The sequence below is a fragment of the Streptomyces sp. SP18CS02 genome, assembly GCF_036322365.1.
In the GTDB taxonomy this organism is placed as follows: domain Bacteria; phylum Actinomycetota; class Actinomycetes; order Streptomycetales; family Streptomycetaceae; genus Streptomyces.
In genome coordinates, this window is the sequence record NZ_JAQYXC010000256.1 from 1 (window position 1) to 57,671 (window position 57,671).

Here is a 57,671-nt window from a genome sequence, read left to right on the forward strand (position 1 = left end):
CCGCGGTCCGCGCAAGAGATGGAGACATGACCAGCATGGCCACGAGGACGGACACGCGGTCGCCCGCGCCGCACGATGCCGACATCCACGACCTGATCCGCGTGCTCGGCGCGCGGGTGAACAACCTCAAGGACGTCAGTGTCGAGATTCCGAAGCGCCGGCTGACGGTCTTCACCGGCGTCTCCGGCTCCGGCAAGAGCTCGCTGGTGTTCGGCACCGTCGCCGCCGAGTCGCAGCGGCTGATCAACGAGACCTACAGCGCCTTCGTACAGGGCTTCATGCCGACCCTGGCGCGGCCCGAGGTCGACGTGCTCGAGGGGCTGACGACCGCGATCGTCGTCGACCAGCAGCGTCTGGGCTCCGACCCCCGCTCCACGGTCGGCACCGTCACGGACGCCAACGCGATGCTGCGCATTCTCTTCAGCCGGCTCGCCGAGCCGCACGTCGGCCCGCCCGGCGCGTACTCCTTCAACGTCGCCTCGGTGTCGGCGAGCGGCGGGTTCCGCGTCGACCGGGGGGCGGACAAGACCAGGACGGAGAAGGTGACCTTCAGCCGCACCGGCGGCATGTGCATCCGCTGCGAGGGGCGCGGCTCGGTCTCCGACATCGACCTCACCCAGCTCTACGACGACACCAAGTCGATCTCCGAGGGCGCGTTCACGATTCCCGGCTGGAAGTCGGACAACGTCTGGACCGTGGGGATATACGCCGAGTCGGGCTTCCTCGACCCGCACAAGCCCATCCGCAGGTACACGAAGAAGGAGATGCAGGACTTCCTCTACCGTGAGCCGACCAAGGTGAAGGTCAACGGAGTCAACCTCACCTACGAAGGTCTGATCCCCAAGATCCAGAAGTCGTTCCTGTCCAAGGACAAGGAGGCGATGCAGCCGCACATCCGGGCCTTCGTGGAGCGTGCGGTCACCTTCACCGACTGCCCGGAGTGCGAGGGCACCCGGCTCAGCGCCGCGGTCCGGGCGTCGAGGATCGGCACGCTGTCCATCGCCGACGCCTGCGCGATGGAGATCCGCGACCTCGCCGAGTGGGTCCACGGGCTCGACGAGCCGTCGGTGGCGCCGCTGCTCACGGCGCTCGGCCAGACCCTCGACTCGTTCGTGGAGATCGGCCTCGGCTACCTCTCGCTGGAGCGGCCCTCGGGCACGCTGTCGGGCGGCGAGGCGCAGCGCGTCAAGATGATCCGGCACCTCGGCTCCTCCCTCACCGACGTGACCTACGTCTTCGACGAGCCCACCGTCGGCCTGCACCCCCATGACATCCAGCGGATGAACGGGCTGCTGCTGCGGCTGCGCGACAAGGGCAACACGGTGCTCGTCGTGGAGCACAAGCCGGAGGTGATCGCGATCGCCGACCACGTCGTCGACCTCGGCCCCGGCGCCGGCACGGGCGGTGGGACGGTCTGCTTCGAGGGCACCGTCGAGGGGCTGCGGGCCGCCGACACCGTCACCGGCCGGCATCTCGACGACCGGGCCTCCCTGAAGAAGACGGTGCGTGAGCCCAACGGGACGCTGGAGATCCGTGGGGCGACGGCGCACAACCTGCGGGGCGTCGACGTGGACATCCCGCTCGGGGTGCTGACCGTCGTCACGGGTGTCGCCGGCTCCGGCAAGAGCTCGCTCGTGCACGGGTCGATCCCGGCCGGCGCGGGCGTGGTGTCGATCGACCAGGGCGCGATCCGCGGCTCGCGACGGAGCAACCCGGCGACGTACACCGGACTGCTCGACCCGATCCGCAAGGCGTTCGCCAAGGCCAACGGCGTCAAGCCGGCGCTGTTCAGCGCCAACTCGGAGGGAGCCTGCCCCCATTGCAACGGTGCCGGTGTCATTTACACCGACCTGGCGATGATGGCCGGCGTCGCCACCACCTGCGACGAGTGCGAGGGGAAGCGGTTCCACGCGTCGGTCCTCGAACACCACCTCGGCGGCCGCGACATCAGCGAGGTGCTGGCGATGTCGGTGACCGAGGCCGAGGAGTTCTTCGGCACCGGCGAGGCGCGCACACCGGCCGCGCACCGCATCCTCGGCAGGCTCGCCGACGTCGGTCTCGGCTACCTCAGCCTCGGCCAGCCGCTCACCACGCTGTCCGGCGGCGAGCGGCAGCGGCTCAAGCTGGCCACCCACATGGCCGACAAGGGCGGCGACCGCCCTGTCTACGTGCTCGACGAACCGACCGCCGGCCTCCACCTCGCCGACGTCGAGCAGCTGCTCGGTCTGCTCGACCGGCTCGTCGACTCCGGCAAGTCGGTCATCGTCGTCGAGCACCACCAGGCGGTCATGGCGCACGCCGACTGGATCATCGACCTCGGTCCGGGCGCCGGCCACGACGGCGGCCGGATCGTCTTCGAGGGGACGCCCGAGGACCTCGTCGCGGCCCGCTCCACCCTCACGGGCGAGCACCTCGCGGCCTACGTCGGCGGCTGACCGGGCCCGGGCCCGGCGGCCACCGGGCGGGGCGGGTCCGGCCGGAACGGAGAACCCGCCCCGCTGCTCCCCGGCAGGCACCGGAGGCCGGGTCAGGCCGGTGAACCCCAGGCCGTCGTGAGACCTTCCAGCCAGGCGGGCGGCAGTTCGGCCGCGTCCCACTCCTCGCGCAGTGCCGAAGGTGCGGCGGCGAGACGTTCCAGTACGGCGACGCTGGTGGGGGAGTGGATGAGCGAGTAGCGCCCATGGATGGCGATGGTGCTGCCGGGTCCGTACCGCGCGTAGAGCCGCTCCAGGCGTTCGCGGCCGGCCGAGGCGAACTCCGTCAGGCGCCCCGCGTAGGCGGCCCGTTGCCTGAGGGTCATCGTGCCGAGGACCGCCGTGAGCACCTGTTCGGAGACGTCGGGGTCGAGGTCGGAGACCTCGGTGAACGAGAGGTAGAGCGGCATGACCGCCACCTTCGCCCGCTCCACCTCCATCCTCCCGACGGGAGGACGGGCGTCCGGAGAGGCCGACGGATCGGAGACGACGGCGAGCCGCAGCGCTCGTTCGGCGAGGCCGTCGAGTTCGTCGGTGACGAGCCGGGCGCCGTCGAGCCACCCGGACTCGTACAGTTCGCCCTTCTCCTCCGGGGCGCTCCGGGCGATCCGGCCGATCTTCTGGTGGGCAAGGGCGAGCGCACCGGCCTCGACGAGCCCGATCAGCTCCTCGGCGTCACCGGAGAAGACCCCCGCCCGGCCGAGGAGCTGAAGGAGCGTGCTCTTCGCGTTCAGGACGCTGACCGCGTCCAACTGCTGCCGTCCTTCTCCGGCGGCGTTCATGGGGTCCTCCTCATCGCATGGGCAGAGTGGTGCGTGTACGCGGAACGCTCCGTTCGAGGATTCAACGCTCGGTGGCCGTGCTGAGCTCCCCTTCGGGCGTGGCGTGCGTGTCTTCCGGCGTCTCCGGTACTCGGCGGGCGAGACTCTATGCCCGCCGCGCTTCGCGCGGCGCGCGACCGTGCCGCGCGGAACGGCGAAGTGCCCCTGCCGCGCTGCGCGACAGACCTCCCCGCCCGGGCCGCGAGGCGCACGCACCGTGTGCCCGGCCCTGCCCGGACTTCGGATCTCACGACCACATCATCGGTCACCGCCGAGGAGGCCACGGCGCTCGTCGCCTCCTTCGGTCCGGACGACGACTGCCACGCCGTCGCATGGACGCCCCCGCACCTCGTCGGGGCCGGCCCCGACCCTGTGCCTGCCCCGATCCGCCCGTGCCTGCCCCACCCTGTGCCTGCCCCGATCCGCCCGTGCCTGCCCCACCCTGTGCCTGCCCCGACCCGGGGCCGGATGCCGACGAGCGGCACAGGCGGCTCCACGACCGGGCGGTGTACGCGGATCCGACCGCGGGGACGTGGCGGCGCGGCGAACCACCGGATGCCGGTGCGGTCTTCCGCCTCCGCACGTGGCCCGTCGCCGTTGCCCTCGCACGGCGCTTCCGGACGTGACGCACGTCACCTTAGGGCGTGTCACATCGGGCCGAGCGCCCTCCGTCCTGGATGTGTAGCCACCGACAACGGCAGAGGAGCACATCATGGACGCCCGTTTGAACGTCTTCGGCAGCCCGACCGCGGGCAAGTTCCTGAAGCACATCGTCTCGGCGGGCAAGGTCCTCTCGGACTCGCCCCTGCCGGTCGTGACGCAGGAACTGGTGAAGATCCGCGCCAGCCAGATCAACGGCTGCGGCTTCTGCACCGACATGCACACCAAGGAGGCCTCCGCCGCGGGTGAGACCCCGACGCGGCTGCACCTGGTCGCGACGTGGCGGGAGGCGACGGTGTTCACCGAGGCCGAGCGCGCGGCGCTGGAGCTGGCGGAGCAGGGCACCCGTATCGCCGACGCGGCGGGCGGGGTGACGGACGAGGCCTGGGCGAACGCCGCCAAGCACTACGACGAGGAGCAGCTCAACGCCCTGGTGTCCCTGATCGCGCTGATCAACGCGTTCAACCGGGTGAACGTCATGATCCGGCAGCCGGCCGGCGACTACCGGCCCGGTCAGTTCGCCTGAGGACCTTCGTCCGGATCCCGCCGGGCCCGGGTGCCCCGGCGGGATCCGGACGAGGGGCGACGGCCACCCGGGCTCGGCCCGCAGCCCCGGGCCATCCCGTGCCGGCCGTCCCCGGAGCTCCGGGCGGCGCTCCCGTGCCGACCCCGAGATGCCGGCACGACGGACCGGCACGACGGACCGGCTGGAACGCCGGCATCCCACCAGCAGCCTCACCTCGATGGCCACGGCTGACCCGGCCCGGCCGGGCCGGTGGCCCGTCCTCAGGGAGGCGGATCCTGCGCGCCGGGGGACGGCTCGCGGCCGCCGCCGTGATCGTCGGGCTGATCGTCGTGGCCGCCTCCGGGCACGACGGCGGGCGGACCGCTCGCCGTCGGAGGCCCCGGTGACGGCCCCGCACGATCACGAGCCGGAGTGATCCGTACCGCTCGTCACAGAGGGCCGGCGTCACCCGCAGCCGCGTCCTGGCCGGGCAGGAAGGTGACATGGGGAGCGCCCGTCCTCGGGTGCACGACGACTTCGCCCGCCACGCCGTACACGTCCCGCAGCATCTCCGGGGTGAGCACCTCGACGGGCGGGCCCGATGACACGATCGAACCCTCACTGAGGATGTAGATGCGGTCGCAGTAGTAGGCCGCCAGATTCAGATCGTGCAGGGCCACCAGCACCGTGGCGGGCAGGCGCCGCAGCAGGCCGAGCACCTGCAACTGGTGCCGGACGTCGAGGTGGTTGGTCGGTTCGTCGAGCACCAGCAGCGACGGCTGCTGAGCCAGCGCACGGGCGATCAGCACCCGCTGGCGCTCGCCTCCGGAGAGCCGGTCGAACGGGCGCCCGGACAGCTCCGCCGCGTCCACCGCCGCCAGGCAGGACACGATGAGCCGGGCGTCCTCGGCGGTGTCGCCGTCGAGCAGCCGCTTGTGCGGGGCACGCCCCATCGCCACGATGTCCCGCACCGTCAGGTCGAAGTCCGCGCCCGGTTCCTGCACGACGGCGGCCATCGTACGAGCCAGCTTCCGCGTCGGCAGGGACCAGGCGTCGGTTCCGTCGACACGTATCCGGCCCGAGTCGGGACGCAGGACGCGGTAGACGGCGCGCAGCAGGCTGGACTTGCCGCTGCCGTTGGGCCCGACCAGACCGATCACCTCGCCCGGCGCCGCCGTCAGTGAGACGTCCCGTACCAGTCGACGGGCACCGGCGCTGAGGGTCAGCCCGTCGACGGTCAGCTCTGCCGCTGTCACACCGCTCCCCGGTCGTCGTTCCGCCGGGCGTCCCGGCGCATCATCCAGAGGAAGAACGGACCGCCGCACAGCGCGGTCAGCACTCCGACTGGTATCTCCATGGGGGCCGCGAGCGTACGGGCCGCGATGTCGGCCCAGACGAGGAACACCGCGCCGGCCAGGGCCGCCGTCGGCAGGACCCGGCGATGGTCACCGCCGACGAACAGCCGCACGATGTGCGGCAGCATCAGCCCGACGAACCCGATCGGTCCGGCCGCCGCGACCAGGACGCCCGTGACCAGCGACAGCAGGACGAACATCCGGGCACGGAAGCGGGCCACATCCAGTCCCATGGTCGTGGCGGCCTCCTCGCCCGCCAGCAGCAGGTTCAGCGAACGGGCCTGCAGGAGCAGGACGCCGACGCCGACCACCAGGGCTGCGGCGGGAAGCCACAACGTCCCCCACTGGACGCCCCCGAGACCACCGAGCGTCCAGGCGAGCACCTCACGCGCCTGATTGCCCCGGTCGGCCGTCAGCAGCAGCAGGTCCATCACCGCCGTGAGCACCGCCGCGACCGCCACCCCCGACAAGACCAGCCGGATCGATGTGATCCGCCCGCCGGCCCGAGCCGTGGTGTACACCAGCAGCAGGGTGAGGAGGGCGCCGGTGAACGCGGACGCCGACAGGGAGACGGCACCGAACAGGGTGACCCCGGAGACGATGACGGCGACCGCTCCCAGCGACGCTCCCGAGGACACCCCGAGCAGATAGGGCTCGGCGAGCGGGTTGCGGACGAGTGCCTGCATGGCCGCGCCCACGACGGCCAGCCCGGCACCGGTCACCGCTCCCAGCAGCACCCGCGGCGCCCGCACATCGAGCACGATCGTCTCGCGCGCCCGGGTCCAGCCCGGTTCCGTCGAGTCGGCGCCCAGGGCGTGGCTCACGATGCCCCAGACCTCTCCGGGCGGCACATGGACCGAACCGATGCCCAGGCCCGCCGTGACGGAGACGATCAGCAGCGCACCGAGGAGCAGCAGGGCCAGGGGGAAGGCGGCTCCCCTGCCCGGCCGGTCCCGGGGAGGGACGGCCGGCGAGGCCGGCGAGGACGCCGAGGCCGGTGAGGCCGGTGGTGCGAGACGCCCTTCCTGCCCGGTCCGCGCGGAGGCGGTCACCTGAACCGGCCGGGGTGCAGCTGACGGGCGAGGTCCTCGACGGCGTACGGGGGCCGGACACCGACGAGGGTGGCGGTCAGCGGCAGCACCACGAACCGCTTGTTCTTCACAGCGGGGACGTCGGCGAGGGCGGGCTGGGAGAGCAGGAACCTCTTCTTCCGCTCCACGCTGCCGGCGCCGGCGTAGTCGTAGATCGCGATGACCTCGGGCCTGCGCTCGACGACCTGCTCCCACGAGGCGTCGCCGAAGACCTCGTCCAGGTCGGCGAAGACATTGCGCCCGCCGGCCAGTCGGATGATCTCGGTGCCCAGGCTCCTGCCGCCGGCCGTGAAGGGGGCCTTGTCGCCGCTGTCGTACACGAACACGGAGACGGGCGGCTCGCCCTTGACCGCCGCGCTGCTCTTCCCGATGCGTCCCCGCAACTCGGCGACCAGCTTCTCCGCACGCTCCCGCACGCCGAAGACCTGGCCGATCGTACGGATCTCCTCGTAGGTGTCCCGCATGGACACCTGCTTCTTCCCGCAGTACTCGCGGTTGAGGTAGGTGTCGATGCCCGCGTCCGCGAACGCCTTGCGCGAGCGGCCCTCGTTCTGGGCGAAGGCGCTGCCGTAACCGCCGTAGACGAGGTCCGGTTCGGCTTCCAGGACGGCCTCGAAGGAGGGTTCCTTCTCCGCCAGTTGCGGTACGGCCTTGAAGTCCTCCTCCCACTGGGGCAGGACCGCGGAGTCGGGGAAGGCGGTGCCGACCATCCTGTCCTTCAGACCCAGGGCCAGCAGGAGCTCGGCCGGGTGCTGGTGGATGGTGACCACCCGGGAAGGCGGTTCGTCGTACGTCGTGCGCGTTCCGCAGTTGTCGATGGTGACCGGGAATCCCGGAGCGGAGCGGGAGGCCCCGGCGCCGCGCCGGTCATCGCGCCCGTCCGGGCTGCCGCATCCGGCCAGCAGGGTCGCGGACAGCGCGATCGCGAGTCCCGTACGGCGCATGACGCCGCGCCGCCTCGTGGGCAGGGGAGAAGTAAGGCATGGGGTGCCGTGGTACACGTAAAGCCTCCTGCGGAGTCCGCGCTCCTTGGAACGGGCCCGCGACAGGCCAGTGTCCTGACTCCCGGATCGTCGTTCGTCCTCCTGCCTTCCCACGCCGCGCGCAGTGGCTTCTCGAAGGGACGCACTCCCCGGTCACAGTGGCGGGACCGTGCCGGAATCGCACCGGCTTCCTGTCTCCCGTCGCGGTGGTGACCAGGTGATATTACGATCCCTTGAGCGAGAGGCAAAAGGGCGTGCGGCGCAACCCCGCGCGCCCCGACATTCCGTCAGCCCTGGCGTCCGCCTCGACGTACCGCCGCGGAACGGCCGGGCCCAGCCCGGGCAGTCCGAAACGGGCCGTCAGTTCCGCGCCGACCGGCATCCGGGTGTCGGTGGAACCGATCAGCCCGTTCAGTGCCGGCGTACGGCCGAGCTCGGCGTGGACCGCCTCCGTGTCGAAGGTGTCGATCACCACCACGTCGAGGGGATCGGCCGGGAGCCGTTCGAGTTCATGGGCGTAGCAGGAAGGATCACAGGCCAGCAGCCGCAGGCGTTCCCCGAGTGACCGCGCACCTGGATGACGGAGGCGCCCGCCGAACGGCCCCCCGCGGCCGGGAACGCACACGTCCGGGCCACCGCCGCGCGGGTCAGCCGGCAGCAGGGTCCGGCACGAGGTGCTCCCCGCCACGGGACGTCCCGCGCGCGAAGGCCGCGTCGGCCGCCGCCGGGCCGAGCAGGGACCGGCAGGCCGACCACACCCGATCGACGTCGTGCCGTTCGGCGTCCGGCAGCGGCGCGCCGACCGAGACGCGGGCCGCGTGCGCGGCGCCCAGCAGTCCGGCGGCCCGCTCCCCGGCACCGCCGGCCGCCGCCGCGCCCGCCAGGCCCTCCCACGCCAGCGCGAGCGCCCGTACGTCACCCAGCTCGCGCGCCACCGCCAGCCCCTCGGTGTGCAGCTCGCGGGCACGGGACGGCTCGCCCCTCAGCTCGGCCGTGAAACCGAGCTCGGCGAGGGCAAGGGCCGTACCCGGCCCGTATCCCGTGGCACGGAACCAGGCCAGGACGCTGTCCATATGGGCCTCCGCCTCATCGAGATCCCCCGTGCGCCGCGCGATCATTCCCAAGCCGATCCGGGCATCGGCCTCTCCGGCGGCATGGCTCTGCTCCCGCGTCAGCTTCCAGGCACGGGCGTGCAGCTCCCGGGCCGCCGAGCGGTCGCCCGTGAGGAAGGCGAGCCGCCCCAGCGCACACAGTCGCTTGGCTGCCTCCGTCCACCACCCGAACTCCTCGGCGAGGGCGAGCCCTTCCTCGTGCAGCCGGACCGCCCTCGGATGGTCGCCGGCGATCTCGTGCAGCTTCGCCCGCGGGAACACCGTCTGCGACAGGCCCCAACGGTCTCCCAGCGTGCCGAACAGCCGGGCGCTGCGTTCGGCGTCGCGGCGCACTCCGTCGAGGTCGCCGTGCGCCAGGGCATGCCGGGCCCGCACGCTCAGGGAGGCCGCCGTTCCCCAGGTGTGGCCGAGCTCTTCACAGGCGGTCAGGGCCCGTTCGGTGAGCTCCTCGCCCGTGGCCACTTCTCCCGCGCCCATCTGGGAGGAGGCCAGGAACCACAGCGCGGTGGCCCTCGCCCACGGGTCGTGCGCCGACACCTGCGGCGCGTCGAGGGCGTCGACCGCACCCCGGATCTCCGCCTCACCGGTGGCCGGCGAGGCGCCTTCGCCCAGGGCGAGGCCCGTCCGCCACGCGGCCGCCGACGCGACGGCGGCGGCCCGCTCCGGCTCTTCTCCCGGCCGGCCCGGGATACCGCGTTCCGCGGTGAGGCACGCGTCGAGGAGCCTCCCCGCCACGGCCGGCCTGCCCCGAAGCAGCCAGTACCAGGTCAGCGCGCGGGCAGCCCGCAGCGCCTCCACCACCGCCCCTCGTGACAGCGCCTCCTCGACCGCCGGGCGAAGGTCGGCCTCGGCCGCGTCCAGCCGTGTCAGCCACTGCCGTTGTCGGGGGCCGCGCAGGAGCGGCTCCGCCCGCAGCGCCAACTCCCGGTGATACGCGCCGTGCCGGGCCCGTGCGTCCGCTTCCTCCCCGGCCTCCCGCAGCCGCTCCACGGCGTAGTACCTGACGGACTCCAGCAGCCGGTACCGCGTCCCGTCCGGACGGTCGACCAGGACGACGAGGGACCGGTCCGCCAGTCGGGCCAGCACCTCCGGAACATCGGTGGGCGTCATGTCCGGGCCCGAGCAGACGGCGCGGGCGGCCGCCGTCGAGGCGTCTCCCGCGTGCACGGACAGCCGGCGCAGCACCGCCTCCTCGGCGGGGTCGAGAAGCGCCCAGCTCCAGTCGATCACCGCACGCAGGGTCCGCTGGCGTTCGGGTACCCCGCGCAGTCCCCGTGAGAGCAGGGCGAACCGGTCGTCCAGCCCCGCCAGCAGACCGTGCACCCCCAGGGCCCGGGCCCGGGCGGCCGCCAGCTCCAGGGCGAGGGGCAGACCGTCCAGCCGGGCACACAGGGCGGCGACGGCCGCCGCGGCCTCGGGCGGGGCGAGTGCGGCGGCCGGCAGCCCGGAACGCAGGGTGAACAACGCGACGGCATCGGCCGGCGCCAGCGGCCCCAGCTGGTGCACCGCCTCCCCGGCCAGCCCGAGCGGCTCCTGACCGGTCGCGAGGACCGACAGCCCGGGCGCCCCGGGCAGGACCGCCGCGAGCAGTCCGGCGACCGCGTCGGTGAGGTGCTCGCAGTTGTCGAGCAGCAGCAGGATCCGCCGCTCGCGCAGGGCGCCCGCCAGCAGCTCCACCGCGGACGCCTGCTCCCGGTCCGCCCCGGTGGCGGGCTGGCGTACACCCAGGATCCCGAGCACGGTCCCGGCCACGGCCTCGCAGGACGAGCCCGCGGGAAGCGGGGCGAGCTCGGCCGCCCAGACCCCGTCCGGGTAACGGTCGGCCGCCAGGGCCGCGCACTCGCCGGCCAGACGGGTCTTGCCGACGCCGCCGGGCCCGGTCACGGTCACCACCCGGGAGTGCTCCAGCAGAGCCTCCACGCCGGCGAGGTCGGACGCCCGGCCCACGATCCGGGTGAGCGGCGCGCGCGGTCGGCCGCCCCCTGCCGCCGCTCCGGCATCCGATGCCGCCCGAGGAGCGGTCGTGGCACGATCCGCACCCCGGTGCGGGTCCCGTCGGGCGTCGTCCGGCCCCGGTACGGCCCCGCCCGCTTCCCCGGCCCGGTCCTCGGTCCCGCGTTCGGTGACTGTCGTTCCGGCGGCACATGGGGCCGCCGCGTCCACCCTCGGCCCGAAAACGCGCTCCACGTCCGCGTCCTGCCGAAGAATCGCCTGTCGCAGCGCCGTCAGCGTGCTGCCGGGTTCCAGCCCCAGGTCCCGTACCAGCCGCCCGCGCAGGTCGTCGTACCCTGCCAGGGCCTCGGCCTGCCTGTCCGCCCGGTACAGGGCCCGCAGCTGTACGGCTCGCAGCCGCTCGCGGAGCGGATGGGCGGCGACCAGCTCGTCCAGCTCGCCGAGGACCGCGTGCTGCTCGCCGAGATGGACCCGCAGGTCCAGCAGCTCCTCCAGCGCGGCCAGGCGCTCCTCCTCCCACCGCGCCGCGGCGGCGCGCACCGACGGGTCGCCGGTATGGCCCGCGTACGCCTCCCCGCGCCAGATCGCCAGGGCCTGGCGCAGCAGGTCCGCCCGGGGACGCGCCGCCGGCGTCCCGGACCGCGCCCGTGCGGTCAGCCCGGCGAACCGATCCGCGTCGAGTTCCCCCGACGCCAGTCGCAGGCGGTACCCGCCCTCGTCATGCGCGAGCCGCGCGCGCCCGCCGCCGGGCTCGGCCCGTTCGAGAGCGGCCCGCAGCCGGGAGACCTGCCCCTGGAGGCTGCTGTAGGGGTGGACCGGTGGCTCCGCGTCCGGGACGCCCCACAGGGCGTCCACCAAACGGTCGGCGGAGACCGGCCGTCCGGGCGCCACCAGCAGCCTGGCCAGCAGGCTGCGCGCCTTCGCCCCGGTCACGGTCACCGGCTTTCCGTCGGCCGCCCGGATCATCAGCGGCCCCAACACCCCCACACGCATGACGATCACCCTAGGGGGTGTCCCGGCCGTCCCGCTGGCCCTCGCGATCCTCCCGGGCCGGTCCGGACCGCTCACCGATGGGTGGTGGACCGGCCGGTGCCCAGGGGACCGGCAGCGGATGGGCAGCGGACCGGCAGCGCAGGGCCACAGGCTGAGCCCCGTACCGAAGACACCGACCAAGGAGACACCGCCATGACCTCGAACACCGCCGGCCGGACCTCGATCACCGTGCTCGGCCTGGGCAATCTGGGGCAGGCGCTGGCCGCCGCCTTCCTGTCGGAGGGACACCCCACCACCGTCTGGAACCGTTCGCCCCACAAGGCCGAGCAATTGGTCGCCCGGGGTGCCACCCTCGCGGCCACCCCGGCCGACGCCGTCGGGGCGTCCGACATCGTCGTCGTCACGGTCCTCGACTACGACACGGTCCGTGAAGTGCTCCGGCCGGCCGCCGGGGCCCTGGCCGGCCGGACCGTGGTCAACCTGACCACCGGCACCCCGGGCGCCGCCCGTGACCTCGGTGCCTGGACCGCGGACCAGGGTGCCGCCTACGTGGACGGCGCCGTCTACGCCGTTCCCCAGACCATCGGCACGCCCGCCGCCTTCGTCCTCTACAGCGGCGACGAAGCGGCCTACCGCGAGCACCGGCCGACGCTGGACCTGCTGGGCGAGGGGACCTTCGTCGGCCCCGCCCCGGCCCTGTCCTCCGTCTACGACACCGCTCTGCTGAGCGGCATGTACGGAATGTTCGCCGGCTTCTTCCAGGCAGTGGCCCTCGCCGGTACCGAGGGGATCGAGGCTGCCGCGGTGACTTCCCCGCTGGTGCGGTGGCTGACGGCCGCCGCCGACGCGCTGCCCGCCTTCGCGGAGGAGATCGACCGGGGCGAGTACACCACCGCGACCTCCAACCTGGAGATCAACGCGGTGGGCCTGCGCAACATCCTCGCCACCACGCAAGAGCAGGGGCTGTCCACCGATCTCCTCGCCCCCCTGCAGCGGCTCTTCGACGACCAGGTCGACTCCGGACACGCCTCCTCCAGCCTGTCCAGGACCATCGAGTCCCTGCGTGCCGGGCGCTGAGGACCGACGGCAACGGTCCCGCGCGTCCGCGACCGGCCCCGTCCACGGCCGCCCCAGAGGGAGAACCATCGGACCTCGTCGTGGCGGGGCACGGCGAAGGGGCGCGCCCCCCCCCGCCTCCCACGGACCGGCGACCCGCTTGGGGCAGCCCCGCCACGTCGGCCTGCAGGCCCGGGCGGTGGGCAGGCCCGGGCGGTCGGCAGGCCCGGGCGGTCGGCATGCGCGGGCGGTCGGCGGGCCATGCGGACGTGCCCGTCGCCACCCGGCCGAACCGCGTCGGCCCTGGTCGGAGGCCCGGAACTCACAGCTCCCGGCGGCTTCGCGTGCGGTGGGTGTAACGCCGCCATGGCGCTGCTCGTCACGAACAGGCAACCGGCCCTGCCTACGTTGGCAGGGCCGGGACCGACCCTTGCGGGTGGTCGAGGCCGGCCCCGGGCCGGGGCCGCCGGTCGGTGATCGAGAGGGGCGTTCCTGTGGCTGACGCGAAGGCGACCGGGCGGGTGCGGACGGTCTGCTCGTACTGCGGTGTCGGCTGTGGGATCGTGCTGGACATCACCGAGAGGACCGACGGCCGGCGCGCGGTGGTCAAGGCCTCCGGTGACAAGGACCATCCCGCCAACGGCGGACGGCTGTGCACCAAGGGCGCGACGCACGCCGACATGCTGGCCGCTCCGGGCAGGCTGACCACCGCACGGATCCGCGCCGGCCGGGGCGCCGAGCCGGACGCCGTGGACGTGGACACGGCTGTCACCCGGACCGCCGGGCGCCTTCGGGCGATCCTCGACGAACACGGCCCCGACGCGCTCTCGCTCTACGTCTCCGGTCAGATGTCCCTGGAGGCGCAGTACCTGGCCAACAAGCTGGCCAAGGGCTTCATACGCACCAACCATATCGAGTCCAACTCCCGGCTGTGCATGGCGAGTGCCGGAACCGGATACAAGCTGTCGCTGGGCGCCGACGGGCCGCCCGGCTCGTACCAGGACTTCGACCAGGCGGACGTCTTCTTCGTCATCGGCGCCAACATGGCCGACTGCCATCCGATCCTCTTCCTCAGGATGATGGACCGCGTCAAGTCCGGGGGCGCCAGACTGATCGTGGTCGACCCCCGCCGCAACGCCACCGCGGACAAGGCCGACCTGTTCCTGCAGATCCGCCCGGGCACCGATCTGGCCCTGCTCAACGGCCTGCTGCACCTGCTGGTCGAAGGCGGCTGGACCGACCGGGAGTTCATCGACCAGTACACCGACGGCTGGGAGGAGATGCCCGGCTTCCTCGCGGACTATCCGCCCGCGAAGGTGGCCGGGATCACCGGTGTCCCGGAGGCCGACATCCGCCGGGCCGCCCGGTGGATCGGCGAGGCGGGTGAGTGGATGAGCTGCTGGACGATGGGCCTCAACCAGTCCACCCACGGAACCTGGAACACCAACGCCCTGATCGACCTGCATCTGGCCACCGGAGCGATCTGCCGTCCCGGCAGCGGGCCGTTCTCCCTCACCGGCCAGCCGAACGCCATGGGCGGCCGCGAGATGGGCTACATGGGACCGGGCCTGCCCGGGCAGCGGTCCGTGCTGGTCGAGGAGGACCGCCGCTTCGTCGAGGACCTCTGGGGGGTGCCGGAGGGCACCCTGCGCACCGAGGTCGGCCGCGGAACCGTCGACATGTTCGAGAAGATGGCGGCCGGGGACATCAAGGCATGCTGGATCATCTGTACGAACCCGGTGGCTTCCGTGGCCAACCGGCGTACGGTGATCGAGGCGCTGGAGACGGCCGAACTGGTGATCACCCAGGACGTGTACGCCGAGACCGAGACCAACGCGTACGCCGACATCGCCCTGCCCGCGACCCTCTGGGCGGAGGCCGACGGGGTGATGATCAACTCCGAGCGGAACCTGACCCTCGTCCGGGGCGCCGTCGACCCGCCCGGCCAGGCACTGCCGGACTGGCAGCTCATCGCCCGTGTCGCCTGCGAGATGGGTTACGCCGACGCGTTCACCTACGCCTCCGCCGAGGAGGTGTTCGACGAGCTCAGGCAGGCATGGAACCCGGAGACCGGCTGGGACCTCCGCGGTGTCACGTACGAGCGGCTGCGCGGCGCTCCTGTGCAGTGGCCCGCTGCGGCCGAGGACGGTCCGGACCGCAACCCGATCCGCTATCTGAACGACGGCGTCAGCCGGCCCCTGGTCGAGCGTCCGGACGGCAGCCGCCCCCGCCTGGTGTTCCCGACCGCGTCCGGGCGGGCCTCGTTCTTCGCCCGCCCCCATCTGCCCGCAGCCGAACTGCCCGACGACGACTACCCGTTCGTGCTCAACACGGGGCGTCTGCAACACCAGTGGCACACCCTGACCAGGACGGGGAGGGTCGCCACACTCAACAAGCTCAACCCAGGCCCCTTCGTGGAACTCCATCCGCAGGACGCCACCGCCCTCGGCATCGCGGACGGCGATGGTGTGGAGGTGGCCTCGCGGCGCGGCCGGGCAGTGCTGCCCGCGGTCGTCACCGACCGGGTCCGGCCCGGCAACTGCTTCGCACCGTTCCACTGGAACGACCTGTTCGGCGAGTACCTCAGCGTCAACGCCGTGACCAACGACGCCGTCGATCCCCTCTCCTTCCAGCCCGAGCTCAAGGTCTGCGCCGTGTCCCTCACCCGAACCAGGGCACCCGGCCCGCCCGTCGCCCCGCCCGTCACCGGCAGCCGGCCGGCCGCCCCGACCGCTGGGCCGGGAGCCACCTCCGGGCAAGGCGGCGTCCCGACCCCGGCCCACACGCTGACGGACCCGGCCGCACCGCCGGTCGCCGCCCTCGCCGGACTGTTCGGCCTGACCGACCTCCCTGCTCCGGACCTCGCGGACCACGAACGCCGGTACCTGGCAGGATTCCTCGCCGGAGTCGCCTCCGCCCCGCCCGGTACGGACCTGCCCACGCTCCCCGCCGACGCCCCGTTCGAGGCGGCGAAGGCGCTGTGGATCGAGGGTGCCCTGGCCGGTGCGTACTCGCGGGCTCCGGGCCCCTCGACGGGCCGGCCGGGAGCTTCGGGGCGGTCCGTGGCGCAGCCGACGGCCCCACCGGCGGCCGCCGCCGGAAACGGGCGCACGCGGCAGGTCCTGGTCCTGTGGGCGTCCCAGACGGGCAATGCCGAGGAGTACGCCACCGCCGTCGGCGGACGCCTGGCCGAGGCCGGCCGGCCCGTGACCGTACTCGACATGGCGGACTGCGCTCCCACGGCCCTGTCGTCCGGCACCGACGTCCTGGTGATCACCAGCACGTTCGGGGACGGGGACGCCCCGGACAACGGGTCCGGCTTCTGGCAGGCCCTCGGCGCGGCCGGCGCGGCCCGCCTGGAGGACGTGCGCTACGCGGTGCTGGCGTTCGGTGACTCCGCCTACGACGACTTCTGCGGCCACGGCCGGCGTCTCGACCGGCGCCTCGCCGAGCTGGGAGCCGTTCGTCTGCTCCCGCGCGTCGACTGCGAGCCGGACTACGAGGAGCCCGCCGGACGGTGGCTGGACCAGGTGGTCGCCGCTCTCGAGACGGCCACCGGGTCCACGGCAGCCACCTCCACCGACCCGACGGTCCCCGCTCCGGCCGGACCGACGGCCGAAGGCCGGCCGGCGGCCTGGGGGAGGCGCGGACCGACGGCCGGCACAGCGGGTGCGGGTGCCGGCACAGCGGGTGCGGGTGCGGGTGCGCATACGGGCCCGGGCACAGCGGGTGGGGTTGTCACGAGCCCGGCGCGACCGACCAAGGCCGACCCCTACGTCGCCCGGCTCTCCGGCAACAGGCTGCTCAGCCTGCCCGGCGCGGGCAAGGAGATCCGCCGGTTCACCTTCGACCTGGGCGAGAGCGGCGTGGAGTACGAGGCAGGTGACTCCCTCGGGGTGTGGCCCGTCAACTGCGCCGATCTGGTGCGGGAGTGGCTCGCCGTCACCGGTCTGTCCCCGGACGCCGAGGTCGTCCTCCCGGGCCTGGAACCCATGGCGTTCGCGCAGGCTCTGCAGCGCCACCTGGACATCACACGCATCACGTCCGACCTGCTGCGGTTCACCATCGAGCGCACCGGTGCCCGCGAACTCAAGCAGCTGATGCGCCCGGACAACAAGGACGGCCTCGCGAAGTGGACCTGGGGCCGTCAGGCCGTCGACGTCGTCGCCGAGTACCCGCTCCGGGTCGGGGCCCAGGAGTGGGCGGAACGGCTCAAGCGGCTCCAACCGCGCCTCTACTCCATCTCCTCCAGCCCGCTTGCCGATCCCCGCGAGGTGAGCCTCACCGTCTCGGTGCTGCGCTACGAGGGGGCCTCGGGCCGCCGGCGCAAGGGGGTGGCGTCGACCTGTCTCGCGGACGCCGAACCCGGCAGCCGGGTACCGCTGTTCGTCCAGCGATCCGCTCACTTCCGTCCGCCGGCCGACCCCGGGACGCCCGCGATCATGGTCGGCCCGGGAACGGGCATAGCCCCGTTCATGGGTTTCCTGGAGCAGCGCCGGGCCCTCGGTCACCACGGCGGCAACTGGCTCTTCTTCGGTGAGCAGCACCGGGCCACCGACTTCTACTACCGGCAGGAGCTGGAGGAATTCCATCGGCACGGCACGCTGAGCCGCCTGGACCTGGCCTTCTCACGCGACCAGCGGGCCAAGGTCTACGTCCAGGACAGGATGCGTGAGAACGCCGCCCACCTGTGGTCCTGGCTGCGGGACGGCGCTCATTTCTACGTCTGCGGCGACGCGAGCCGGATGGCCAAGGACGTCGACCAGGCGCTGCGCGAGATCGCCGTGACCCAGGGCGGACTGAGCGAGGAGGAGGCCACCCTCTACGTGAAGCAACTGGTGTCCGACAAGCGGTACGGCCGTGACGTGTACTGATCCATCGGGCCCACCGCCTGCCGCGATGGACCCGCCCTCGCGAGCGGGCCGGCCGCATGGACGTACCGGGCCCCTCGGCCTCAGACCGCCGCCCGCGGGTGACGCGGGCAGTCCGGGCCGCGCGAGGGCGGCACCGTCGGCGCCACTCCGCCGGCCGGGCCGTCCGGGAGCTGCCACGCGGCGCGGATCGAACCGGTGAGAGCGCGAGCGCTGTACGGGGACACCTCCAGCTCCTGGCGCGCCTGGCCCAGGAGGTCCAGGTCGCCTGCCGGGCCCCGCCTCGCCGCTTCGTCCCGGCGGCGGGCCAGGTCGCCCTCGCCGAAGATGTCGAGCAGGGTCAGCGAGAACAGGACATAGGCCGACGCCTCGTCGACGAGATTGCGGGCCTCCTCGGGAACCTCCGCCGCGGCCTCCTCCCCGAGGTGCTGGCGGAGGTCGTGGAAGGCCACGTGCTCCAGCGCCCGCCGGAGTTCGACGGAGCCACAGGGGCAGCCCGGGCGAAGGTGGCCCATCAGGTTCCGGAACGCGACGAGGATCGTGGCGGTCCGGGGTGTCCACTGCTGCTTGCTCAGCAGAGTGCGAAAGCCCGCGAGCGTGTCGGCCAGTTCTTCGACGATCAACTGGTGTGATATGTCGGTCAGTTCGACGAACCGGGTCTTCGACTTGATCTCGTCCAGACGCAGCCCGTAGCGGATCAGGTCCCTGGGCACTCCGCCCGAGAGGGCATGGGTGAGCACCGTGTAGGGCTCGGAGAGACCGGATGCCCGGCGTCCGAGGATCCTCCTGGACTCCTCCAGCGTGCAGGGCGGGACGTGCACGATGTCGTCCAGCGAGCTGTCGGTGACCCCGCGGTGCGGAAGACCCCGACGAACGAAGGAGGCGCCGACGTCCTCGGCGACCGAGATCAGGTAGTGGACGTGGGGCACGCCGAGGATGGCCTTGATCTCGCTGAGGAACGCGAGCGCCTCGGTGTCGGAACCCAGCCGGTCCACTTCGTCGATCGCGATCACCACCCGTTGCTCCAGCCGGTGCTGCTCGGCGGCGATGCCCGTCAACAGATCACGGAAGTCGGACACCAGCTCGGGGAAGTTCGGCGGCAGGGTCGACAGCGAGGTCGTCTGCGCGGTGAACAGCTGCGGAGCCCCGGCGGTGACCGCGGAGGACGCCGTCTGCATGGTCTGCAGCCGGTACAGCTCGTCGCGACAGGCGGTCACCAGGGGCGGGACCGGGTTCGCGGGGCGCCAGATGGCGGCCTTGACCAGCAGCAGCCCCGCGAGGACACAGGCGAGCCGCAGGGGATTCTCGGGGTCGGTCGCGATCTCCCTGGGTATCGGCCTGGTGAGCAGGAGCGCGAGCGATACGAGGAGTACCGCGAGTGCGACGCGACCGCGCGGGCCGGTACCGAGAAGCACACGCCCCCGGAACTCCACATGCCGTTCCGGTGCCAGATTCGCCAGTCCGGCCACCGACGCGAGCATCAGCAGAAGGCTTGGCGTGTCCGTGTCGATCTTCCGTACGACCGTCCGGACACCGTCGTCGAAGAACAGGGAGACGAGCGCGGCGATGCACAGCAGCAGGCCCGCCGTGAACAACCCGTACCGGGCACTTCGGCGGATGGCCGGCCACCGGCCCCACCGCCGCAGGAGCCACAGGACGACACCGGCGATGACGACGAGAACGGCCGCCCCGATCCGCTCACCCCGCCAGATGTCCAGCACCACGTCGGCCACCCGGTGCCAGAGCTCTGCCGCATGCGTGCGCACGGACTGCCCGTGCCGCGTCACGAGGGAGCGTGCGCTCGCGGCCAGGCCGAGGACGACGAGTGCTCCCGCCCCGAGCCCGAAGGCCAGCATCGTGAGCGCCTTCCTGAGGGCGGGGAACAGGTGGCGCGCGGCTCTGCGGAAGGGCGAGAGCCGGAGGAACGCGGGAGGGACGTGGCCCTGGTGGACCAGGTACCTCTCGCAGGTCCTGATGTAGAGGGACAGCAGGAAGTCGTACGGGGAGTAGGTCGCCGGCGCCTGCACGACGACCGCGAAACCGGCCTCCTCCGCACAGGTGTTGAGGAGGGTCGACTTGCCCGCGCCCCGGGAACCGCTGACGGCGATGGTCCCGCCGCTCTCCAGCTGGGTGATCTTCCGGGCGAGGCTCCGGGCCGCCGGGCTGTCGATCACGTACTGCGGATTGCGTGGCGAACGCAGGCCGTCGTAGCTGTCGGCGAGGAGCAGCGAGTCGTGGTCCTCACCGAGCAGGGCCTCCACCACGCGGGCGACCAGGGGGCGCACCCCGTTGTCCTGGAGGTCTCGGCTCCAGGCGACCTCGGCCCATGCGGTCCTCCTGCTCAGGAGGAGAAGGACCGGCCGGGATCCCCACTCGCGGAGGTTCAGCAGGACGCTCATGCGCCATACCGGGTGCTGCCGGATCGCGGCCATGGTCAGGAGCGGGATCACGGCGACGACAAGGGCCGTGGTCCAGGACACCAGGACGAGGAGCAGGAGTGTCAGCAGAGTGGTCGAGCAGAGCAGCACGGTGGCCGGATGCGTCCCGTCGCGGAGGTAGTCCAGCCGTCTGCGCAGCCGCTCCCGCTCTTCCAGCAGTGCGCGGAAGCGCGACTGGGTGTCCCGGCAGGGTTCGACGGCGCGTGCGACATTGGCCTCGGTGAGCATCGCGGCACGGGCGTTCTCGGCGGTCGCCTGGGGGCGCACTCCCAGGCGCCGTGCCGTGGCGGGCTCGGCCAGGCAGGAGTCCACCGCGGCGAGGTACACCTCCGCTTCCCGCTCCAGGGCGAAGAAGTCGGCGACCTGCCAGGCGGGGCGCGGGCGGGGTCGGGGCATGGACGAAGGGCCTTTCGGGAGAGACGCCGCTCGGCGCGGGTGGCGTGGGCGGTCGGCGCGCGGGGAGGACGCGGCGGTCAGGACGAGACGCGCGCGCGTATGAGGTCGCGCCGCTGGACGCGCGTTCCCCGCTTGTGCTTGATCCGGAAGTAGGCGCCGAGCCCGGGTTCGTCCTCCGGGGCGTCGTCGTAGGTGACGGCGTGGGCGCCGCCGTCGTCGAGCAGCCTCCCGACGCACTGGGCGAGTGTGAGGGGCCCCGAGCCGTGGTACCCCCACGACAGCCCGGGAGCGTCCATGGCGGGCGCCGGGTACAGGACGCCGTCGCCGGTGCGCACCCAGATCGGGTCGTCGAGGATGACCTCCTTGAGGACGGACCCGGCGGGAAGGCGCTTGGGAGCCCGTCCGATATAGGTGATCTCCCGTGTGTCGCGGTGGAGGAACTTCCCCTTGACGGCGACCACGGGGCTTCCGGTCGCCGGATCGACGAATGTGCCGACGGTGTCGTAGGCCTCCTCCCACACCCGGTGGAGCGCGGTCGGCGGCACGGGGCGCAGCCGGTTGATCCACTCGGCCGCGGCCCGGGTGACATCCGTCCTCACCACGTCGAACGTGCCGCCGTAGGGGAGGCTCTCGGCGCCGCTCCACCCGCTGACCTGCTCCAGACACTCCACCGCCAGATCGTCGGTGCGCGCGCAGAGCTCGGCGAGGCCGGCGCCGACGACATCGTCCGTCGCCACCTCCGCGAGGCCCGGATCGGTTGTCTCCGGCACGGCCGGGAACACCATGGAGGCCACGGCATCCTCCGCGTGGACGCGGAGGAACTCCATCTCCTCCAGGGCGCCGTGTGCGGCGCCGGCCCGGATGCGGTGGCCGATGGTGAAACAGGCGTGGCGTACGGGGGACCCTTCGGGCTCCTGGCGCGCCAGCGTGTACAACGGCTCCCAGGAGGGGAAGGTGACCACTTCCACGGGGAGCGGATCGTCTCCCGGCACCCATGCGGTCAGGTGCTCCTCGCGGCGCAGGCAGCTGGGCCACCACGGGACGCGTGTGCCCAGATGCGCCGACAGCTCTGCCCACGACGGGTGGTACTCGAACCCGGGCCGGACCCGGTCCACCGCTCGCAGCTCCGGCCCGTCGAGGCCGTAGGCGTGATCGACGACAACGAGGGTGTCGGTGTCTTCGCGGACGTCGAGGAGCGCCCGGGCGGCGGTGGTCGCGCCGTACGACGGATAGACCACGGCGACGACGCCCTCGTCCGTCCGCCACAGGCCCGTGAAGTGCTCGCCGTGGACGGCCGTATCGTCCTCGGCGACCCCGAACGAACCGCCGAGGTAACGGGGCCCGGCCGGGGCCGCCGGACGCAGCAGGAGGGGGCCCTCACCCGCCAGATCAGGGTGCTCGGCGGCGAGCCAGCGGCCGAAGGCATGACCGGACCACATCGTCATGCCTTCGGTGCGGGCGGGATCGAGCGGCGCGATCATGCCGGTCGCGATGCGGGACCACGCCTCCTCCGACAGACGGAACACGTCCTTCAGCTCCGCCGCTGTCAGCTTCTCCAACTGGGCCCTCCTCCGTATCCGTTGGACTTCTCCATCATGAAGGGAGGGTCTGACAACGCGCGCCGCAGCCGTCGCGGTGGCGGAACGGGCCCGCCGAGCAGCGGTCGTGTCCCGTGGCGGTGGGCCGGTACGGCGGGCGGACACGGAGCGCGGCCGGGGTCCGCCGCACGGATGTCCGGGGCCGACGAGCGGCGGGCCCCGGAGCCGCGGCGGACCCGTTCACGTCGTGCGGGTCATCGCGCCCGGCGGCCGAACCGAGGGACCCGTTCACCGGCAGAGGGCGCGGACGTCCTCGGCATAGGTGGGGAACTCGGCCCGGGCGCGGGCGATGATCTCGTGGGCCGGTCGGCGCGGAGTGGTCGCGTGCCGCTCGGCGAGCGAGGCCAGGACCGGGTCCGCGCGGCCCGGGGCGTCGTCGTACTCCACGGCCTCCATCGGCCCGGTGCCGTCGGCCAGCACCCACAGGAAGTCGGACAGGTTCCCGGCCACGACGCCGCACGCGCCCTCCGAGCCCATGAAGACCACGGGCTGCTCGGCGAGGGGCAGGCCGGGGCGGACGCACCAGAGGGCGGCGAGTCCACCCGTTCCGTCCTGCCCGAATACGCGGTAGGCGCCGCCGTCGAGGTCGTGGTTGCCGGTCCAGCTCCGCAACCAGTCGGTGGTCTCCTCGGCGGAGTCGAAGGCGTCGTACGGTTCGAAGTCGATCCCGTCGCCGTCGGCACGGGCGAATTCCGTCCTGGCCGCCTCGGCCAGGGCGGGCGGGAAGCTGCGGTCGTCGGTTGCTGTCTCGATCACGGGTGCAGGCTAACCGTCGGGCAGGACAACGCCGGTCCGGACCCCGGCGGACGGGACGGCCGTACGCCACCGGTGTGGCGTCTCCCTCCGGACGGCTGGGTGTCGGGCCGGGGCGGGGCGCGAGCGCCCGCGGGCGTCACCGACGGCACGGACCGGGGCGCGAGACCGGGGCGCCCCGGCCACAGCGGCCGGGACGCCACCTGAGCCGCCACCCGAGCCGCCGCGCGACCGCCGGTGCGTGACGACCGGTGCGTGACGGCTCCGCGCCGGGAGCGCGCCGTACGTTCGCCCGTCCGCGCTCCCCACGCCCCCCGCGCCCCTACGCGTACGGCGGCCGCCCCACCGCCGGCCTCTGCTCGTGTATCCGGTCAATGTGGCCCCGCATCAAGCCACTTGGGATGAGCCGGATTGTTGCGCGAGGTTGCCGCGTGCACTGTGCTGCTGAACGGCACGATGCCTTGTTGGCACGGGGGACGGTACTTCGGAGGAACGTCCGAGGACTTCGAAGACCCATGCCCCGGAGTCCCGAAAGGTTCCGACGTGTTCACTGACGACATCCGCAAGCAGGTCGACACCGCGCTGGACGCGGTGCGCGCCCACTCCCTGGTACGGGCCGCCGCCGACGGCACCCTGCCCCTCGAGAACGCCACCCGCTGGGTCTTCTGCGCGGGCCGCGAGAGCCGTAGCTTCCCCTGGATCCTCCAGGACCTCCTGCGCTGGACCGAGAACGAGAAGGTCCGCCGCATCCTGCGGGAGAACCTGGACGACGAGCTGGGCTCCGGCGACCCCACCCACGCCCACTTCCTCCACTACCTGCACCTCCTCGACGACCTGGGTGTGCCGCGCCAGGAGTTCGACGACTACCGGGAGCGCGCCGGCATCAAACTCGCTCTCCAGCTGGCCTTCAACATCGCCCGCGGGCGCAACACCGGTCGCTCGATCGGATACATGCTGGTCAACGAGGCCATGACGCCCGTCACCTACACGGCCGCCAAGCAGGCGCTGACCACGTACCACCCCGACCTCGCCACCAACTTCTTCGATCTGCACATCGAGGTCGACGACCACCACGTTGCCGCCCTCTACGAAGCCGTCGACGCGCTGCCCGAGGCCGACCGCGCCGACCTCCAGTACGGCATCGCACTGGGACAGCGGGGCATGGAGATCCTCCTCGACGAGGCCTACGGGATCTTCGACAGTGTCGACGAGGACATCCAGATCACCGCCGAGCGCTGGAACCCGCTGTCCGCCGCCACGCCGGACGACTGAGGCCCGCACCCATGCACGAGACTGCCGGCCCGTCACCACGCCGGGCCGCGGCGACACGGGGGATGGCCGCGCTGGGTGCGTACGCCGCGCTCAGCGCGGGCTTCGACGTGTACGCGGGGGAGCGCGTCCAGCAGTACAGCCCGATGGTCCTGGCCGCTCTGTCGTTCGGATGCGTCATCGTGGTGTTCCTCGGCTGGGACCTCGTGACACGAGGGCCGGCCGAGGTGCTGCGCCCGGTGCGCGCCCGCCGCCGGGACGTCCTCGCCCTCAACGTCACCACCGCCGTCGGCTGGCTGACCATGCTCTACGCCCTGGTCCGCCTGGAGCCCGCCATCGTCAACGTGGTGGGTCTCGCCGTGGGCCCGGTCCTCACGGTGCTGCTCGAACCGGTCCTGCGTCGCGGCGCGCGGCCGCTGCGGGCCGAGACCGTCGTGTCCTTCGCCATCACCGGCTTCCTCGCCGTCCTGGTGTGGGCGAGCCTCGCCGGGCGCAGCGCCGTCGGCGGACTGGACACCGGGGACGCCGTGATCGGTCTGCTGCTGACCCTGGTCTCGGGTATCGCGTCGACGGGGAACGTCATCTTCTCGAAGCGACTGAGCGACGCGGGCTTCGGCCCGCGCGCCGTGATGTCGGTCCGCTTCCCGGTGACGCTGGTGATCTCCTGGGGCGCGGTCCTGCTGAGCGGGCAGGCGGGCGAGCTCGGTGCCGCCCTGCCGTCGGCCGCCGTGCTGGCCGTGCTGGGCGTCGGACTGCCCCTCTATCTGATCCAGGTGGGCATTCGCCACACCGAACCCGTCACCGCTTCGCTGTTCTCCGCGCTGTCACCCCCGCTGGCCTTCCTGTTCCAGCTGACCGACGCACGCCTGTCGGTCGCTCCGCTCACCCTGGGGTGCATCGTGGCGATCACGCTGCTCATCGGTGTGGGACTCCTGGCCAGGCACCGGCACGAGCGTCGGGCCCTGTCGTCGCCCCGCGCGCCCGCCGGCCCCGCGTACCGTCAGCCCGTCCACCCCGACCGCGAAGGGGCCCGCCCACTGTGATCTGCGCCATCGTCGACGCGTACGGCATCGCCCGGTACCTTCCCGAGGCACTGCGCCGATACGGCGTCGCGTACATCCACGTACGGTCCCAGAGTCCGGACGTCCACCTCACCTACCGTGCCGAGGACTTCGACGTCGACATCGAACACCGTGGCGATGTGGCCGCCACGGCACGGACGCTGCGCGACCACGGCGTCGGCATCGTGATCGCGGGGGCGGAGTCGGGCGTCCTGCTGGCCGACGCGCTCTCCGCCGAACTGGGCACCCGCGGCAACGGAATGTCGCGACCGGCCGTCCGTCGCGACAAGCACGGGATGGCCATGGCCGTGTCCGAGGCCGGCCTGGCCACGGCGCGCACCCTGCTCACCGCCGACGCGGAGGAGGCCGTCGCCTGGGCGCGGGAGTCGAAGCCGGCGCCCGTCGTCCTCAAGCCCGTGGCGAGCGCGGGCACGGACCGGGTGTTCTTCTGTGGTTCCGACGACGAGATCCGCGGCGCGCACGCGTTGATCATGTCCGGGCAGAACCGCTACGGCGGTCCCGACACGGCCGTACTGGTCCAGGAATGCCTGGTGGGCGCCGAGCACTTCGTCAATACGGTGAGCGTCGACGGTGTGCACCGCACCGTGGAGATCTGGCGGTACAACAAGCGCCCGGCACCCGGTGGCCGGTCCATCAACGACTTCGACGAGCCACTGCCGCCCGGCAGTCCCGCCTACGAGGCCCTGTCCGCGTACACCTGGCAGGTGCTGGACGCGCTGGAGATCCGCAACGGCACCGCCCACACCGAGGTGATGCTCACCGAAGCCGGCCCCGTCCTGGTCGAGTGTGCCGCGCGTCCCGGCGGCGCCCAGGTGCCGGACGTGGTGCGCGCCTGTCTCGGTACCGATCAACTGGACTGCCTGGCACAGTCGATCGCCCATCCCGAGCGCGTGCTGGACGGGACCCTGAGCACCAGCCGCATCGAACGGTATCTGCGCTACGTCAACCTGATCACCCCCCGCGACGGCGTGGTCCCGGACCACGACGGCTGGGCCCCGGTACGTGCCCTGGAGTCCTATACGGACATGGTCCTGACCATTCCCTCCGGCGACCCGGCACCCGAGACGGTCGACCTGGTGACCTCGGCCGGGTACGTGTACCTCACCTCGTCCGACCCCTCCCGGCTGGAGGCGGACTACCACCGGCTGCGCGCCCTGGAGGCCGGGGGCCTGTACGACACGTCCCGCCCGCAGCCGCTGACGACGGCCCGACAGGCCGGGTGAACAACCCGCCGGCAGGCCGGCCGTTCGTGCGCTGCGCACATCGCCGCTCAGGGGCAAGCGTCTGGCGGAGCTCGTCACCGAGGCACGCGGGACTGAGGGGACCACCACCGGCACGGTGGTCCCGCCGGCCACCCGGTGGCCGACTCGAGGGATGGGCGGCCGCGGCCGGAGATGCCTACCGGGAGACGGCCGCCGCGCTGATGTCCGGCCGAAACGGGAACGGCTGCGCGCCCGGCGGGTGTACACCGCCCGGCCCGGGGACCTGAGCGGCGTGTCGGGGGCCCGGACTTCACCGACCGGAGACACGGCCCGTCCCGCGGACGTAAATCGATTCCCCGGCAGGCGCATCGACGCGATCATGGAGCGATTGCCGACAGTCGCCCGGAGGGACCTACTCGTGATGCCGTTGCCTGCCGACCCGACGGTCCTCCATCCGATGCCCGAGCAGCCGCGGGTGGTGCTGCTCAAGCCGCTGGTGCGGTCCCCCCTGATCGAGGTCGGGGAGTACTCCTACTACGACGACCCGGACGACGCGACCGCGTTCGAGACGCGCAACGTTCTCCACCACTACGGGCCCGAGAAGCTGATCATCGGCAAGTTCTGCGCGCTGGGCACGGGGGTGCGGTTCATCATGAACGGAGCCAACCACCGTATGGACGGCCCCTCCACCTTTCCCTTCCCGACCATGGGCGGCTCGTGGGCCGACCATTTCGATCTGCTCACCGGCCTGCCGAACCGGGGAGACACCGTCGTCGGCAACGACGTCTGGTTCGGCTACCACACGACGGTGATGCCCGGCGTGCGGATCGGACACGGCGCGATCATCGGATCCGGCGCCGTGGTCACCACGGACGTCCCCGACTACGGCATCGTCGGCGGCAATCCCGCCCGCCTCATCCGCACCCGCTACAACGACCGGGACGTCGCCAGGCTGCTGTCCCTGGCCTGGTGGGACTGGCCCGCCGAGCACATCACCGAGCACATCCGGACGATCATGTCGGGAGGCATCGCCGATCTCGAAGCCGCTGCCCCGAAGTCCCCGCCGGCGTAGAACCACAGGGGTCACGGACCCGGCTCGCGCGGGCCGCGCTCGAAGCGGCCCGGCCCGGCCGAGGGTTCGGCCCGGCCCGGCCGAGGAAGCACGGCGTCACTCATGGCACTTCCGCTTCGACGCTTCGCTCCCCCTGGTCGGGCAGAGGCACCTCGTCCTTCCCCTGCGGTGGGTAGAACCGCCGGGCCCAGCGCCGGAACGGGCCGATCGGGCCGTCGCCGGCAGCGAGCCCGGGCGGCTGTCGGTACTGCTTGTGGTTCCAGATCGGGAAGTCGGCGGCGGTGAACTCGCAACTGGACCGGAAGACGGCTCCGTCCAGCATGCGGGCCGCGGTCCGGCTCGCCGCCCTCGCGAGCGGAGCCGGCAACCGAGCCGGCTCGTCGAAGGCGATGCGGTTCTGCTGCCGGAACTGCATCCGGTTGGGCGCGATCGCCGTCGGCATCACCATGGTGCACATCCGCAGCCCGATCCGAGACATGTACATGTCGGCGTGTAGGCAGCCAAGGCCGTATCCGTCCACCTCCACGTCGACCACGAAGCTGCCCAGGACCGGCGCCGACTCATGGGCCCGCATGGACACGTGGAACGTGGCCTCCTCGTACACCACAGGCCCGCTCACCTCGGCCTTCGCCCAGCCGTGCAAGGTGGCGAAATGACCGAGATCCACCGAGTTCTCGATGACTTCCTGGACATGGCCGGCCAATTCCCAGGCCGCGTGGCGCGCGGGGCGGTGGCCGATCTCGTGCCACTCGGGAATGGACCAGTCCGGATCCCGGCCGTCGTGGTGCCGCCAGACGAAGACGGCGCCGTTGACCTCGTGCACCGGCAGCTGCGACAACGACGACCGCGGGGGCGTTGTGCCGTACCCGGTACGTACGCATGTGCCGTCGGGGCCGAACGCGAAGGAGTGGAAGGGGCACACGAGATCGTTTCCGTCCACCTTCGCCAGGCCGAGGTGGGCACCCAGATGCGGACAGTAGGGATGAATGGCGCGCACCTCTCCCGAACGGAGCCGGTACAGCACCACGTCCTGCCCTGCCAGCGGCCGGGTGAGCACGGCGCCCGGCCGCAGTTCGTCGGAGAAGGCCAGCGCGGACCAACCGCTCGGACAGGGCAGGGCGGGTGCGCCCGCGGCATCGGCCGGTGTCGGTCCCTCGCTGATGGCGTGCCCGTACTGGCGTGACAATCCCACCACTTCCCCTCTCGGAATCGATCTCTCTGCAGGCTGCCCAGACCCACCGCGGTTCCCCCCGACCCGCCGACAATCACCCGGACGGGTCCGCGCATGGACGGAGTTGACGGTTGGTGAGCGGGTGGCGGGAATACGCACAGGCGTCGCCGTTCACCGCTGCACGGACGTCCCCTGAACCGGGTCCTCGGGCCGGTGGCACCGATGCGACCCCGCTGCTCCGCCGGCCGCAACCCTCGGGCAACGCATCCGTGGCGTGTACGGCGCCGGCCCCACCGCGCCGATGGCGCGCCGTTTCCCGGCGCGCACGGGCTCGTTGGGCGTGATGTGTCCTGTCCAGCCGCCGAGCGGAGGCGAGGTTCGGCCGGCCGGGACCGTTCGGTCCCGACGGAAGGAAGGGCGTCCCATGGAAGCGCTGCCGAACCAGATGCAGATCGCGCGGCTTGCCGCAGGCGGTTGCTTTTCCCGGGCACTGGCACTCGCCGCCAGGCTCGGCATCGCCGACATCGTGAACGATGGTCATCTCCACTTCCACGACATCGCCGAGCACACCGGCTCCGACCCGGATGTCATGCGACGGCTCCTGCAGGTGCTCGCCATCGGTGGCGTGGTCGAGCGCGACCAGGACGGAGCCTTCGCGATGACCGGGCCCTTCACCGCCCTGCGCAGCGACCACCCGCGCTCGATGCGCAACTTCTCCATCCTGATGGCCGAGATCTACGACGACGCGTTCGGCGGGCTGTCGCATACCGTGCGGACCGGGGATTCCGGGTTCCGGCAGGTGTTCGGTGTGCCGCTGTACGCGTACCTGGAGCGCGATGCGGAGACCGCCCGGATCTTCGACGGCGCGATGTCCGAGCTGACCCGACCGGTCGCCGCGGCGCTTGCGGAACGCCACGACTTCTCCTCGGCGCACACGGTGGTGGACGTCGGTGGTGGCGACGGCACCCTGCTCGCGGGGATCCTTGCGGAGCACCCGCATCTGACCGGAGTGTGCGTCGATCGCCCGAGCGTGTGCGAAAGGGCCGCGACGGCGCTGCGCACGTCCGTCGATCACCAGGTCGCCCGACGCATCGCCCTCCGGCCCGCGGACATCTTCGAGGACGTACCGGAGGGCGGCGATCGGTACCTGCTGAAGAACGTTCTGCACGACTGGTCCCCGGAGACGTGCGGGCGTCTCCTGACCTCCATCGGGCGGGCCATGCGCCGCACCACCGAAGGACGCGACCCCGGCGTCGCCGCCCCTCGCCTGCTGGTGCTGGAATCCCTCCTGGACCAGGATTCCGACGCGCCCCACGTGCTCTTCCAGATGGTGATGTGCGGGAAGGACACCGGGGGTTACGGGGAAGGCGACCTGCGCCTGATCCTGCGGCGGTCGGGTTTCACCCCGGTCCTCGTCGAACGGCTGGCCGGTGGACACCACCTCTTCGAGTGTGTGCAGGACCTCGACCGGCACAGCTGACGGGTCACACCTCGACGAGCAGCTTCCCGCGGTGCGCCGCCCTGTTCTCGTACAGGCACCGGTACGCCTGCGGGATGCTGTCGAAACCATGGTGCAGGCTCTGGTCGTACCTGATCTCACCGCGGCGGATCATGCCCCCGAGCTCGTCATGGAGGGCGGCGAAGTCCTCCTCGGTGTACCAGTCCTGTGCGTAGATGCCGCGGATCGTCGTGCGCGGCCGCATGATGTGCTCCAGCAGGCGCGGTCCCACCCGGTCTCCCCCGACCGTGCTGTTCCACTGCCACGACACAGCCACCTGGCTGTACCGGTTGAGCAGGGTGAACACCGCGTCGGTGAAAGTGCCGCCCATGTTGTCGAAGTACTTGTCGACACCCTCCGGCGCGGCCTCCTGAAGCGCTCGGTGCACGGTGGCGGCGTCGTCACCCTGTCGGTAGACGAGCACCTTGTCGAAGCCCAGCCCGGTGAGATAGGCCGCCTTCTCCGGCGTGCCGGTGGTGCCGATCACGCGGGCACCGGCGTGCTTGGCCAGCTGGCCGACCAGAGATCCGATGGCACCGGTGGCCCCGCTGATCACCATGGTGTCGCCCGGCTCGACCGTGAAGAACTTGGTCATCGTCCCCCAGGCGGTCAGCCCCGGTACTCCCATCACCCCCAGTGCCGTCGTGATCGGCAGCGTCCGGTCGTAGTGCTCCGGACACAGCCTGCGGAACGGCGTGACGTCGAAGAGGAAAGACCCCGTGTCCCACACGTACGGCTTGCCGTCGCTCACGACATGGGTACGCCAGCCTCCGAACCCCTCGACCAGGTCACCGGGCCGGAAGGCGGCGCCGGGACCGGCGTCGAGTACCTCCATGATCGACAGGCCGGGGGCGTGATGGCCCAGCGGAGTCACCTGCGTGAGGCCGTTCAGGAAGGGGTCGACCGAGACGTACCGGGTCTTGAGGAGCATCTCGTCGTCCTTGAGGTCGACGGAGATCTCCTCGGCCACCTTCTCGTACACCCTGCTGACCTCGGGCACGCCCTCGACGTGCTCCCGTACGACCCATTTCTCGAGCTTCATGTGCAATCCCTCTCTGTGCGACGGACTCAATGGGGGAGGGAGAAGAGTTCCTCCGGGGCGGCCACGGCCGGTGGCGGCCCACCCACGGGGATGACGAGGTGCGTCGGCGGTGGCGCGCTGTCGTCGATGCCGGCGGTGAACTCCTTGCCGTCGTCGCGGCAGACGAATTGCATGACGTGGCGTCCCGCCGCCGCGGCGCGGATGAGGCCGCCGGTGGTGGCCCACACACCGGAAAGGTAGAAGTTCTCCAGGCCCGGCAGCACCGGCCCGCGCTTCTTGATCTGCGACTCCAACGTCTCGCCGCTCTCCACGAAGGGCTGCCAGCCGAGCACGGTTCCGTCGTAGTTGCCCGTGTAGCGGACCTGGGTGAGCGGCGTGGAGAGGTCACGGACCACGATCGCGTCCCGCAACCCGGGGAACCGCTCGTCCAGGAACGTCACCAGGGCGTCGCGTACCTGACGCTTGGCCGCGTAGTACTCCCGTCCATGGCGCAGCGGGCGGGTGTGCACCGTCCTTCCGCGGTACTGGCGGGTGTTCTGCTCCGGCTGTTCCGCGTTCGCGGCGCGCCAGGGAGCGGCGTCCGAGAAGTAAGTGGCGTAGACGACGGTCGTCCTGTCCGGGGACAGCTCCGGGTAGTGCGCGCTGCGGAACTGCACATTGACGCTGGGATGGCGCACACCCGTCAGCTTCGCCGCCACCGTCTCGTCCAGGAGATAGGTGGTGCACGGATCGCCCTGAGGGAAGGGACGGCCGAGGCCGAGGAACAGCATGACGTAGCCGGGGAACACCATGCCCGGCTCCTTGATGGTGCTCGTGTACAGCTTCCGGTACGTCTCGTCGAGATAGCGGCCCCCCAGCAGCTTCATCGTCGTCGTGTGGCCGTCGCAGGCGGAGACCACGATGTCGGAACGGAACTCGCGTCCGTCGCTGAGCCGTACCCCCACCGCCCGGTCGTTCTCGACCAGCACCTCCTCGACCTTGGCGTCGTAGGTGATCTCACCACCGAGCCGCTGGTAGCGCCGCTCGATCGACTTCGACAGCCCGAGCGAACCGCCCTCGGGAACACCCGCCGACCGGTTCGCGTGCGCGGCGAGCTGGAAGTAGAACGGCAGGACGGGGAACGCGGGGTGCTTCTCGTAGAGGATGAAGTTGAACGCCTCACGCAGCAGCGGATCCTTGAACCGTGCCGAGTAGTCCGTCATCAGCACCGCCATCGACTTCCGGATGACGTTGACGTAGGGGAGGAACGAGGCCAGCATGCGCCAGCGCTCCGACCGTCCCATCAGACCCACCGGCTTGAGGAACGGATAGACGGCCAGACACTCGCGGAACTTGCGCAGACCGCGGCAGAAGTCCCGGATCAGGCGGGCGTCGGCCGGTGACAGGGAGAGCAGGTGAGCCTCCAGCCGGTCCGGGTCGGAGTAGAAGTACACCGATCTGCCGTCCCTGCCGCGCACGATGTTGAAGACGTCGAAGTGCCTCATCTGTTTGCCCTGCAACGCACCGAGCTCGAGCCAGATCCGGTGCATCTCGTTGCCCGGTCCGTTGCCGAGCAGCCAGCTGACGCAGCCGTCGAACGTGAAGTCGCCGCGGTCCCATGCGGTGCAGCAGCCTCCGGGGATCTCGTGCATCTCGAAGATCCGGGTCCGGTAGCCGTTCATCCGGGCATAGCAGCCGGTGGACAGGCCACCGAGGCCGCCACCAATGATGATCATCGACTCCCTGTTCCGCTGTGATGGCGGCATCGCCGGCGTCCTCCTCATGGCTGTCCATGGACATGGGTCGACCGGCTCGTGGGCCGGGGGTCGAGCTGGGGGAGCCGGCCGAGCTTTCCGCGGTGCCAGGGCTCGGCGCCGGGACTGTCCCGGGCCCTGAACTCCAGGCCGAACTCCTCGCACAGATACTGCGCTGCGTACCGCCCCGCGGACGCGGTGCGGATGAGGCTGCCGCCGCCGACCCACTGACCCGTCATGGAGAAGCCGCTCAGGCCGGGAAGGCGCATCCGGTCCCTGTTGACCAGCTTGTTCGCGAGGGCCTCGGCCTCGGTGAAGGACTTCCAGCCGAGGATGCTGCCGCCCCAGTTGCCGGTGTACCGCTGCATCGTGACCGGCGAGGCCACGTCGATCACCTCGATGCGCCCACCGATGCCCGGATGCTGCCGCTCAAGGAATCCCCGCACGAAGCCGGCGACCTCGAGCTTGCGTGCCCGGTACTCCCTGCGGTCGGTGCTCCGCAGCGCCTTCCAGTAGGCGAAGTCGCTGAAGTACGTGCAGTGGATGACCGACTTGCCCGGCGGTGCGAACGTGTCGCAGTAGCGTGAACGCAGCTGCACCACCATACTGTTCTGCCGGACGGCCGGCAGGGCGGCGCTGTCCTGCTGGGACAGGAGATAGGTGATGCTGTGCGGCGTGTCCGGGTCCACGTCACCGGTCAGGCCCACGAACGCGGAGACCACGCCCGGATACACGAGCGCCGGCTCGTGCAGCATCCTGGTGTAGAGCCTGTCGACAGTGGGGCTGGTGTACTGCCCGTCCAGCAGGCGGTGGATCGTGGTGTACCCGTCGCAGGCCGAGATGACATGGTCGGCGTAGTGCCGTGTTCCGTCCCTGAGTTCGACACCGATGGCCCGATCGGCCTCGATGAGGATCCGGTCGGCCCGGGCACGGTAGTCGATCCGGCCGCCCAGCGAGGTGTACCGCTCCTCGATGGAGCGTGACAGGCCCAGCGACCCGCCCTGGGGGAAGCCGGCGTTGCCGTGGTGAGCGCTGGCCAGGTTGAACAGGTACGGCAGCAGCGGGAAGACCTCGTGGTCCTGGAAGAAGATGTAGGGGAACGCCCGGCGCAGCAGCGGGTCCTGGAACTTTCCGCAGAAGGACTCCATCGAGGTGGCGACGGTACGCCAGAGCAGCCGGAAGGCAGGAAGGATCGTGCGGAGCAGGCGGAGTCGCTCCCGAGCGGTCCGCAGCGGCGGCGCTGTCAGGAACGGGTAGAGGTTGATCTCGGTGAACCGTCTCAGATCCCGGCAGAAGGCCCGGATCAGCCGTGCATCGGCGGGGGAGATGTCCAGCAGATGCCGCTCCAGCCGTTCGGGGTCGTTGAAGAACGTCACCGAACGGCCGTCCTCACCGACCACCGTGTTGAACATCTCGAAGTTCGTCATCGTCTTGCCGTCGAACGCCCCGAGCTCACGCCAGATCCTCGCGGCGTCGTTGTTGGACCCCGTGCCGGTCAGCCACTCGATGCAGTAGTCGAAGACATAGCCGTCACGCGCCCAGGCTGTGCAGCAGCCTCCGGGCAGTACGTGCTTCTCGAGGATTCGGGTCTGCATCCCGCTCATCTGCGCGTAGCACCCGGTCGACAGCCCGCCCACCCCCGCACCGATGATGAGCACGCGGGGCTTGCCGCCGGGAGGGCGGTCGCGACGGCTCCACTCCGGATCGGTGTCATGCGCCATCGGTGCGGTCCGCCTCCCTGATGGCGCGCGAACGGGTCACATCGAAGGCGACGGGCAGCTCATGAAGGCTGTTCGCGATGCCCCCAGTCCTCCAGCGCAGGGCGTCCTCGGGGACGGCGAGCCGCAGGCCGGGCAGGCGTCGCAGCGCCGTTTCGATGGCCACCCGCAGTTCCAGCCGGGCCAGATGGGCTCCGAGGCAGAAGTGCGCACCGTGCCCGAAGCCGAGATGTGGGGGGCCACTACGGTCCAGAACGAGGTGATCGGCATGAGGGAAGACCGCGGGGTCCCGGTTGGCGGCCGCCGGTGCCGTGAGCACGGGTTCACCGGCGCGGACGAGTGCCCCGCCCAGCTCGACGTCCTCGTTGGCGTAGCGAGGGGCGGTGAAGTCGAGGAGTTCCACGTACCGCAGCAGTTCCTCCACGGCGGCGGGGATGGTCTCCGGTTGCTCGGAGAGCCGCACGAGGAGTCTGGGGCGGGTCAGCAGATGGTAGAGGGATGCTGTGATCTGGCCGGCGACGGTCACGAAGCCGGCGACGACGAGATCGACCACGAGGGCGAGCAGCTCGTCCTCGGTGACCTCGCCCCGCTCACCGGCCCGCAGTAGAGAGGTGATCAGGTCGTCGCCCGGCTCTCCCCGTCGAAGGGCCAGCAGTTCGGACACATGGGTGGTGATTGTCGCCGGCTGCTCGGTGAGTTCGTCCACCGTGGAGCCGAACAGGGTGTCTTCCAGCCAGGTGCGGAAGCGGCTGTGGTCGCTCGGGACCCCGAACAGTTCGCAGTTGAGTGTCAACGGCAGGGGGATGGCCAACAGTCCGACCAGGTCCCCCCGGGGCCCGGACTCCACGACGCGGTCGAGGAGCTGGTCCGCGAGGTGACGGGCACGATCCGCCAGCCGGTCGATCCGGCGGGCGCTGAACTCCTTGGTCATCAGGCCGCGCAGTCGAGTGTGTCCGGGTGGGTCAAGGGACATCAGGCCCACTTGGTCCCAGGCCTCCGCCCCCGTGCGCGGCTTGTCCCGGCCCACTGCTGCGGCGAGGCTGAAGCGCGGGTCCGACAGTACCTGCCTCACGTCGGCGTACCGGGTCGCCAGCCAGGCTTCCTGACCGTAGGCCGGCCGGACACGGGCGAGCGGCTGCTCGCGCAAGTGCGCGTACACGGGATGGGGCTCAAGGCCTGGACCCGGTGCGAAGGGGAAGGCCAAGGGCTCCCGCGGCGCCTGCGTCTGCGGGTCGGGCCCTTCCCTTCCGCGGGAGCTTCGTCCGGCGGCGGAACCCCCGTTGTCACGAGTCATTCGTCGCAGCTCCCGTCAGAATGGCCTGCACCACGCTCGTGTTGCGCTCCAGATGGCCCGGGTCGAGCATGTCGGCGTGGACCCCCGAGCCCCGGAACACCGCCGTGCGCGTGGTGGAACCGCCGTGCCAGGCACCGTCCTGACCGACGGCGTAGAACTCCGCCTTCCGCTCGTCGGAGATCACACTGACCGGGGCCGTGACCGTCCCGGTGTTCGGGGTGCGGCCGCAGAAGTCGATGTACTCCCTGGCCTGTTCCAGCGTGTCCTTCGCGACCGTCTCCGACCCGGTGTGTTTGCGCAGGTGCTCGCCCAGCTCGTGTTCGAAGGCTTTGAGGTGTTCGTCCGAGAGGCGGAACGACTCGCGGATGCGGTACGAGTCCACGATGACGACGTGCGCCACCTCACGCCCGCGCCGCTCCAGTTCCCCGGCCACCTCGAAGGCGAGGTTGCCGCCGAGCGAGTAGCCGAGCAGGGTGACGGGGCCTTCCGCCTGGAGCGACTCGACAAGATCGGCGTAGCGCTGTGTCTTGTCGTCGCCCGGCAGGTAGTCGAACGCGGTGATCCGGTACTCCGGCAGGTGCGCGGCGAAACCGCGGTAGACCAGACCATGGCCGCCGGCCGGCGGGAGACAGAAGAGCTGTGACCCGCCGCCTTCGTTGAACCGCAGGTAGGGCTGTGTGTCGGTGGTGCGGCCGGTGGCGATCCGCTCCACCGTCCCGGCCATGCCCTGGAGTGTGGTGATCTTGAAGAGATGGCTGACGGGGATGGGGACACCGAACTCGTGCTGCAAGCGGTGGACCAGTTCGATCAGCTTGATCGAGCTGCCGCCGGCCTCGAAGAAGTCGTCGCGCAGACCGATCCGTTCCAGGCCGAGTACGGCTTGCCACTGCTCGGCGACGCGCACCTCGTAGCCCGTCACCGGCGGCTCGTGAGGCCGTTCGGCGCCGTGGAAGCGTGGTGCGGGCAGAGCGGCCGGGTCGACCTTGCCGTTCGAGGACAGGGGCAGGGCGGGCAGGGCGACGAAGTGCGACGGGATCATGAAGGTCGGCAGGGAGCCGGCGAGGTGACGGCGCAGTCGGCGCGGGTCCAGCTCCACGCCGCCCACCGGTACGCAGTAGGCGCACAGGAAGGGTTCACCCTGGGTGTCATGCCGTACGGTCACCACCGATTGCGCCACTTCGGGGCAGAGTGCCAACCGCGATTCGACCTCGCCGAGCTCGATGCGGTGGCCCCGGAGCTTGACCTGCGAGTCGACGCGCCCGAGCAGGTGCACACAGCCCTCAGCGTCCCAGATCGCGAGGTCACCGGTGCGGTAGGCCCGTACCGGCCGGGCGTCGGCCTCCCCGGCCAGCGCCAGGGCGGCGAAGCGCTGGGCGGTCTGCTCGGTGTCACCCGCGTAGCCGAGGGTGACACCGTCGCCGCCGATCCACAGTTCGCCGGGCACACCCGGCGGCACCGGTTCGCCGTACCCGTCCAGGATGTAGACCTCGCTGTTGGGGAAGGGCCGCCCGATCGGCACCATCCGGCTCGGCTCCAGAGCGTCGGCCGGCCCTTCGAAGCAGGTGCTGTCGATGGTCGCCTCGGTGACCCCGTAGGAGTTGACCAGGCGGGTGCGCGGGCCGCAGAGACCGTGCAGTCGCTGGTACTCCTCGACCTTCCAGGCGTCGGAACCGACGATCAGGAGCCGCATGAAGTCCAGGCGCACGCCCTCGTGCGCGCAGTGGTTCATCAAGGCGCGCACGACCGCCGGCACGAACTCGCCGCAGTCGACCCGCTCGGCCAGCATCGTCTCGTACAGGCGGGCCGTGTTGAACAACAGCTCGCGGCCGGCCAGCACCAGCGTGCCGCCGGAGCACAGCGCACGCACGAGGTCGCCGGTGAAGACGTCGAACGCGGGGCCGGCGAGCTGGAGGTGGACGCGTACGTCGTGGTCGAGCCGGTACTTCTCCCGCCACCCGCCGTACGCCGAGGCGAGGTTGCGGTGGCTGACCCGCCCGGCCTTGGGAAGGCCGGTGGAGCCGGAGGTGTAGATGACATAGGCCAGGGCGTCCGGGTCGATGGTGACGTCGAGCGGCGCCTCGACGGGGGGACCGGACCGGCGCAGCTCCTCCAGGGTCAGTACCCCGGCGGCCGCGGAGCTCATCCGTGTACGCCCGTCCTCGTCCTCGACGACGACCAGGGACGCGTCGGCGTGGTGGACCATGTAGGCCAGGCGGTCCGCCGGGTACGAGGGGTCCAGCGGCAGGTACGCGCCACCGGCCCGGAGCACCGCCAGCAGGCTGACGACCAGCTCCGGCGTCTTGTCCAGGCACAACGCCACCACCGTGCCCTCACCCACCCCCCGGGCGCGCAGCCGGTGGGCCAGGACGCGGGAGCGGTGCTCGACCTCGGCGTACGTGAGACGACGCGTGGCGCCCGGCTCCGACGGGGCCGATACGGCAATCGCCCCGGGGTGCGCGAGGGCGGCCCGGCGGAACAGTTCGTGCACGGGGATGTCGTGATCGGTCCGGTTGCCGGCCCCGCTCCACTCGTGGAGGATGCGTGCGCGCTCCTTGGCGCCGAGCATGGCCGTCCGGGTGGCGGGTCGGTCGGCGGGCGCCCGGGTCAGCCCGTCGAGAAGGTTGACGTAGTGCGAGGCCAGCCGTCGCATCGTGTTCTGCTCGAAGAGGTCGGTGTTGTACTTGAAGACGCAGTGGAACCGGCCCTCGGCCTCGTCCTCGTACGCCGACAGGGTGATGTCGAACTGTCCTTCCTCCTCTGGCAGTTCGATGTACTCCAGTCGGTAGCCGTACTGCTCGGTGGCGACCTTGTGGGTGAGCAGGATGAACATCGCCTGGAAGACCGCGGACCGGCTGGGGTCGTGCCGCAGGCCGAGCTTGTCGACCAGCAGGACGAACGGGTACTCCTGGTTGTCCAGGCCGCCGAGCACGGTGTCGCGTACCCGTGACAGGAGCTCGGCGGTCGACGGCTCACCGGCCAGGTTCACGTAGAGCGGCAGCGGGTTGACGAAGTAACCGTAGACGGAGGAGAAGTCCTCGTGGGTGCGGCCGGTGACGGGGCTGCCGACGATGATGTCGTCCTGTCCGCTGTAGCGGTGCAGCAGCAGATAGTAGGCGCTCAGCAGCACCATGTACACGGTGACGTTGTGCTCGCGTGCCAAGGCGTGCACGCGCGTGCTGAGCTCCTCGTCGAGCGCGAAGAACTCCGACGCGCCGTTGTGGGTCTGGACGGCGGGGCGGGGCCTGTCGGTGGACAGGGCGAGAACCGGTACCTCGTCGGGCAGGTGGCTCCGCCAGTAGTCGAGCATCCTTCGCGCGTCGCCGCCCGAGAGGAACTGGTTCTGCCGGTTGAGGAAGTCGAGGTACCGCGCGGGCACCGGCGGCAGCCGGACGGGCCGGCCCTGACGCAGACCCTCGTAGATCGCGAGGAGTTCCTCGATGAAGGTGAACGTCGAGACGGCGTCGGAGACGACATGGTGGACCGCCTTCATGATCACCCAATGCCGCGGACCCCGTTTGAACAGGCGGAAGCGGACCAGCGCGTCACGTTCGAGGTCGTACGGTCTGCGGTACTCGTCGATGATCATCTGCCGGATGTCGTCCCACTCCCGGTCCTGCACGTCGAACACGCCGAAGTCCGGCGTGACCTCCGCGGAGATCAGCTGCACCGGCCGGCCGTCGTCCATGACGAAGTTGGCGCGCAGGCTCGGGTGCCGGTCGATGACGGTGGCGAACGCGGTGCGCATCAGCTCGGGATCGAGGTCGACGCGCACCTCCACCGCGCCACCGATGTTGTAGGCGTAGCCGTCCGGGTTGAGCTGCTTCAGGAACCACAGGGCCTTCTGGTTCTGGGTCAGGGGATACCGCTGCTCGTCGTCGTACAGCTCGATCGCCGTGCTGCCGCTCCCGTCCGGATCCCCGGCGAGCAGCCCGGCCAGGCCGGAGTGCAGCTGTTCGACCAGTTCGGCGACCGGCGCGTTGCTCAGCAATGACACCACCGGCAGGGCGATCCCCAGCTCGGCGTGGACACGGGCGCGCAGCTCCATCGCGAGCAGCGAGTCCAGCCCCCGCGCACCCAGGACGTCCGCCAACCCGACGTCCTGTGCGTTCACCCGCAGCACACCGGCCACCAGCGCGGTGAACCGCTCGGTCAGCAGCCTTCGACGCTCCCCGTCGTCGGCTTCGCGGAAGGCGTCGACGGGACTCCGGTGCTCATCGGCGTCCCGGGCGCCGCCCTCGGCGGCCAGTTCCGTGACGAGCGGTGGCGGGGAGGGGTACCAGGCGACGAAGAGCGGCCAGTCGACGACAGTGGCGACCAGTAACTGGGCGCGGTCCAGCCCGATGACCCGTTCGAGCACGGCCATACCGGTGTCCGGAGACAGCGAGTGCATACCGCGGCTCGTCCGATAGTGCTCGACCAGCCCGAGTTCCTCGATCATGCCGGTCGCCCATGGCCCCCAGTCGATGCTCAGCGCCGGGAGCGCGTGGGCCCGGCGGTGATGCGCCAGCGCGTCCAGGAACGCGTTCCCGGCCGCGTAGTTGGTCTGGCCGGCGGTGGTCAGCAGTGAGGCGACCGAGGCGAACAGCACAAAATGGTCGAGCGGTTCGTCGCGCAGCAGGCGGTGCAGGACACTGCCGCCGATCACCTTGGGCCCGTACACGGAGTCGAAGGTCCCTCGGTCCATCTCCGGCACCAGCTTGTCCCGAACCTGTCCGGCGAGGTGGAACACGCCGCGGACCGGCGGTGCCCCGGCTGCCCGGTGGTCGGCCAGCCACGCGGCCAGGGCCGCCTCGTCGGTGATGTCCAGCGGTGCCACGACGGGGTGGGCTCCCAGCTCCTCCAGTTCCCTGACGAAACGTACGTTGCGGCCGGCCGTGGACTCGGGGGCGACCTCGTGCCACCGGCCACGCTCGGGCAGGGCGGTACGGCTCACCAGGATCAAACGGCGCGCGCCCCGCCGGACGAGGGTGCGGCACAGCAGCCGGCCCAGCGCGCCGAACGCCCCGGTCACCAGGTAGCTGCCGTCGGCGCGCAGCCGCAACGGCAGCGGTCGGGTGAGACCGGTGGCCGGCATCAGCCGGCTGGTGCGGCGGCGGCCCGCGCGCAGGGCGATCTCGTCCTCGTCGTCGACCGACAGCTCGCGCAACAGCGCCTCGGCCTCCGACCGGCGGGCCGCGACATCGCCCGGCCGGGTCGGGGCGAGGTCGATGAGCTTGCCCCGGTGCGTGGTCAGCTCCTGGTGGCGCAGCACACGGCCGACGCCCCAGGCCGTCGCGCCCAGCGGCTCCACGATGTCGTCGGCGGCCACCGCCTGCGCACCGCGCGTGACGATGTGCAGCCGGGCGCCGGGCTGTTCCCGCGGCAGGGTCCGGGCGAGCGCGATCAGGGAGTAGGCGCCGGTGCCGGTGTGCTGGTCGAGCGTGAGGGGATCGACCTCGTCGATCGACGGCGCGTCGAGATTCCACAGGTGCACGATGCCGTCGGGCCGGACGCCGTGGTCTTGGCGCAGCTCGGTGAACAGGCGGGCCAGGTCCTCGGTGGAGTCCGGCGCGATCGTCCAGGGGTGGTCCTCTCTCGCCGAGCGGTAGCCGTCGCCCGGGCGGACCAGATGACAGCGCCCGCCGGCCGCGGTCACCGCGGCCGCGAACTCGTCGGCCAGACCCCCCGCGTCGGCGAACACCAGCCAGTCGTGTGCCGCGCCGGCTTCGAGCCCGGCGGCGTCCGCATCGAGGGGCCGGTCGACCCACGTCAGCTCGGTCAGCCAGCTGTCCACCGTCCCGAGGCCGACCGTGGTAGCCGCCTCCTCGACGTCCGCCGCGCGGAATCCGCTGATCCGGCCGAGCGGCACGCCGCTGTCGGAGTACAGGGAGATGTCGCCGACGATCTCCTCGGCACCGCGGCGCGACACGGTCGCGTGCGCCCACAGCGGCTGGTCGCCCACCGGATCGACGCGTACCTCGTCGATGGACAGTGGGAGCAGGACGCCGGTGCCGCGTCCGCCCGTCCCTCCGGCCCGCAGCCTCGGTGCGAGCAGCGTCTGGAAGCAGGCGTCGAGCAGCGCGGGATGCATATGGTGCCGGGCGGCATCCGCACCGAGCGGCTCCGGCGGACGGATGCGGGCCAGCGCCTCGTCCGGTCCGATCCACACCTCGCCGATCCCCTGGAAGGCCGGCCCGTAGTCGTACCCCAGGGCGGCCAGCGCCGCATAGCACTCGGCACCGTCGAGCCGGTGTGTGCTGCGCGCCCGGACCGCTTCGGCGTCGAGCGGCCCGACGGTACGACGGCGCTGTCCGGCCCGTACCAACCCGCTCGCGTGCACGGCCGGTTCCCGGCCGTCGCCCGTCACGCTCGCGATGGTGAACGCGGCGCTCTCCGCGGACACGGACAGCTGCACCTTCGCGGCCTCGTCGCCGGACAGGAACAGAGCCTTGCGCAGTCTGATGTCCCCCAGGACCGCTTGCGTGCCGCCGGTCATCGCCCGTACCGCCTGTACGGCCATCTCCACATATCCGGCCGCGGGGAAGACCACACTGCCCTGGACGCGGTGATCGCTCAGGTACGGCGACGTCTCCAGGTCGAGCTTCGTCTCCCACGCGGGTTCGGCGTGCGCCATGCGGCGGCCCAGCAGCGGGTGGTCGTGCCGGCCGAGCCGGATCTGCCGTACCGGCTCGGGCTCCGTCCAGTAGCGGTCCCGCTTCCAGGGATAGGGCGGCAACGTCACCGGACGGCCGGCGGGCTGCAGCACGTCCCACGCGACGTCTACGCCCATGTTGTGCAACGAGGCCAACGACCGCATGAACTGTTCGGGCTCGTCCCTCAGCCTGCGGATCGACGGCAGGGTCCGGCCTTCGACGCCCCGTGCGGCAAGGCACTCCTGCATCGCCTGACCGAGCACGGGGTGCGGACCGATCTCCAGGAACACGCCGAAACCGTCGTCGGCCAGCCGGTCGACCGCCGCGCGGAAGCGCACGCTGCCGCGAACGTTCTCCCACCAGTAGCCGGCGTCCAGTTCGGTGCCGCGCGCGGTGCCCTCCCTGCCGGTGAGATAGACCGGAACCTGCGCCGCACGGGGCTTCAGGTCCGCCAGCGAGGACAGCAGCTCTTCCTTGATCGGGTCCATCCGCCCGCTGTGGTAGGGCACGCGGACGGAGAGGAACCTGGCGAAGACCTGCCCGTCGTGGAGCTCGGCGGCAAGCTCCTCAAGAGCGTCCCGGTCGCCCGACAGCGTGACGGATCCGGGGCTGTTCGACGCGGCCAGCGACACCCGATCACCGTACGGCCGCACACGCCGTGCCGCCTCCGCGGCGGTCAGGTTCACCGCGAGCATGGTCCCGGTGCCCGTCAGCCGCTGCTGGAGACGGCTGCGGTGGACGACGACGGCGACCGCGTCCTCAAGGCTGTAGACACCGGCCTCGTAGAACGCCGCGACCTCACCGGTGCTGTGTCCGACGACGGCGTCGGGCCGTACACCGTAGCTGCGCCACAGTGCCGCCAGACCGACCTGCACGGCGAAGTTGGCCGGCTGCGCGAGCCAGGTCTCGTCCATCCTCGAGTCGGCTTCGTCGGCCGCGAGCTGCTGGACCAGGGACCAGCCGGTGAGCTTGGCGATCTCGTGGTCGCACCGCTCGACCGCCTCCCGGTAGACCGGCTCGCTCTCGAACAGGCCACGCCCCATGGCCCACCACTGCGGCCCCATACCGGTGAACACCCAGACCAGGCGCCGCCGCGCGGCGTCACGCCGCTGGTCCACGAGCACGCGTGGGTGGTCCTCGCCCCGCGCGTACGCCTCCAGGCCCTCCTCCAGCGAGCCGCGCGAGGAGTACACGACCGACAGCCGTGACTCCAGGTGCTGACGGCGATGCGCCAGGGTGTACCCCAGGTCGGACAGTGACACGGGCGCGCCGTCGTCTCCGGTGCCCGCCAGCTCCCGTCGGATGCCCGCCGCCAGCCCGGGCAGGACGGCCGGGTCGCGGGCGGTCAGCGGCAGGATGGTCCACCCCGGCTCCGCCGCCGGCGCGGACGGATCGGCGGTGTCCGGGCTGCCGGCGGACCGGGCGGCAAGCGCGCGCACCGGAGTCTTCGGCGCTTCCTCCAGTACCACATGCGCGTTGGTGCCGCCGAAGCCGAAGGCGTTCACCCCGGCGCGCGCCGGTCCTTCGTGGGCGGGCCAGTCGACCGCCCGGACCGGGATCTCGTAGGGCATCGACGCCAGGTCGATGGCGGGGTTGATCCGCTCCAGGTTGATATGCGGCGGGATCCTGCGGTGCTTGAGGGACAGGACGGCTTTGATCATTCCCGCGATCCCGGCGGCCGATTCGGTATGACCGATATTGGCTTTGACCGATGCGATGTAGCACCGGGAACCCCGCGTTCGCCCGATCGACAGGGCGCGGCCGAGCGCGGCGGCCTCGACCGGGTCGCCGACCGGTGTCGAGGTACCGTGCGCCTCGATGTACTGCAGGTCGCCCGGCTTGATTCCGGCCTCCGCGCAGACCCGCTCGATCAGTGCCACCTGGGCGTCGGCGTTGGGCACGGTGATGCCGTTGGTACGACCGTCCTGGTTGACGCCGCTGCCGATGATCACCGCGTGGATCGGGTCGCCGTCGCGTTCGGCGTCCGCCAGGCGCTTGAGCGCGACCACGCCGACGCCCTCGGCGCGGACGTAGCCGTTGGCCGAGGCGTCGAAGGTGCACGACCGGCCGTCGGGGGACAGGAAGCCGCCCTTGGTCTCGGCGATGCTGTACTGCGGGGCCATGTGCAGCAGCGTGCCTCCGGCGAGGGCGAGACAGCTCTCACCGCGGAGCAGACTCTGGCACGCCAGATCCACCGCCACCAGGGACGAACTGCACGCGGTGTCGATCGAGACGCTGGGGCCGCGGAAGTCGAAGCAGTGTGAGATGCGGTTCGACACCATCGTCATCATGGTGCCGGTCGCGGTGTGCGCGGCGAGCGTGTCGAAGCCGAGGTCGGCGAACTGCAGGATCTTGTAGTCGAGAGTGAACGCGCCGACGAACACGCCGACGTCGTGTCCGGCCAGTTCCGCGGGCTTCTGCCCGCCGTCCTCAAGAGCCTCCCAGGCGACCTCCAGCAGTTTGCGCTGCTGGGGATCCATGTGCTCCGCCTCGCGCGGGCTGATGCCGAAGAACACCGGATCGAACTCGTCGAACCCGTCGATGTAGCCACCGCGCCCGCCGACCAGCCGCCCGGGCTTGGCCGGGTGCCGGGTGCCGAGCGTCGTGACGTCGTACCGGTCGGCCGGAGTCGGTGTGATGCAGTCCCGGCCGTCGATCAGGTTCTGCCAGAACGCACGGTGGCTGGACGCGCTGCCCGGAAACCGGCAACCGATACCGATGACGGCGATCTTGTCGCGGCTGATGGCGTTCCCCTCTCGGTCGTGGTCAACGTCCTTGCGATGGTGGTCCCGTGGAACTGCCGACAGGCCGGACCGCCCGCCGTCAGGCGACGGGCGGTCGAGGACCCAACAGGTCAGAGGCTGCTGAGACGCGAGAACACCTCGGACCCCGGGGCGTTCGGGTCGGTGGCGACGTAGCACTCACGCTGCAGGGCCGCGAACTCCTGGCCGGAGATGCGCCCGTCGCCGTCCGTGTCCACGATCGCGAGCACCGCTTCGGCTCCCTGCGCGGACACTCCGTACGCCTTCAGGAGCGAAACGATCTCCTGCTGGCCGATGTAGCCGTCGTCGTCGGCGTCGGCGAGGTTGAACTCGGCCATGTCGTGCCCCACCGACGCGGCGACGTTCTCGGTGGTCGCCGCGTCCAGGACCGCCACGAACTCCTCCCGAGTGACCTGGCCGTCCCCGTCGCTGTCGGCCGCTTCGGCCAACTCCTGCCACAGCTCGGCGTACTGCTGCCGCACCGCTTGCGCCTTGTGCGGAGCCGCCTGGGGGAACTGGTCGACGATACGCGCCGCCCGCTGCTGGAAGTCCTCCAGCGTGATCCTGCCGTTGCCGTCGGTGTCGTAGAGGTCGAACATGCTCTGGGACCTGTCCTGGAGGGGACTGACCGTCATGGGGGTTGGCCTTTCCTTTTGCGGGCCTCGCGAGCGGGGCCATGCAGCGACGATTGCCTACGGTGATTTACTGCGCACGCAGAGTGGTCGACACGCGTCCTCCTGTGCGATATACGCCGAACGAGTGACGAGCGCCATGAGTGTTGACCGTGAGCCCACCCGCGCCGGACCGCTCCGTTCCGGGACGGCATCACCGGAGTGGTCCTCACCAAGCGCCACTGACGACTCATCAGCCCCGTACTCGCCGGTGGCGCGTCGGGGACGGCGGGGAGGCGCCTGGGGATACCGTCGACGCCATGGACGGTGATCGCCGAGGGTGGCGTCAGTGTGTGCTCGCCGGCGCGGTGTTCGCCGTGTGCATGGCCGGCACGACACTGCCGACCCCCCTCTACAGCCTTTATCAGGAGAAGTTCGGGTTCTCCGAGCTGACGGTGACAGTCGTCTACGCCGTGTACGCCTTCGGAGTCATCGGCGTGCTGTTGCTGGTGGGCAATGCCTCGGACGCCGTCGGCAGGCGGCCGGTGCTGCTGTCGGGTCTGGGATTCGCCGCGGCGGGCGCCGGCTGCTTCCTGTCCGCGACGGGGCTGGGCTGGCTGTACGCGGGCCGACTGCTGTCGGGGCTGTCCGCCGGTCTGGTCACCGGTGCCGCCACGGCGTACGTGATGGAGTTGGCCCCGAACGGCGGGAACTCCCGGGCCACGTTCGTGGCGACGGCCGCCAACATGGGCGGGCTGGGCTGCGGTCCCCTGCTCGCCGGGGCACTCGCGCAGTACGCCCCCTGGCCGTTGTACCTGCCGTTCGGTGTGCACATCGCGCTGGTGGCCGGCTCGGCCGTCGTCCTGCGGCGGCTTCCGGAGACCGTGCGGGAACGGCAGCCCCTGAAGACCGTACGGCCCCGGCGGCCCGCCCTGCCCACCCAGGTGCGGGCGGTGTTCGGGCCTGCGGCGATCGCCTCGTTCGTGGGGTTCGCGTTGTTCGGGGTGTTCACGTCGGTCAGCCCGGCGTTCCTGTCCCAGTCCCTGCACGTGGACGACCGCTTCGTGAGCGGACTGATCGTCGCGCTGGCCTTCTTCGCCTCGACCGCGGGCCAGCTGGCGGTGGGCCGGGTCGGGGTCGGGCGCTCCCTGCCCCTGGGCTGCGCCGGGCTCTTCCTCGGACTGGCGCTGCTCGCGGGGGCGCTGCGGTGGGACCTGCTGCCCCTGGTCGTGCTGAGCGCACTCGTCGGCGGGGCGGGGCAGGGACTGGCGTTCCGCGGGGCGCTCTCCTCGGTGTCCGCGGCCTCGCCGGAGGACCGGCGGGCCGCGGTGATCTCGACGTTGTTCGTGGTGGCCTACGCGGGCATCTCGGTGCCGGTGATCGGAGTGGGGGTGCTCTCGGGCCCGATCGGTCTGGAGGGTGCGGGGCTGGTGTTCATCGCGTGCATGACCCTCCTGGTCTCGACCGCGGCCGTGTACCTGCTCCGGCTGTCGGTACGGGCGAGGACCTGACGGCTGCCACCGGTCCCTGCCCCCTCGCCACGGCGCGTCTCGTCGACCTGTCCGCGCCGGGCCTCCCGGGCGGCCGCGCGGCACGGAGGACGACCTGGGCAGGCCGGGGACACGGTTGCGCAAAAGCCTCGGCTTCCCCCGGCACGGTGCCCCCTCTGCCCGACGACTTAGTGCGAAGTCCGGCGTGAGGTGGAGGACTTGAGGAAGCGATACGCGAGCGGACGAAGGTCATGCGCCGGATCCGGAGGTGTGCTGGTGATCGTCGGTCGGTTTCATGCGGAGACGATCAGCAGAACCACCCGACGTCCCGGGCGGAGTTTCCGCGGTACGGGGGCCGGCTGACGGACGGAGGGCGGGGTGCGGGCGCAGGTCCTCCCCGGCTCCGCTACTCTCGGCGCGACTGTCGTTGACTTCTGCGATCCGGTCACGCTGCAACCGGACCGTCACTCGGGAGACGCCATCCATGAACACGCCCCCCACACCGGCCCATGAGCGGCCGGCTGACGGCTCATCCGTCAGGATCGGCGCTCTCGTCCCGCTGACTCGCCCTGGCTGGGTCGAGGCGGGCCGGCACTTGCTCGCCGGACTCGAGCTGGCCGTGCGCGAAGTCAACGACGCCGGCGGGATCGCCGGAAGAACCCTGGAACTGGTGGTCCGGGACACCGCGGCTGATCCGCGGAGGGCCGAGGCTGCCGTGGACGAGTTGGCGGGCCTGGGTGTGGTCGCCCTGGCGGGGGAGTACCACAGCGTCGTCGCTCGCGCCGCCGCCCTCAGGGCCGACGCCCTCGGCCTGCCGTTCCTCTGCTCGTCAGCGGTCCTCGACGCGCTCACCGACCAGCCGACGCGATGGGTCGCGCGCCTCTCCCCGGCACAGTCCCACGGCTGGCGGATCTACGCGGACTTCCTCCTCGACGCGGGCCACAGCCGTATCGCCGTGGCGGCCCAGCCGAGTGTCTACTGGGCCTCCGGGGCCCGCATTCTGCGGGACCACCTGGCTCCACGCGGCGGCACCGTCATCGAACTCGACATGAGCGCGCTCGCCCCGACGGCTGTGGGCGACGAACTCGTCCACCACGGCGCGACAGCCCTCCTTCTTCTGGCCGGCCACCCGGAGCCGGCGGTGTCGATCGTCAAGTCCGTGCGCCGCGACCGACGTCTCCCGGAGATCCTGATCGGTGCTCCGGCAGGGCAACCGGAGTTCGCCGAATGGGCGGCGCTGCTGGGCGGCGACGGCGCCGGCATCCCGTTCCTGCGCTACCTGCCCGAGCGTCTCGGCCCACTCGGCGCACGAGTCGGGGCAGCCCTCCGCGAGCGGCTGGGCGAAGCACCCTCCTTCGTCGCCTTCGAGGGCTATGACACCATCGCGGTCCTCGCCGAAGTGCTGCGTTCCCGCGGCGCGGACCGGGCGCGCGTCGCCGAAGCCTGGCCGCACGTGGCCGTCGAGGGCACCCGCGGTCCGATCCGGTTCTCCCGTACACCGGACATCAGCCTCTGGCAATGGGCTTGGACGTCGGTCCACGTCGTCGACCGGGATCCGGAGCACCTCGATCGCTTTCGGATCCTCCACGCCGGCTGACCCACCACAGACTCCAGGACTCCACGGACTCCGCGGGCTCAGCGTGGTGCCGTTGCGGGCCGTCCGCCACGGTCGAGGCTCCTGTGCCCTGCCCTGCATTGCCCTGCCCGATCCGGATACGGCTGCGGAGGCGTCAGCAGAGATCCGGACAGACGAGGACCGCCCACCGGCCTTGTATCGATATCGCGACACACATTCCCTTCACACAGGGGGAGTTCATGCGAAAATTCCGTCCCCGGTCCGTGCGTCGACCGGGTGACAAGGGGAATGTCTTCGTGAAGAGATCCACGTTCAGGGTCGCCGTCGGTGGAGTGCTCGCGATTGCCGCGACCACCGTCGTGCTGCCCACCACGGCCGGCGCTTCGTGGTACATGCCCGCCGCCCCGCCCGCTGCGGGCGCGGTCGACCGGGACACCGGCGAGTCCTTCAGCCGGGCCGCGGAGGCTGTGCTGACCGAGCGGACCGCGGCGCTGCTGGAGAGCGGGCCGACGCGGCGTTCCGCGCGGCTGCCGGACCGAGGGGTACGCCTGTCCTCTGCCGTGGCGCGGTCCGAAGGCGATGCATGGTCCTGGCTGAGTGACCGGAAGAAGCGGCTCCACGGTCTTGGCGAGGTGTACACGAAGGCCGACACCGAGGTGGCCCTGAACGACACCAAGGTGGCGGACGGCAAGGCCACGGTCAGGGTCACGGAGACCACGACCCTCACCTACGGGAACGTCCGGGGCGACGAGGCCCGGACCACCGGCTTCCAGGCGCATCACGAGATCGCCTTCGCCCGGGCGGCGGACGGCGCGTGGGAAATGACCCGCATACGTGCGACCGACGCGGGTCTCGCGCCGGTCAACGCGCCGCTCCGGACGCCGCGGGCCAGGACGACCGCCGACGACGGGTTGCCCGTGGCGACCGCGGCGGCGACCAGCCGTCCGGGGCGCCAGCCGGCGGCGAAGCCGCTCGACAATGCCAACGGCTACGACTACACGGCCATGGCGGCGTACGCGGAGAAGTACTGGAGCAAGTACAACCCCGCCTACCCGTCGTACGACGGTGCGGGGGCGGGCGGCGACTGCACGAACTTCGTCAGTCAGGCGCTCAAGGCCGGCGGCTGGAAGCACGCCCCCGGCTCCTGGGACGACTACCGCAAGTGGTGGAGCGACCCGCAGCTCGGCAACACCCTCTCCTGGGTGGGCGTCAATGAATGGTCCTGGTTCGCCCTGTCCAGCAAGCGGACGGCCAACCTCTCCAACGTCTGGGAACTCGGCGTCGGCGATGTCCTCCAGGTGGATTTCGACCGTGACGGCTCGAAGGATCACACCATGATCGTCTCCTACCGTGACCGGCGGGGGACGCCGTACCTCACCTATCACTCCAACAACACCTACCGGAAGTCCCTGTCGAGCCTCCTCGCGTCGTACCCGAACGCGAAGTACTACGCGTACCGCACCTGACGGGTGGCAGCACCGAGCCCGGAACCGGGCTGCGGAACGGTTCTGCGCCGCCGCCACCGGGACGAGGACACGGGCCGAGCCCGTGCCCGCAGTGCGGTGCCGTGGGCCCGCCCGTTCGGCGCCGACGTGCCGCCCCGCCCCGTCGCCGCGTTCGCCGGTGCCCCCGGCTTCACCGCGCCGGTCCCGTGGCGGGTGTCCCTGACGGCACGCCGGATCGGCTCCCGCGCGCCCCGGGCGGCTGACGCCTGAAGCGCCCCCGCCGGGCCACCGCGCCGCCTCGCGCGGGGAGCGATGCCGGACGGGTCCTTTCCTCATGGCGCAAGCGATGCTCGGCTCATGGCGCACAGCGATGCCCGGCCCTCACCGATCCGGAGAGGCCGGGCATCGTGCGTCCCCGGGCCGCTGTCCCTCGCGAGAGGCGCCATGTCCTTCCCGGGTGGCGTCGGCGACCGAAGCGGTGCGGGCCCCGCGCCGGTCTCGCGCGGGGCCCGCCGGTCCCGCACCGGCCGACCGGTGTCGCGCCGTCCGGGGCGCGCTCCCCGTGACCGGCCGGCCTCCTGCCCCCGGTCGTGGAAGCGGACAGGGGCTTCGTCTCCCGTGAAAGCGATCACATTATTCGTGGTTTGGCCCCATAGTGGTGGATCATTTCGGGCGAAAGTACGTACTGGCTGCTCAAGCGGTCTGTAGCGCCTTCGGCCGGTAGGTAGGGGGCCGAGGGAGATATATGGGACGCGAACGCCGTACGACGTACAACCGGCGACTCGTTCTGCCCGTCGCGGGGGGAGCCGTCGCACTGGGGCTGGGCGTTCTGTACGCCGCCGGGCTGACGGCCGGCGACATCGCCGAGGGCGCACAGGTGCGCGGCGTGGACATCGGCGGGATGAGCCGGGCCGAGGCCGAGACGGTACTGAAGCGTGAGCTCGGAGCGGCCTACGCCGCCCCGGTCACCCTGAAGATCGGAGACCGTCTCGAAAAGGCGGACCCCGCGGCCCTGGGGCTCTCCCTGGACGCCTCCGCCACCGTGGACCGCGCCGCCGGCGGCCCCCATGGCCCCCTCACGGCGATCAGCGGGCTCTTCTCCGACAGGAGCGAGAACGTCGAGCCGGTGCTCCGCGTGGACGAGGAGAAGGCGCGGAGCGCGCTCGCCGAGATCGGCGCGTCCACGGCACGGAAGGTCCGCGAGGGAGGCATCACCTTCGAGGCCGGCCGGGCCAAGGCCGTCGCACCCGTCACAGGCGTCTCACTGATCGCCGACCGGTCCCTGGACGCCGTACGTGAGGCATACGCCCGCGCGCCGGTCGTCGGCCCCGTCGTCATGCCGGTCAAGAAGACTCCGCCACGTATCGGCCAGGGCGAGGTGGATCGGGCGATGGACGAGTTCGCCCGGCCCGCCGTCTCGGGCCCCGTCACACTGAACCTGGACGAGGACCGCGTATCCGTCGCCGCTTCCGCACTGGGCCGACACCTGACGATGCGGCCCGACCGCCACGGCCGGCTCGTGCCTTCCCTGGACTCCAAGGCCCTGCTCGCGGACCCCGCCCTCGCCGCCCAGGTGCGCGGAGCGGCGCGCGGCCCCGAGGACGCGGTGCTCGACCTCGACGCCGCTGAGCGGGTGGTGGTCGCCAAGGAGGCCAAGGCGGGCCGGCAGCTCACCGCGAAGGCTCTCGGCGACGCCGTCCTCCCCCTGCTGACCCGCACGGGCGCCGAGCGCACCGGCCGCGTCGAGGCACGGCCCGTGCGCCCCCGGCTCACCGGCGATTCGGCCCGACAGCTGGGCATCAAGGAGAAGGTCTCCTCCTTCACCGTCGATTTCCCTGCCGCCCCCTACCGCAGCACCAACATCGCCCGCGCCGTCGACCTCATCGACGGATCGGTCGTGCTCCCCGGCCAGGAGTGGAGCTTCAATCGCACGGTCGGCCGGCGCACCAAGGAGAACGGGTTCGTCGACGGCATCATGATCAATGACGGACGGTATGTGAAGTCGCCCGGGGGCGGGGTCTCCGCCGTCGCCACCACCATGTACAACGCCATGTTCTTCGCGGGCCTCAAGCCCCGCGAGCACGGTGCGCACTCCTTCTACATCGAGCGCTACCCGGAAGGCCGGGAGGCCACCGTCGCCTGGGGCACCCTCGATCTGCGCTGGCTCAACGACTCCGGGCACGCGATCTACGTCCGGGCGCAATCCACCGACACATCGGTGACCATCACTCTCCTCGGAACGAAGAAGTACGACGAGGTTCGTGCGACCAAGGGCCCACGCACCCGTATCACCCAGCCGGGCGCCCGCACCGGCAACGGTCCCACCTGCGAGGTCCAGACCCCCCTCGAAGGGTTCGACGTCGGCGTCGACCGGGTCTTCGTCCAGAACGGCCGAGAGGTGAAGCGGGAGAAGTACAACACCCACTACACCCCCCGCGACAAGGTGACCTGCGCTCCTGAGCAGCCCGCGTCACCTTCCGCCCCGCCCACCGGGGCGACGGGCACCGACGCACAGCTCGACTGACCCACGCCTGTCGCCAGGTGTCTTCGGAAATCCCGTCTGGCCGGTGACGCCATGGTGAAGACACTCCCTGGCGACGACGGCTCAGGGACGAAGGCGCGCCCGCCGACTGGGCGCCCTCCGGTCCGAGGGTCGGCCGGTCCGGTCGTGTCATGGTGACGACGTAGATGTTGTCGCGAGGGCAGGCGAAGGACGCGGAGGGATCCGTGGGGCGGCTGGTGACCGGTCCCCTCCCATGTGCCGTCCCAGGCCGTGGGCAGTGAGCCGGGCGAGGGGGAGGGGGAGGACGGTGAGCCGCCGGTACGGGCGGCGCTCGCAGCCGCGGAGGACCCGTGGCCACGGCCTCCCTCCCAGAGGACGCCCACCCGGTCGGCTGGATGGTCTCCGCGTCGTCGATCGCCTTTCCAGCGGCCTGCGATCGGCCCTCGGACCGTCCACGTAGACTCGCGGGCATGGCATGCCGCATCAGTGAGCTGGTACTCGACTGCGCCGACCCCGACCGGCTCGCCGCATTCTGGAGCGAGGTCCTCGGCTACGTCGAACTCGGCCGGGAGGACGACGGAAGCATCGCCATCGGGCCGCCCGACGCCGGCCCGCGGCCCACCCTCGTCCTCAGTCCCAGCAGCGACCCGCGGACCGGGAAACTCCCCCTGCACATCGATGTCAACGCCACCGACCGTGACCAGGACGCCGAGCTGGAGCGGCTGCTCGCTCTCGGCGCCAGGCCCGCCGACGTCGGCCAGACCGGCACCGAGAGCTGGCACGTCCTGGCCGACCCGGAGGGCAACGAGTTCTGTCTCCTGCGCACTCGGCTCCAGCCCCTCTGATCACACACGTCCCGGCGCCAAGCCGCTCGGCTGTTCGAGTGCGGCCCGGAGGGTTCGCTCATCGACGCCGACGCCGACGCCGATGCCGATGCGATGCCCCGGCTCGTGCCCGGGTTCCGCCCTGTCATCGATGAGCGGCCGCGCATCGTCATAGCCCCGGGCGGACTCCGGGCGGCGATTTCGGTCCGGAGCGCGGTGACATCATCGAGATTTCATCGGTCCTCCTTAGCGTGGCCCCGTTCGGACGAAGGCCTCCACCACAGGGGAAGGACGGCTCGATGGCGCGGAGGAGAAGCAGAGCGAGGCTGCCGATGGCGGTCATGGCCGCGGTGGCGGTGATGAGCACGATGGTGGCGGCCGGGGCACCTGCCGACGCACAGGGGCCGGGGCCGGACAGGCCGACGATCCGCTACACCGAGTACGGCATCCCGCACATCATCGCCTCGGACTGGGAGGGGTTGGGAACCGGCTACGGTTACGCGGCGGCCAAGGACAACATCTGCACCCTGGCCGACACCTACCTCATGGTCAACGCCCAGAGGTCCCGCCATCTGGGGCCCGAAGGCAAGGCGAGTCCCGGCCAGAACCAGAACATCACCACCAACCTCAACAGTGACCTGTGCTTCCAGCGGATCAAGGACAACGGGTTGGTGGAGCGGCTGCTCGCCCGGCCCGCCCCCGACGGGCCGGAGCCGCAGGTCAAGGAGGCCATTCGCGGCTACGTGCAGGGATACAACCGGTACTTGGCCGAGACGGGCGTGAACAACCTCTCCGACCCGTCCTGCCGCGGTGCGGCCTGGGTGCGTCCGATCACGGAGCTCGATGTCTACCGGCACGCGCATGCCGAGATCAGCATGGGAAGCGTCGACGCGCTGCTGGACGGCCTGGTGAACGCCGCGCCGCCGGGGACGCCGGCCGTCGCTCCGCCGGCGACCTCACCCGCGAGGACCGCGGCGAGGATCCGCGAGGCGATGGCGGTGAGCCGCCAGCAGAGCATGGGCAGCAACGCGTTGGCAGTCGGTTCGCAAGGGGTGTCAGGCGGTACGAGCATGATGCTGGCCAACCCGCACTTTCCGTGGCAGGGCAAGAACCGGATGTGGCAGAGCCAGCTGACCATCCCGGGCGAGATCAACGTCTCCGGAGCCAGCCTGCTGGGATTTCCCGCGGTGAACATCGGATACAACGAGAACGTGGCGTGGAGCCACACCGTCGCCACGGTGGCCCCTTTCGGGCTGTTCGACGTACAGGTCGATCCGCTGAACCCCACCATGTACCTCGTCGACGGTGCCTGGGAGAAGATGACCTCCCAGCAGGTCGGGGTCGAGGTGCTGAAGCCGGACGGCTCCCTGGGGAAGGTCACCAGAACCCTGTGGTCCACCCGCTACGGCCCGATCACCACATCGCTCCAGGGCAACGCCCTGCCCTGGGCGGTCAGCGCCCACGCGGTACGCGACGCGAACATGGACAACCTGCGGGCGATGAACGCCTGGTTCCGGCTCGACAGGGCCAAGGACGTCGACGACGTGGTGAACATCCTGGAGACCACGCAGGGCATCCCGTTCTTCAACACCGTCGCCTCCGACCGCACGGGCAGGGCCCTGTACGCGGACATCCAGGCAGCCCCGAACATCACCGACGAGCACGCGCAGTCGTGCCTCACCCTGACCGGTCAACTGCTGTTCAACCAGCCGCTACGGCTGCCGAACGTACCGCCGATCTCCATCCTCGACGGCAAGCGCAGCGCATGCGACTGGCCCGACGACCCGAACGCGGCCGCACCAGGGCTGCTGGACCCGCACAAGCAGCCACGTCTGATCCGGTCCGACTTCGTCGGCAACGCCAACGACAGCCCCTGGCTGGCCAACCCGGGACAACCGCTCACGTATCCGCGGGTGATGGGCGACAGGGCGGCTCCCCGGTCGCTGCGCACCCAGGAGCTGATCCTGACCGCGCAGCACCGGATCAACGGCACCGACGGACTGCCGGGCAAGGGTTTCACACCGGCGACCATGGGACAGTTGCTGTTCGCCGACAACAGCAGGGCCGCCGACCTGGCCCTCAACGCCACGGTGTCGATGTGCGAGAGCGTCCCCTTCGGGCTGATCCTGGTCGACGGCACGCTGGTCAACGTCAGCGAGGCATGTCCGGTCCTCGCGGCTTGGAAGAGTCACGACTACTCGACGGACAGCCGGGGATCCTGGCTCTTCGCGAACTACTGGTCCCTCCTGCTCAACGGACAGGGAATCGAGAAACTGCCGTGGCGGGTCCCCTTCGACGCCAACGACCCCGTGCACACGCCGAATTCACTGGACTCCGGGAGCTCCGCCGTCCGTGACGCGTTCGGCCGGGCCGTTCTCGCGCTGCGCAAGGCAGGCATTCCGCTGAACGCTCCGCTGTCGGACATCCAGAAGGTCACCCGCGGCGGTCAGCAGCTCCCGATCCACGGCTCGGTCCATCAACTGGGCGTACTGAACGTGATCACACCCGGCCAGGTCGACGGAAGGCTGGACATCGTCTTCGGGTCCAGCTTCATCCAGCAGGTGCGGTTCACCGCCGACGGGCCGCCGGAAGCGCTGTCCGTCCTGGCCTACTCCCAGTCGGCCAACCCGGATTCGCCGCACCATTCCGATCAGACCAAGCTGTTCTCGGCCGGAAAGTGGGTGACCGAGCGGTTCACCGAGGACCAGATCGCGGCCTCACCGCAGTTGCAGATCAAGGTGCTGGACTGAGAATGCCGACAACCTCACGAGGGGGAGAACTGTGACAAGGAGAGCGAACTGGCGGAGAGCGGCCGTGGCGTGGATGCTCGCCGCCGTGGCCCTGGTCGCGCCGGCGGGACCGGTACAAGCAGCCGAAGGCGGCACCGCGCCGCCGCCGATGGCGAACGGGTTCGGCCTGACCCAGGTCGGAGCGGCGACCGGAAGTGCCACCGACTTCTACCTCACCGTGACCACGCCCGAGGTCGCGGGGGAGCAGCACATCAAGATCATCCTGCCGAGCGGGTACTACGACGACCCGGCCAGGCGCTACCCGGTGATGTACTTCCTGCACGGTTCCCCCGACGACCCGATCCAGCAGAACTATCCGGCGTTGACCATGTCGAACGAGATGATCACCGTCATCCCGGACGGCGGAGCGCGGAGCTGGTACGCGAACTGGCTCAACCAGAAGACGGTGCTCGGTGCCCAGAACTGGGAGAACTTCCACCTCAAGCAGGTGATTCCGTTCATCGACGCGAACCTGCGGACGATCGCGGCGAAGAAGGCCAGGGCCATCGCCGGCGTCTCCATGGGCGGCTTCGGGGCCTTCCACTACGCCCAGGTCCGTCCCGACCTGTTCAGCCAGACGGCGTCCCTCTCGGGCGACATCGACCTGTCGGCCAACTCCATGGACCTGCGGATGGCCGTCGTCGCCTCCGTCACCGACGCCCTGGGCGCGATGTGCGCTTCGGCATCCGGCTACTGCGACCCCAACGAGTCCCCGTACAAGCCCGGCGTGGACAGCGACGCCCTGTTCGGCTCGCCCTACCCGGTCTTCAACGTCGACTGGCGGTGGAACGAGGTCGACCCGTCCCAGCACATGGACAGGCTCGCCGGGGTGGGGGTCTCCATCTACACGGGCGACGGCGGCGGATCGCCCCTCGACATGGAGTTCTGGGTCTCGGGCG

At 71.2% G+C, this 57,671-nt stretch carries 32 protein-coding genes and 1 riboswitch (1 of these 33 running past the window's edge); of the genes, 16 read left to right on the forward strand and 16 right to left on the reverse strand.

Annotation, left to right across the window (positions count from 1 at the left end; all coding sequences use genetic code 11):
• Positions 1–35: 35 nt before the first annotated feature.
• Positions 36–2,435 carry an excinuclease ABC subunit UvrA gene (locus PUR26_RS05280; RefSeq protein WP_329869833.1) on the forward strand — a complete coding sequence of 800 codons (2,400 nt, stop codon included), beginning with the start codon at positions 36–38 and terminating at the stop codon, positions 2,433–2,435.
• A 92-nt stretch (positions 2,436–2,527) separates the two neighbouring features.
• Here PUR26_RS05280 and PUR26_RS05285 read toward each other — a convergent pair whose 3' ends face one another.
• Positions 2,528–3,256, reverse strand: coding sequence for a hypothetical protein (locus PUR26_RS05285; RefSeq protein WP_329869677.1), 729 nt, complete (start codon positions 3,254–3,256; stop codon positions 2,528–2,530).
• A 751-nt stretch (positions 3,257–4,007) separates the two neighbouring features.
• Between PUR26_RS05285 and PUR26_RS05290 the strand changes: the two genes are divergently transcribed.
• Positions 4,008–4,481: a carboxymuconolactone decarboxylase family protein gene (locus PUR26_RS05290; RefSeq protein WP_329869679.1), complete on the forward strand. Its 474-nt coding sequence runs from the start codon at positions 4,008–4,010 to the stop codon at positions 4,479–4,481.
• Positions 4,482–4,909: 428 nt separating this feature from the next.
• Here the strand turns inward: PUR26_RS05290 and PUR26_RS05295 are convergent, their stop codons facing one another.
• The 5 genes from PUR26_RS05295 to PUR26_RS05315 all read right to left on the reverse strand — a co-directional run bounded on the left by PUR26_RS05295 (position 4,910) and on the right by PUR26_RS05315 (position 11,947).
• Positions 4,910–5,716: an ABC transporter ATP-binding protein gene (locus tag PUR26_RS05295; protein WP_329869680.1), complete on the reverse strand. Its 807-nt coding sequence runs from the start codon at positions 5,714–5,716 to the stop codon at positions 4,910–4,912.
• Entirely contained in the window at positions 5,713–6,867 is a 1,155-nt protein-coding gene (locus PUR26_RS05300) for a FecCD family ABC transporter permease (RefSeq protein WP_329869682.1), read from the reverse strand. The genes PUR26_RS05295 and PUR26_RS05300 overlap by 4 nt, the downstream gene beginning before the upstream one ends.
• Positions 6,864–7,850 (reverse strand): ABC transporter substrate-binding protein, encoded by a 987-nt coding sequence (locus PUR26_RS05305; RefSeq protein WP_329869685.1) that lies wholly within the window; start codon positions 7,848–7,850, stop codon positions 6,864–6,866. The genes PUR26_RS05300 and PUR26_RS05305 overlap by 4 nt, the downstream gene beginning before the upstream one ends.
• 87 nt (positions 7,851–7,937) lie before the next feature.
• Positions 7,938–8,118, reverse strand: a riboswitch (cobalamin riboswitch).
• A complete protein-coding gene (locus PUR26_RS05310; RefSeq protein WP_329869687.1) occupies positions 8,113–8,514 on the reverse strand; it encodes a hypothetical protein in 402 nt (133 codons plus the stop codon). Its footprint overlaps the riboswitch before it by 6 nt.
• A 22-nt stretch (positions 8,515–8,536) precedes the next feature.
• Entirely contained in the window at positions 8,537–11,947 is a 3,411-nt protein-coding gene (locus PUR26_RS05315) for an AfsR/SARP family transcriptional regulator (protein ID WP_329869689.1), read from the reverse strand.
• Positions 11,948–12,139: 192 nt separating this feature from the next.
• Between PUR26_RS05315 and PUR26_RS05320 the strand changes: the two genes are divergently transcribed.
• Together PUR26_RS05320 and PUR26_RS05325 are read left to right on the forward strand one after the other, a co-directional pair.
• Positions 12,140–13,024, forward strand: coding sequence for an NAD(P)-dependent oxidoreductase (locus PUR26_RS05320; RefSeq protein WP_329869690.1), 885 nt, complete (start codon positions 12,140–12,142; stop codon positions 13,022–13,024).
• A 473-nt stretch (positions 13,025–13,497) separates the two neighbouring features.
• Positions 13,498–17,877: a bifunctional nitrate reductase/sulfite reductase flavoprotein subunit alpha gene (locus PUR26_RS05325; protein ID WP_329869692.1), complete on the forward strand. Its 4,380-nt coding sequence runs from the start codon at positions 13,498–13,500 to the stop codon at positions 17,875–17,877.
• A gap of 80 nt (positions 17,878–17,957) precedes the next feature.
• Here PUR26_RS05325 and PUR26_RS05330 read toward each other — a convergent pair whose 3' ends face one another.
• The 3 genes from PUR26_RS05330 to PUR26_RS05340 form a co-directional block, all read right to left on the reverse strand.
• Entirely contained in the window at positions 17,958–20,708 is a 2,751-nt protein-coding gene (locus PUR26_RS05330) for a hypothetical protein (RefSeq protein WP_329869694.1), read from the reverse strand.
• A gap of 77 nt (positions 20,709–20,785) precedes the next feature.
• On the reverse strand, positions 20,786–22,267 hold the full coding sequence (locus PUR26_RS05335) for a hypothetical protein (protein WP_329869696.1): 1,482 nt from the start codon (positions 22,265–22,267) through the stop codon (positions 20,786–20,788).
• A 267-nt stretch (positions 22,268–22,534) separates the two neighbouring features.
• Positions 22,535–23,062 carry an SMI1/KNR4 family protein gene (locus PUR26_RS05340; RefSeq protein ID WP_329869698.1) on the reverse strand — a complete coding sequence of 176 codons (528 nt, stop codon included), beginning with the start codon at positions 23,060–23,062 and terminating at the stop codon, positions 22,535–22,537.
• A 540-nt stretch (positions 23,063–23,602) separates the two neighbouring features.
• Here PUR26_RS05340 and PUR26_RS05345 point away from each other — a divergent pair.
• The 4 genes from PUR26_RS05345 (at position 23,603) to PUR26_RS05360 (ending at position 27,684) form a co-directional block, all read left to right on the forward strand.
• Positions 23,603–24,331: an iron-containing redox enzyme family protein gene (locus tag PUR26_RS05345; protein ID WP_329869700.1), complete on the forward strand. Its 729-nt coding sequence runs from the start codon at positions 23,603–23,605 to the stop codon at positions 24,329–24,331.
• An 11-nt stretch (positions 24,332–24,342) separates the two neighbouring features.
• Positions 24,343–25,371 (forward strand): DMT family transporter, encoded by a 1,029-nt coding sequence (locus PUR26_RS05350; protein WP_329869702.1) that lies wholly within the window; start codon positions 24,343–24,345, stop codon positions 25,369–25,371.
• Positions 25,368–26,633, forward strand: a complete 1,266-nt coding sequence (locus tag PUR26_RS05355) for a hypothetical protein (protein ID WP_329869704.1) — start codon at positions 25,368–25,370, stop codon at positions 26,631–26,633. The genes PUR26_RS05350 and PUR26_RS05355 overlap by 4 nt, the downstream gene beginning before the upstream one ends.
• A gap of 400 nt (positions 26,634–27,033) precedes the next feature.
• Complete coding sequence (locus PUR26_RS05360; protein WP_329869705.1) at positions 27,034–27,684, forward strand: CatB-related O-acetyltransferase; 651 nt, start codon at positions 27,034–27,036, stop codon at positions 27,682–27,684.
• Positions 27,685–27,784: 100 nt separating this feature from the next.
• Here the strand turns inward: PUR26_RS05360 and PUR26_RS05365 are convergent, their stop codons facing one another.
• Positions 27,785–28,876: a Rieske 2Fe-2S domain-containing protein gene (locus PUR26_RS05365; RefSeq protein WP_329869707.1), complete on the reverse strand. Its 1,092-nt coding sequence runs from the start codon at positions 28,874–28,876 to the stop codon at positions 27,785–27,787.
• Positions 28,877–29,279: 403 nt separating this feature from the next.
• Between PUR26_RS05365 and PUR26_RS05370 the strand changes: the two genes are divergently transcribed.
• The gene (locus PUR26_RS05370; RefSeq protein ID WP_329869708.1) at positions 29,280–30,335 is read left to right on the forward strand and encodes a methyltransferase; all 1,056 of its coding nucleotides are present in this window, start codon (positions 29,280–29,282) and stop codon (positions 30,333–30,335) included.
• Between the two features lie 4 nt (positions 30,336–30,339).
• Here the strand turns inward: PUR26_RS05370 and PUR26_RS05375 are convergent, their stop codons facing one another.
• From PUR26_RS05375 to PUR26_RS05400, 6 genes are all read right to left on the reverse strand, one after another.
• Positions 30,340–31,395, reverse strand: a complete 1,056-nt coding sequence (locus tag PUR26_RS05375) for an NADP-dependent oxidoreductase (protein WP_329869709.1) — start codon at positions 31,393–31,395, stop codon at positions 30,340–30,342.
• A 26-nt stretch (positions 31,396–31,421) separates the two neighbouring features.
• Positions 31,422–33,110 carry a phytoene desaturase family protein gene (locus PUR26_RS05380; RefSeq protein WP_329869711.1) on the reverse strand — a complete coding sequence of 563 codons (1,689 nt, stop codon included), beginning with the start codon at positions 33,108–33,110 and terminating at the stop codon, positions 31,422–31,424.
• A gap of 44 nt (positions 33,111–33,154) precedes the next feature.
• Positions 33,155–34,849 carry a phytoene desaturase family protein gene (locus tag PUR26_RS05385; RefSeq protein WP_329869713.1) on the reverse strand — a complete coding sequence of 565 codons (1,695 nt, stop codon included), beginning with the start codon at positions 34,847–34,849 and terminating at the stop codon, positions 33,155–33,157.
• The gene (locus PUR26_RS05390) at positions 34,839–36,005 is read right to left on the reverse strand and encodes a cytochrome P450 (RefSeq protein WP_329869715.1); all 1,167 of its coding nucleotides are present in this window, start codon (positions 36,003–36,005) and stop codon (positions 34,839–34,841) included. The genes PUR26_RS05385 and PUR26_RS05390 overlap by 11 nt, the downstream gene beginning before the upstream one ends.
• 124 nt (positions 36,006–36,129) lie before the next feature.
• Entirely contained in the window at positions 36,130–45,516 is a 9,387-nt protein-coding gene (locus PUR26_RS05395; protein WP_329869835.1) for a non-ribosomal peptide synthetase/type I polyketide synthase, read from the reverse strand.
• 110 nt (positions 45,517–45,626) lie between these two features.
• The gene (locus tag PUR26_RS05400) at positions 45,627–46,169 is read right to left on the reverse strand and encodes an EF-hand domain-containing protein (RefSeq protein ID WP_329869717.1); all 543 of its coding nucleotides are present in this window, start codon (positions 46,167–46,169) and stop codon (positions 45,627–45,629) included.
• A 296-nt stretch (positions 46,170–46,465) separates the two neighbouring features.
• Between PUR26_RS05400 and PUR26_RS05405 the strand changes: the two genes are divergently transcribed.
• The 7 genes from PUR26_RS05405 to PUR26_RS05435 all read left to right on the forward strand — a co-directional run.
• On the forward strand, positions 46,466–47,656 hold the full coding sequence (locus PUR26_RS05405) for an MFS transporter (RefSeq protein ID WP_329869719.1): 1,191 nt from the start codon (positions 46,466–46,468) through the stop codon (positions 47,654–47,656).
• Between the two features lie 463 nt (positions 47,657–48,119).
• On the forward strand, positions 48,120–49,232 hold the full coding sequence (locus tag PUR26_RS05410) for an ABC transporter substrate-binding protein (RefSeq protein ID WP_329869721.1): 1,113 nt from the start codon (positions 48,120–48,122) through the stop codon (positions 49,230–49,232).
• 275 nt (positions 49,233–49,507) lie between these two features.
• Positions 49,508–50,677: an amidase domain-containing protein gene (locus PUR26_RS05415; RefSeq protein ID WP_329869722.1), complete on the forward strand. Its 1,170-nt coding sequence runs from the start codon at positions 49,508–49,510 to the stop codon at positions 50,675–50,677.
• A gap of 724 nt (positions 50,678–51,401) precedes the next feature.
• Complete coding sequence (locus PUR26_RS05420; RefSeq protein WP_329869724.1) at positions 51,402–53,180, forward strand: VanW family protein; 1,779 nt, start codon at positions 51,402–51,404, stop codon at positions 53,178–53,180.
• A gap of 449 nt (positions 53,181–53,629) precedes the next feature.
• Positions 53,630–54,004: a VOC family protein gene (locus PUR26_RS05425; RefSeq protein ID WP_329869726.1), complete on the forward strand. Its 375-nt coding sequence runs from the start codon at positions 53,630–53,632 to the stop codon at positions 54,002–54,004.
• Between the two features lie 278 nt (positions 54,005–54,282).
• Positions 54,283–56,733: a penicillin acylase family protein gene (locus PUR26_RS05430; protein WP_329869727.1), complete on the forward strand. Its 2,451-nt coding sequence runs from the start codon at positions 54,283–54,285 to the stop codon at positions 56,731–56,733.
• Positions 56,734–56,806: 73 nt separating this feature from the next.
• A protein-coding gene (locus PUR26_RS05435; protein WP_329869836.1) for an alpha/beta hydrolase crosses the window boundary here: on the forward strand, positions 56,807–57,671 show its 5' portion. It continues 173 nt past the right edge of the window; the window shows 865 of its 1,038 coding nt (coding positions 1–865); the start codon lies at positions 56,807–56,809; its stop codon lies beyond the right edge, outside the window.

Coding starts and splice junctions, on each gene's coding strand:
- PUR26_RS05385 (WP_329869713.1), bottom strand. CDS start 34,849: ATGGCGCATGACACCGATCCGGAGTGGAGCCGTCGCGACCGCCCTCCC.
- PUR26_RS05305 (WP_329869685.1), bottom strand. CDS start 7,850: ATGCGCCGTACGGGACTCGCGATCGCGCTGTCCGCGACCCTGCTGGCC.
- PUR26_RS05405 (WP_329869719.1), top strand. CDS start 46,466: ATGGACGGTGATCGCCGAGGGTGGCGTCAGTGTGTGCTCGCCGGCGCG.
- PUR26_RS05360 (WP_329869705.1), top strand. CDS start 27,034: ATGCCGTTGCCTGCCGACCCGACGGTCCTCCATCCGATGCCCGAGCAG.
- PUR26_RS05320 (WP_329869690.1), top strand. CDS start 12,140: ATGACCTCGAACACCGCCGGCCGGACCTCGATCACCGTGCTCGGCCTG.
- PUR26_RS05315 (WP_329869689.1), bottom strand. CDS start 11,947: ATGCGTGTGGGGGTGTTGGGGCCGCTGATGATCCGGGCGGCCGACGGA.
- PUR26_RS05290 (WP_329869679.1), top strand. CDS start 4,008: ATGGACGCCCGTTTGAACGTCTTCGGCAGCCCGACCGCGGGCAAGTTC.
- PUR26_RS05420 (WP_329869724.1), top strand. CDS start 51,402: ATGGGACGCGAACGCCGTACGACGTACAACCGGCGACTCGTTCTGCCC.
- PUR26_RS05380 (WP_329869711.1), bottom strand. CDS start 33,110: ATGATCATCATTGGTGGCGGCCTCGGTGGCCTGTCCACCGGCTGCTAT.
- PUR26_RS05280 (WP_329869833.1), top strand. CDS start 36: ATGGCCACGAGGACGGACACGCGGTCGCCCGCGCCGCACGATGCCGAC.
- PUR26_RS05285 (WP_329869677.1), bottom strand. CDS start 3,256: ATGAACGCCGCCGGAGAAGGACGGCAGCAGTTGGACGCGGTCAGCGTC.
- PUR26_RS05430 (WP_329869727.1), top strand. CDS start 54,283: ATGGCGCGGAGGAGAAGCAGAGCGAGGCTGCCGATGGCGGTCATGGCC.
- PUR26_RS05375 (WP_329869709.1), bottom strand. CDS start 31,395: ATGAAGCTCGAGAAATGGGTCGTACGGGAGCACGTCGAGGGCGTGCCC.
- PUR26_RS05425 (WP_329869726.1), top strand. CDS start 53,630: ATGGCATGCCGCATCAGTGAGCTGGTACTCGACTGCGCCGACCCCGAC.
- PUR26_RS05350 (WP_329869702.1), top strand. CDS start 24,343: ATGCACGAGACTGCCGGCCCGTCACCACGCCGGGCCGCGGCGACACGG.
- PUR26_RS05330 (WP_329869694.1), bottom strand. CDS start 20,708: ATGCCCCGACCCCGCCCGCGCCCCGCCTGGCAGGTCGCCGACTTCTTC.
- PUR26_RS05370 (WP_329869708.1), top strand. CDS start 29,280: ATGGAAGCGCTGCCGAACCAGATGCAGATCGCGCGGCTTGCCGCAGGC.
- PUR26_RS05400 (WP_329869717.1), bottom strand. CDS start 46,169: ATGACGGTCAGTCCCCTCCAGGACAGGTCCCAGAGCATGTTCGACCTC.
- PUR26_RS05410 (WP_329869721.1), top strand. CDS start 48,120: ATGAACACGCCCCCCACACCGGCCCATGAGCGGCCGGCTGACGGCTCA.